Annotated in this window: 43 protein-coding genes (1 of these 43 running past the window's edge); 18 read left to right on the top strand and 25 right to left on the bottom strand. The window is 38.9% G+C overall.

Annotation, left to right across the window (positions count from 1 at the left end; all coding sequences use genetic code 11):
* The 8 genes from B3139_RS20580 to B3139_RS20545 all read right to left on the bottom strand — a co-directional run.
* Positions 1 to 4,025, bottom strand: partial view of a hybrid sensor histidine kinase/response regulator transcription factor gene (locus tag B3139_RS20580; protein WP_293885418.1) — the 5' portion only. Its footprint begins 28 nt before the window's first position; only the first 4,025 of its 4,053 coding nucleotides appear in the window; it begins with the start codon at positions 4,023 to 4,025; its stop codon lies beyond the left edge, outside the window.
* Positions 4,026 to 4,353: 328 nt separating this feature from the next.
* A complete protein-coding gene (locus B3139_RS20575; RefSeq protein ID WP_293885416.1) occupies positions 4,354 to 6,897 on the bottom strand; it encodes a tetratricopeptide repeat protein in 2,544 nt (847 codons plus the stop codon).
* Between the two features lie 268 nt (positions 6,898 to 7,165).
* A complete protein-coding gene (locus B3139_RS20570; protein WP_293885414.1) occupies positions 7,166 to 7,612 on the bottom strand; it encodes a nuclear transport factor 2 family protein in 447 nt (148 codons plus the stop codon).
* Positions 7,613 to 7,966: 354 nt separating this feature from the next.
* Entirely contained in the window at positions 7,967 to 8,602 is a 636-nt protein-coding gene (locus B3139_RS20565) for a hypothetical protein (protein ID WP_293885412.1), read from the bottom strand.
* Positions 8,603 to 9,259: 657 nt separating this feature from the next.
* A complete protein-coding gene (locus B3139_RS20560) occupies positions 9,260 to 12,442 on the bottom strand; it encodes a glycoside hydrolase family 2 TIM barrel-domain containing protein (protein WP_293885410.1) in 3,183 nt (1,060 codons plus the stop codon).
* Positions 12,443 to 12,528: 86 nt separating this feature from the next.
* Entirely contained in the window at positions 12,529 to 14,283 is a 1,755-nt protein-coding gene (locus tag B3139_RS20555) for a family 43 glycosylhydrolase (RefSeq protein WP_293885408.1), read from the bottom strand.
* A 172-nt stretch (positions 14,284 to 14,455) separates the two neighbouring features.
* Positions 14,456 to 15,667 carry an outer membrane beta-barrel protein gene (locus B3139_RS20550; protein WP_293885406.1) on the bottom strand — a complete coding sequence of 404 codons (1,212 nt, stop codon included), beginning with the start codon at positions 15,665 to 15,667 and terminating at the stop codon, positions 14,456 to 14,458.
* On the bottom strand, positions 15,664 to 16,242 hold the full coding sequence (locus B3139_RS20545) for an RNA polymerase sigma factor (RefSeq protein WP_293885404.1): 579 nt from the start codon (positions 16,240 to 16,242) through the stop codon (positions 15,664 to 15,666). The genes B3139_RS20550 and B3139_RS20545 overlap by 4 nt, the downstream gene beginning before the upstream one ends.
* Positions 16,243 to 16,406: 164 nt before the next feature.
* On the opposite strand from B3139_RS20545, the gene B3139_RS20540 reads away from it, so the two are divergent.
* The 4 genes from B3139_RS20540 to B3139_RS20525 are packed head-to-tail and all read left to right on the top strand — an operon-like array spanning position 16,407 to position 19,203.
* Positions 16,407 to 17,261, top strand: coding sequence for a hypothetical protein (locus tag B3139_RS20540; RefSeq protein WP_293885402.1), 855 nt, complete (start codon positions 16,407 to 16,409; stop codon positions 17,259 to 17,261).
* Positions 17,262 to 17,284: 23 nt separating this feature from the next.
* Positions 17,285 to 17,692, top strand: a complete 408-nt coding sequence (locus B3139_RS20535; protein ID WP_293885400.1) for a c-type cytochrome — start codon at positions 17,285 to 17,287, stop codon at positions 17,690 to 17,692.
* A 10-nt stretch (positions 17,693 to 17,702) separates the two neighbouring features.
* Positions 17,703 to 18,254, top strand: coding sequence for a YceI family protein (locus tag B3139_RS20530; protein ID WP_293885399.1), 552 nt, complete (start codon positions 17,703 to 17,705; stop codon positions 18,252 to 18,254).
* Between the two features lie 19 nt (positions 18,255 to 18,273).
* Entirely contained in the window at positions 18,274 to 19,203 is a 930-nt protein-coding gene (locus B3139_RS20525; protein ID WP_293885397.1) for a DUF5777 family beta-barrel protein, read from the top strand.
* A gap of 172 nt (positions 19,204 to 19,375) precedes the next feature.
* On the opposite strand, the gene B3139_RS20520 is transcribed toward B3139_RS20525, so the two are convergent.
* Entirely contained in the window at positions 19,376 to 19,561 is a 186-nt protein-coding gene (locus B3139_RS20520) for a CsbD family protein (protein ID WP_209576504.1), read from the bottom strand.
* 112 nt (positions 19,562 to 19,673) lie between these two features.
* Complete coding sequence (locus B3139_RS20515; protein WP_293885395.1) at positions 19,674 to 20,069, bottom strand: hypothetical protein; 396 nt, start codon at positions 20,067 to 20,069, stop codon at positions 19,674 to 19,676.
* Positions 20,070 to 20,395: 326 nt separating this feature from the next.
* Here B3139_RS20515 and B3139_RS20510 point away from each other — a divergent pair, with 326 nt between their 5' ends.
* From B3139_RS20510 to B3139_RS20490, 5 genes are all read left to right on the top strand, one after another.
* The gene (locus tag B3139_RS20510; protein ID WP_293885394.1) at positions 20,396 to 20,926 is read left to right on the top strand and encodes a sigma-70 family RNA polymerase sigma factor; all 531 of its coding nucleotides are present in this window, start codon (positions 20,396 to 20,398) and stop codon (positions 20,924 to 20,926) included.
* A gap of 42 nt (positions 20,927 to 20,968) precedes the next feature.
* Positions 20,969 to 21,994, top strand: coding sequence for a FecR family protein (locus tag B3139_RS20505; protein WP_293885392.1), 1,026 nt, complete (start codon positions 20,969 to 20,971; stop codon positions 21,992 to 21,994).
* A 25-nt stretch (positions 21,995 to 22,019) separates the two neighbouring features.
* Positions 22,020 to 25,376: a SusC/RagA family TonB-linked outer membrane protein gene (locus B3139_RS20500; protein ID WP_293885390.1), complete on the top strand. Its 3,357-nt coding sequence runs from the start codon at positions 22,020 to 22,022 to the stop codon at positions 25,374 to 25,376.
* Positions 25,377 to 25,386: 10 nt separating this feature from the next.
* Positions 25,387 to 26,886 (top strand): SusD/RagB family nutrient-binding outer membrane lipoprotein, encoded by a 1,500-nt coding sequence (locus B3139_RS20495; RefSeq protein ID WP_293885388.1) that lies wholly within the window; start codon positions 25,387 to 25,389, stop codon positions 26,884 to 26,886.
* Positions 26,887 to 27,088: 202 nt separating this feature from the next.
* Complete coding sequence (locus tag B3139_RS20490; protein ID WP_293885386.1) at positions 27,089 to 27,634, top strand: GNAT family N-acetyltransferase; 546 nt, start codon at positions 27,089 to 27,091, stop codon at positions 27,632 to 27,634.
* A 13-nt stretch (positions 27,635 to 27,647) separates the two neighbouring features.
* Here B3139_RS20490 and B3139_RS20485 read toward each other — a convergent pair whose 3' ends face one another.
* Entirely contained in the window at positions 27,648 to 28,505 is an 858-nt protein-coding gene (locus B3139_RS20485) for an alpha/beta hydrolase (RefSeq protein ID WP_293885384.1), read from the bottom strand.
* Between the two features lie 184 nt (positions 28,506 to 28,689).
* On the opposite strand from B3139_RS20485, the gene B3139_RS20480 reads away from it, so the two are divergent.
* From B3139_RS20480 to B3139_RS20470, 3 genes are all read left to right on the top strand, one after another.
* Positions 28,690 to 29,712, top strand: a complete 1,023-nt coding sequence (locus B3139_RS20480) for an LLM class flavin-dependent oxidoreductase (RefSeq protein WP_293885382.1) — start codon at positions 28,690 to 28,692, stop codon at positions 29,710 to 29,712.
* A 13-nt stretch (positions 29,713 to 29,725) separates the two neighbouring features.
* Complete coding sequence (locus B3139_RS20475; protein ID WP_293885380.1) at positions 29,726 to 30,829, top strand: NAD(P)-binding domain-containing protein; 1,104 nt, start codon at positions 29,726 to 29,728, stop codon at positions 30,827 to 30,829.
* Positions 30,830 to 31,274: 445 nt separating this feature from the next.
* Positions 31,275 to 31,778 carry a hypothetical protein gene (locus B3139_RS20470; RefSeq protein WP_293885379.1) on the top strand — a complete coding sequence of 168 codons (504 nt, stop codon included), beginning with the start codon at positions 31,275 to 31,277 and terminating at the stop codon, positions 31,776 to 31,778.
* A 342-nt stretch (positions 31,779 to 32,120) separates the two neighbouring features.
* Here the strand turns inward: B3139_RS20470 and B3139_RS20465 are convergent, their stop codons facing one another.
* Positions 32,121 to 32,927, bottom strand: a complete 807-nt coding sequence (locus tag B3139_RS20465; RefSeq protein ID WP_293885377.1) for a hypothetical protein — start codon at positions 32,925 to 32,927, stop codon at positions 32,121 to 32,123.
* A 334-nt stretch (positions 32,928 to 33,261) separates the two neighbouring features.
* Between B3139_RS20465 and B3139_RS20460 the strand changes: the two genes are divergently transcribed.
* Entirely contained in the window at positions 33,262 to 33,702 is a 441-nt protein-coding gene (locus B3139_RS20460; protein ID WP_293885376.1) for a hypothetical protein, read from the top strand.
* Between the two features lie 118 nt (positions 33,703 to 33,820).
* Here the strand turns inward: B3139_RS20460 and B3139_RS20455 are convergent, their stop codons facing one another.
* The gene (locus B3139_RS20455) at positions 33,821 to 34,183 is read right to left on the bottom strand and encodes a hypothetical protein (protein WP_293885374.1); all 363 of its coding nucleotides are present in this window, start codon (positions 34,181 to 34,183) and stop codon (positions 33,821 to 33,823) included.
* Complete coding sequence (locus tag B3139_RS20450) at positions 34,170 to 34,664, bottom strand: N-acetylmuramoyl-L-alanine amidase (RefSeq protein ID WP_293885372.1); 495 nt, start codon at positions 34,662 to 34,664, stop codon at positions 34,170 to 34,172. Before B3139_RS20450 ends, B3139_RS20455 begins: the two co-directional genes overlap by 14 nt.
* A gap of 715 nt (positions 34,665 to 35,379) precedes the next feature.
* Here B3139_RS20450 and B3139_RS20445 point away from each other — a divergent pair.
* Together B3139_RS20445 and nudK are read left to right on the top strand one after the other, a co-directional pair.
* Positions 35,380 to 36,297, top strand: a complete 918-nt coding sequence (locus B3139_RS20445; protein WP_293885370.1) for an SIR2 family protein — start codon at positions 35,380 to 35,382, stop codon at positions 36,295 to 36,297.
* A 116-nt stretch (positions 36,298 to 36,413) separates the two neighbouring features.
* A complete protein-coding gene (gene nudK / locus B3139_RS20440) occupies positions 36,414 to 36,995 on the top strand; it encodes a GDP-mannose pyrophosphatase NudK (RefSeq protein ID WP_293885368.1) in 582 nt (193 codons plus the stop codon).
* Between the two features lie 193 nt (positions 36,996 to 37,188).
* Here the strand turns inward: nudK and B3139_RS20435 are convergent, their stop codons facing one another.
* The 4 genes from B3139_RS20435 to B3139_RS20420 are packed head-to-tail and all read right to left on the bottom strand — an operon-like array spanning position 37,189 to position 39,113.
* Positions 37,189 to 37,620 (bottom strand): MarR family winged helix-turn-helix transcriptional regulator, encoded by a 432-nt coding sequence (locus B3139_RS20435; protein WP_209576537.1) that lies wholly within the window; start codon positions 37,618 to 37,620, stop codon positions 37,189 to 37,191.
* A gap of 47 nt (positions 37,621 to 37,667) precedes the next feature.
* Positions 37,668 to 38,303 carry a nitroreductase family protein gene (locus tag B3139_RS20430; protein WP_293885366.1) on the bottom strand — a complete coding sequence of 212 codons (636 nt, stop codon included), beginning with the start codon at positions 38,301 to 38,303 and terminating at the stop codon, positions 37,668 to 37,670.
* 12 nt (positions 38,304 to 38,315) lie between these two features.
* On the bottom strand, positions 38,316 to 38,684 hold the full coding sequence (locus B3139_RS20425; protein ID WP_209576541.1) for a DUF1304 domain-containing protein: 369 nt from the start codon (positions 38,682 to 38,684) through the stop codon (positions 38,316 to 38,318).
* A 3-nt stretch (positions 38,685 to 38,687) separates the two neighbouring features.
* Positions 38,688 to 39,113, bottom strand: a complete 426-nt coding sequence (locus B3139_RS20420; protein WP_293885364.1) for an organic hydroperoxide resistance protein — start codon at positions 39,111 to 39,113, stop codon at positions 38,688 to 38,690.
* Between the two features lie 243 nt (positions 39,114 to 39,356).
* Here B3139_RS20420 and B3139_RS20415 point away from each other — a divergent pair, with 243 nt between their 5' ends.
* The 3 genes from B3139_RS20415 to B3139_RS20405 all read left to right on the top strand — a co-directional run bounded on the left by B3139_RS20415 (position 39,357) and on the right by B3139_RS20405 (position 41,435).
* Entirely contained in the window at positions 39,357 to 40,118 is a 762-nt protein-coding gene (locus tag B3139_RS20415; RefSeq protein WP_293885362.1) for an SDR family NAD(P)-dependent oxidoreductase, read from the top strand.
* A gap of 110 nt (positions 40,119 to 40,228) precedes the next feature.
* Entirely contained in the window at positions 40,229 to 40,795 is a 567-nt protein-coding gene (locus tag B3139_RS20410) for a Crp/Fnr family transcriptional regulator (protein WP_293885360.1), read from the top strand.
* 58 nt (positions 40,796 to 40,853) lie between these two features.
* Positions 40,854 to 41,435 carry an NAD(P)H-dependent oxidoreductase gene (locus B3139_RS20405; RefSeq protein WP_293885358.1) on the top strand — a complete coding sequence of 194 codons (582 nt, stop codon included), beginning with the start codon at positions 40,854 to 40,856 and terminating at the stop codon, positions 41,433 to 41,435.
* 85 nt (positions 41,436 to 41,520) lie between these two features.
* Here the strand turns inward: B3139_RS20405 and B3139_RS20400 are convergent, their stop codons facing one another.
* From B3139_RS20400 to B3139_RS20370, 7 genes are all read right to left on the bottom strand, one after another.
* The gene (locus tag B3139_RS20400; protein ID WP_293885357.1) at positions 41,521 to 42,756 is read right to left on the bottom strand and encodes a porin; all 1,236 of its coding nucleotides are present in this window, start codon (positions 42,754 to 42,756) and stop codon (positions 41,521 to 41,523) included.
* Positions 42,757 to 43,063: 307 nt separating this feature from the next.
* On the bottom strand, positions 43,064 to 44,662 hold the full coding sequence (locus tag B3139_RS20395; RefSeq protein ID WP_293885356.1) for a RagB/SusD family nutrient uptake outer membrane protein: 1,599 nt from the start codon (positions 44,660 to 44,662) through the stop codon (positions 43,064 to 43,066).
* A 28-nt stretch (positions 44,663 to 44,690) separates the two neighbouring features.
* On the bottom strand, positions 44,691 to 47,801 hold the full coding sequence (locus tag B3139_RS20390) for a SusC/RagA family TonB-linked outer membrane protein (protein WP_293885354.1): 3,111 nt from the start codon (positions 47,799 to 47,801) through the stop codon (positions 44,691 to 44,693).
* A 415-nt stretch (positions 47,802 to 48,216) separates the two neighbouring features.
* A complete protein-coding gene (locus B3139_RS20385) occupies positions 48,217 to 49,119 on the bottom strand; it encodes a hypothetical protein (protein ID WP_293885352.1) in 903 nt (300 codons plus the stop codon).
* 12 nt (positions 49,120 to 49,131) lie between these two features.
* Positions 49,132 to 50,778 carry a SusD/RagB family nutrient-binding outer membrane lipoprotein gene (locus B3139_RS20380; protein WP_293885350.1) on the bottom strand — a complete coding sequence of 549 codons (1,647 nt, stop codon included), beginning with the start codon at positions 50,776 to 50,778 and terminating at the stop codon, positions 49,132 to 49,134.
* A 12-nt stretch (positions 50,779 to 50,790) separates the two neighbouring features.
* Entirely contained in the window at positions 50,791 to 53,964 is a 3,174-nt protein-coding gene (locus B3139_RS20375; protein ID WP_293885348.1) for a SusC/RagA family TonB-linked outer membrane protein, read from the bottom strand.
* 1,813 nt (positions 53,965 to 55,777) lie between these two features.
* Positions 55,778 to 57,358: a hypothetical protein gene (locus B3139_RS20370; protein WP_293885346.1), complete on the bottom strand. Its 1,581-nt coding sequence runs from the start codon at positions 57,356 to 57,358 to the stop codon at positions 55,778 to 55,780.
* Between the last annotated feature and the right edge of the window lie 313 nt (positions 57,359 to 57,671).

The raw sequence follows: 57,671 nt of genomic DNA, 5'->3' as shown, positions 1-57,671 counted from the left end.
AGGTGGCTGTACCGCTTTCGGTATTCTGAGGGCGAACAACCAAAGATTTTGGAAAAATGCTGTCTAAAATGTTTGATATCCTTAAAACCTACTTGATAAGCGGTTTCATTAATATTCGTTTTATTATTAATCAGCAACTGCGCGGCGCGGCGCATCCGGATATAACGGATAAATTCATTGGCAGATTTACCTGAAATAGACTTTATTCGTCTATACATATTGGAATGGCTCATGCCTAGCTCCTCGGCAAGCATTTTTACCGTAAAATTTTCATTCAACAAGTGCTTTTCAACCACCGCTATAGCCCGTTGGAGAAAATCTTTAAAGGCCGTCGGAACCTGATGATCTTTCGACTGCAACGTGATCTCACTGTAAAAATAGGTATGCAACCTATTTTTGTTTTCTATCAAACTTTCCACACGTGCCACGAGTAACTCTTTATCAAAAGGTTTAACGATATAGTCATCTGCTCCAACTTCAATCCCTTTTAATTTAACATCAAAAGACGCACTTGCAGTTAACAAAATAATAGGGACATGGCTGCGTTTTGTATTGCTCTTCATATGTTTGCAGAGATCGATTCCAGAGTCTCCACCCATCATGATATCACTGATGACGATACTTGGTTCTATTTTTTCTAACAGAGTTATTGCCATTTCTGCACTGTCTGCTTTAATAACCTGATATTTGTCAGAAAAGACTCCAGCAATATAGTTTAACATATCTTCATTATCATCTACAATTAGTATTTTCTCCTGCATATCATCTTCATACCACTCGTCAAGTGGTTGTCGTTTTTTTGGATAGATTGAAGGTGTATGCTCAAGCTTATCTTCTTCCGCAGAAGAAAGATATCCATAAGCAGCCTGTTGTAATTCGACAGTTGGCCCCACCGTCGCTGAGCTGACCTGATGAATCGGCAATCGTATTGTAAAAGTAGCTCCAGCTTTTGGATTTGCAGTATATTCCAATTTACCTTCGTGCAGCGTAATAAATTTTTTCACAAAAAACAGTCCTATTCCAAAACCATCTGCGCTTTGGTTGAATAGGTTAAAATTACGTTTAAAAGGTTTAAAAATTTCTTCTGTTAAATGGGTTGGATAACCCTGTCCAGAATCGATGATATCACAGATCAATTCGCTTTCTAGGCGCCTCACTTTAACAGCGACAGATCCTCCTTTGTCTGTATATTTAAGCGCATTTTGAAGTAAATTGATGAAACAGATCTCCAGTTTTTCATAATCTGCATCTACAGTTAGTTTTTCAATAGCTGTTTCAAATGAGTACGTGATATTTCGAGAACTGGCCAATTGCCTAAAGGACTCAAAGGCGTCTCGCCAAACCTGTATAATGTCAAAAACCTTACTGTCGAGTTCGTCTAAATTGCCATCGGATTTTCTAAACAAAAGAAGTTTATCCGCAAGGTTTAACAATCGCTTGGAATGACTGTAAATAGACAGTAGCTCGTCTGATTCCGTCATATTCTTTTTTGACTTGACGACAATATCCTTGATCGGATTTACAATAAGGGTCAATGGAGTCCTGATCTCGTGGACAATATGGGTAAAAAATGCCAGTTTATCTTCGATTAATTCGTGTTCTTTATCACGTTCAAACTCAGCAGTCTTTACTTTAAAGAGCAACAATGCTTTATTCTCCCTATACCTATTATAAAACAAGAGGACCGCAGCGAGTAGCAAAAAGTATCCTAAATATGCCCAAAAACTTCGGTACCAAGGAGGCAAAACTTCTATACCGATAATTCGTTCCGCCGGATTCCATTCGCCATTTGCATTGGTTGATCTAATATGTAATTTGTATGTACCCTCTCTGAGATTAGAATAATAGGCTGTACGCTGTTTATTGACGTAATTCCAATCTTTGTCCCAGCCTTCCAAATAATAGGCGTAGTCGATCCTATCCGAAAAACTAAAGTCTAATGCTGCATAGGAAAACGATAATACAGCCTTATCAAATGGTATTTTTAGACGCTTCACATCATTTAAAGGAATTTGCTTCTCCTGCCCACTTTGGTCATATGGTATATTATCGATACTTAATCGGGTCAATTTTAATGAAGGAAAACTGGTCTCAAATAATACATCCTTCGGTCTGATGATATTGAAACCACGGATGCCTCCAAAAATCAGCTGATCATCGCGTAATTTGATAGCAGCGTTGTAATTAAATTGGTTACTTTGGAGACCGTCTGACTGGTAGAAGTTTTGAAATGTCTTTTTTCGTAAATCCAATTTGGAGAGTCCGTCGAGTGAAGATATCCACATGTTACCTTGTGCATCCTGTAAGCCATTTAACAACGTATTACTAACAAGTCCATCCTTTTCGGTATAGCGCTTATAGTTCATTGTATTTAAGTTCAGATGTAAAAGTCCGCCCCCTTCAGTGCCAAGCCAGAGAAAGCCATTTTCTGTTTGTTGGATAAAACGAATTGGAGTACCGATCTGATAACTCTTGTATTTCATCGTACGTAAGTCCAGTCGAAATAAGGAATTCCAGGATCCCATCCACAAGGTAGCATCCTTATCTTCGTAAAACGTCAACACGTCATTTATTGGTAAATCGAGATATTTAAACTGATCTGTGATGGTATCTAAGCGATAGACATTTCCATTGGCAAGGGTTGAAGCCCAAAATGTACCCCTACTGTCTTTAAATAAACGCCATACAGCATTATTTGCGTAAGGCGTATTCGGATAGTAACAGCTATAATGCTTTATTTCGCCTGTTTTTGTGTTTAATTTAACAATTCCCGTATCGTAAGTTCCAATCCACAACTGGTCATTTTGATGCTGAATTAAGGATGTTATAAAAGAAGGTCTGCTCTGCAGAGGAGCTGAATAGGTATAATTCACCAAAGTGCCTTTCGATATACTCCATTTATATAATCCATCCCCATCAGTTCCTATCCAAATATGATCTCGATCGGCCTGCTCGAATGATAAAATAAAATCGGCCGTATTTACCCGTTGGCTATTGGGAATAAGTTTAAATGACTGAAATCTTCTTTTTACCGGATCCACAATATTGACTCCACCCCTTAGAGTGCCAATCCAAATCCGATCGTCTTTATCCTCCCATACAGCAAATACAGATCGACTGGTTAATTGTTGTTGATCAAATCCGATGTACTCTTCGAAAGTTTCTGTCGTGGGGTTAAATTTTTGAATGCCCGCCCCATCTGTACATATCCACAGCTTTTTGTCTTTTCCAAAATAAAGGTTAACGATAGCTTTTCGATAAGTATCGTAACTATATCGTTCAAGCACGCCCGTTTTTATATGATAACAACTAATTTTCTGATAATTGGCAAACCAAACATCTCCAATCGTTGACACAGCCATTGTAGTCGACTGGAAATCACCTTCTTTTACAATTGAAAAACTGTTCTTTTTGCTATCATAATAAGCCAAACCAAGATGATCTATTATTGCCCAAATTCCAGCATCAGCTGCTTTGCAGATAGCTGAAACACGATAGTCGAAATCCTTTTGGCCAGCATATTGTAAAGGTATCCTATTCGCAATACTTCCATCCTTCGTTTCCTCAATTTTAAAAAGTCCTTTAGATCCGCCTTGCACAAATAACTGACCTAGCATATCCCTCTCTATCTGATGGATCGGAAAATTTAGAAGTTTATTTTCTCTTTGCGAACGCACCAACACTTGCTTACAAACTGTACGATTGGCATCTATCACTGCCAATCCACTTTTGGTCGCTACATATAACTGAGCGGAAGCACTTTCGGCGATAGCCGTTACACGATTGTCAGGAATTGTATTATTCGATAATGGATCATTTTTAAAAACTTTAAATTCATACCCATCGTAACGATTCAGGCCGTTGGATGTTCCAAACCACATAAACCCATCCCTATCCTGAAAGATAACCGTTACAAAATCGTTTGAAAGTCCTTTATCAATGCCTAAATAAGCAATGGATGATTGACACCAGACAACATGAATCGGCAAGAATAACCCGAGAAGGATCAAGTAGACAGTTTTCATAAGAAGATTATAATTGTTTTAGCGACACTTAATTTACGAAAAAACTGGTGGATCGACAAATTCGAGTTACACTATTTATGATCCGATGTGCGCGCTCTTAGGTCGATGTGGTAATTGGGCGCTGGTAATGGTCTAAATACCGCTATTTTATCTTATTTTTTTGCCAATACAAATGAAAAAAGCGAGGATAAGACCTCGCTTTTTATCGACCTGTTGATAACAAAGTCCGATTTTATCGGACTCGTCCATTCATAATCCTACCTATAAACTACATTCGGGATAGGTTTATACCTACCATTAAATCCGCTGCGACAACTTCTAAGAGGTATTACTTCAATCTCTGTAAGCGTTCTTTCGCTGACGGAACAATATCATCATCCTTCTCATAGTTTTCAATAACACTTTTCAATGTACTCTTTGCCTGGAAAGTATTGCCTTTGCGCGCATAAGCATCTGCAAGCAATATAAAACTCTTGGCTACCCAATATTCTTGTGCTCCCCTATTGTTGATAACGTCAAAAGCAGTTTCCAATGCTTTATCGTATTCCTTACTATCATATTGCAGTAGCGCCACGCGGTAACGCGCCTCTGCACCAACAGCTGACTGGCTTTTCAGCGCAGCCAAGTTGAACTCTTTCAAGGCAGACGCGACGTTCTTTTCTTTCAGTAACGACCTTCCGTTGTATAAATAGGCTTTTGCAATTTCCTCCTGAGTTGCCCCCGCATAATTCTTAATCAAATTCACGTATTTGGCCACCTGTTCCATATCACCAAGTTCGAAATAACACACCATCAGGTTGGTTACCGCATACCCATAGTTCTTTTTATACTCCTCATTGAGTTCTAATTTTTTCAGGTGCACAATAGCCTCATTGTATTCCTTGAGGCCTAGATATAAAGCAGCCACTGTTAACAGGGTATTCTCCGTATACTTACTCGTCCAGTCGTTCAGTATCATATTCAGATCGTGCAGCGCTTCCTGCGGGTGGCCTATACGGTAAGAACTTACACCGCGGATATAACGCGCGAATTTCTCCTGTTTAGGTTTTGGAAATTTGTCGAAATAAGCGTTGATAGCTTCCACAGCTGCACCATACTCACCCCGGGCAAAGAGCGAATGGGCTGCCTGGAAAGCCATATTATCCTGCTCTGCAGGACTCAGATTTCCTACATTAGTACCTACGGCGTAACGAATATAGCTCGAAGCGTCTCCCTGATCAAGGTAAATATTTTCAATAAAACGCATAGCCTGCTCCGCCTCAGCAGTTCTGGCATATTTCTCCACTACTTTTTGGAACGTAACTTTAGCTGCTTCGGGTTCATCATTGTTGTACTGCACAAGCCCAATGGTCATTAGGGCGCGAGGAATATAACTACTACGGGGGTACTTTTCAATCATACCTTGCAATCCTTTGAGTGCATTATCATAATCTCCCATCGTAAAATAGGTATAAGGGATTTCAAAGGCGGCATCATCCGCATAATTAGAAGAGGGGAATTGCTTCAGCACGGAACGTAGCGTACTCATCTTCTTTTCATTATCGCCTTGCAGACCAAAGATGATACCACGTTGGAAAAAGGCATAGTCCTGATTAGGCGCTTTGCTGTTGATCAGCTGGTCATAATATTTGTTTGCCCGGCTGTAGTCGCGCAGACAAAGATACGAATCACCCAGTCGGGCGATGACGTCATACCGTATATCCTGATCTACTGTACTTCCACCGGCAGTTAGAAAGCGTTCAAAATAATCTGCCGCCAACGCAAAACGATTATTTCGATAGGCTGCATAAGCAAGTCCATAATTGGCATAATTGTATACTTCACTATTCCGAGCAGCGGGCAAACCTAGGAACCTGGAAAAGTTCTCTACTGCTTCCCCGAATTTGCGGACTTCGTACATTGCCTCAGCCTTCCAATAGGTGGCAAGTGCAGCCATCTCAGCATTTGCTGGAAACTTTTCCGATCGCATAAACATCGATATGCTGTTTTCGAAAGCGCGCTCGTTATAAAACTCCAGTCCGCGGTAGTAGGTTACCTTTTGATAGATCGCATTGACCTCTCGCCCGCGCTCTTTAAGCGATTCCAGCATACTGACGCCGGCATGGAAGTTGGTGGTCCCACGTAGAATTTCAGCGGATAGTGTTTCGGCACTTTCCTTTCCTTTTAAACCCGGATCGACAGGTTTCACTTCTTGGGCAATATATTTTTCAAGGACTCTTTGCGCAGCTTGGGTAGAATCCATTTCGAGCAGAACTTTGGCATAGTTAAACAGCGCATCGGCTTTCACCTGTCGATCGAGGTCTAATTTTGTCACTTTCACAAAGGCATCTCGGGCAGCTTGTTTATTGCCGGTTTCCAAAGCAATGTGGCCTAAAGTCATAATTGCACCCTGATAAAAGGCGTCCGAAGATTTCATTGCCTCCAGCATACCGCTTGCTCTTTTGTATTCGCCGGCTCCATAGGCCAGGTAGCTGATGCGATAATTATCAATATTACTTTGCGATGCGTCTGGATGACGTTTCATCAATTCATGATAATACGCTTGTTTATATTTTTGCTGCGCTAAATAAGTGGTGGTAGCGATCTGACGTAATTCTGTCTCTATAGCGTCGCGATTGATACGCTTCATATCTGGGCTCCGACGTACTTTGACGGCATCGGCCAGCATAGGCCTGTAGTCGCGTACAACCTCAATGGAATCCATCGTCTGAACTTCTCCGCTACTTCTTTGCTCAATGTGTTGCGGCTTCTCTTTTCTATCTTTCTGCTGTTTTTCTACTTCCTGCGCATACCCCGTAGCCAGCAAAGCCGAAAGCGTCCCAGTAAACAGGTATTTTAGGTAATTATGACCGATTTTTTCTTTCAATATCATTATTCATCCGTATTTCTGAATTTTTCCAAACGTTCCCTTGCCGAGGAGACAATAGGGTATCCCTAATCAGTGTATTCAAAACTAAAGAATTCAAACCACATTTGGTAATTTCAAATCTGAGATACTTCATTTCAAGGATTTACAACCCGACCTGCTGCCCCATTGCCCAATCGGCAATCGTCCTTATACAATAATGGAGCCAAGAAGAAAAAATAAGAATCACATCAGTCATGTGGTGCTACAACCTATACTGCTGTTAGCAATAGGCTTATTGATACGAATGGAATGATTTTGACACTTGCCAACTGCCACTCTCATACACCAAAGTCACTAGGTCAGTCATGGTAAAGCTGTCAAATTTCAATACAATTTTTGCAATCATATAATCTGCAGATTTTTCGACGATCTTGATATGCGTTTTGCAATTCAAAATTTCACCCTGTTGTTTATTCAAACATTCAATCACCGCACGGCGTCCATAGGTATGTATAGTGGAAGTATGAATTTTTTGACTGAAATCTTGGGCAAACAATTGCTCTAGACCAAAAGATGCTCCGGCAGTAGTTACCGCAACATAATGCTGCAAGGCGAATTGTGCTGTGGAGAGATTAATAGAAATTCTTTCTGATTTTGATACTGGTTTTTCAGCGGCCATGGCAACTGATGATAAGGCGATTAAAGCTGCTACTGTGAATGTTTTTACGAATCCTTTCATACTATCTTTTTGTTCAATTGTGTTAGTTTATATCCTCTTCCTTGTTGATCCGAAACTACAGATCAATATGCCGCTAACCCAAAGACTTTAGACCAAAGGTCTTTTAATCTCGGTGAATGACGGAAATGAAGAGGTGAATATAAGAACCATGTTAACTGCTGCATGCCAAATACTATACCAGTAGCTACAATAAAAACATTTGTGCCTCTCAGCACATTTAAAGGCATTTTCAAGACCCTCTACGAAAAAGAAAATGTGCGCATACGAACAGTTTCAAAATAAATTGTTCGCATGCGCACACTGCATGAAAACCTGGCAAAAGATTGATGATTACCGCCTGTTGACCAAATTGATTTATTTCGTTTTCTTAATTGGTATATCGGCTGATAGCGCAAAAAAATTGTCCGGAAGTTGCTTTGCTTCAATTTTTCGGGCAATAGACTCCATTTTGAATTGCTCATTATCAATCACAATTTTCAATGGAACAGACTTGGCTTTTGCTAAATAGTAGTTCCAATTTCGATAACTATGCATCTGATACTTAGTAAAATCAACAGGGTATTTTGATGTGTAGAAATAGGTTGTCTGCCCTCCTTGCGTCTTTAAGGTCAAGGCATCACAATCTTCCCCCAATATTTTCTCTTTATTTTTAATCAGCTCATAACTCACGATTGCATCCGACTGCACATTGGCATCAAACCAATAAAGGGTATCTGATCGGCTCGTCTTATTGTACAGTCTATTGGTCTCACTAATATAGAGCTGTACGGTGATACCAGCTCCATTTGTTAGCGATTTGTAATTTCCCGATTTGATAAAACACGTTTGCTCGTCGCCTAAAAGAAAACGCATCTGTTCGCTGGAAATCGTGGAGTTTTTACTTTGAAAGATGTTTTGATAAATAATTTCTCCTTCAAATGCCTTTTGAGAGTATGTTTTCCCTATGGCGGCTAGAAATAATAACGATAATAATAAATAATTGATGTTCATTTGCTTAAAAATGATATTGAGCACAAAAAGATTTGTTCAATTTACATCTTTTCTTCATGCTTCAGGGTAACTTTTCATATGCGCTACGTCTTTTTCATTATTCGTTATATAAATAGGAGTTTTAGCTATTATTTCTTGTTTGATGTATCATTGATATTTCTATGCTATTCCTTCGGAGCTTCTCTGCCAATTCTTTGTTCTTTGTTCGGGCCTTCTTTGAGCTTGGTTTGGGCTTTGTTCGCTTATTTACTGCCGTTTGCTTGCTGTTTCTCCGTTTATTCTTTGCTGTTTCGTTGGTATTTCTCTGCTTATTCTCTGCTTATTCTTTGCTGTTTCGTTGGTATTTCTTTGCTGTTTCTCTGCGTATTCTTTGCTGTTTCGTTGGTATTTCTTTGCTATTTCATGGGTAGAAAAGCAAAGAAACAGCAAGAGAACATCCACGAAGAAGTTAACTTTGTACCTACCAAAAGCGAGTATAAGCTCCAAAATTAGCAATACAAATTAACATACACACCTATTACCCTCCCGAAACTTAGAAAGCAATTCATAAGCTCAACGGCAAAAACCAACTGTTCACAATAAAAAAAAGTCGCATCGGAAGATGCGACTCAGTAACTAGTTAATTAAAATGATCTTTTGCAACACGGGACACTACAATTATTCTACTGGCTTTACAACAAAAGAGAAGGAATAATTTTTGTAAGGCAACGTATATTCCTGAAGCGGCCATGCTCCCCAGCTATTGACTCCTCCCACTCCCATCTGTTTAAGGTCAATATTAAGCTGCGTTTGCTTCCTCTTAACCAGGTCGGCAGCATGACGCTGCTGACGCTTGAGACCATCATCCAAATCTTTGTCAAAATAATGCAAAGCACTCATGCTAAACGTCGAATCTCCCGTAAACAACAATCCACGGCCACGTTTATTTTTTATTTCCATCCATCTAACGTCCGTCTTATTACCTGTCTCCTGTGGCATTACATAGGGAAAATACTGCTGATCCACCGTCTGTTTATAAATTCCCACAGGTGATGAAAAATTACGGTCAATGTAGTTTTCCTGCGGTCCCCTTCCATAGTAATTGATGGTTTCAAAGCCTGAAGGCAGGATCCATTGCATACCGAAACGTGGAAGAACAGCTACCTTTTTTGTGGTATCAGCAAGGAATGACTGAGAAATACGCATTTCACCCGATTGATTAATGCAATATTTCATTTCCAACTGTCCATACACTTGCGGCATTTTATAGGTAGCATCCACATACGCTAGATTATTGACAACTGTTGATTTAATTTCAATCAATTCAATAGAATCTGAAACCTGCTTCCAAGACTTCAATTTTTCCGGTGTATTTGCCCCAAAGTCATTATCATTCGGTGCACGCCAGAAATTACTCTTAAATGTGGTATGCTCATCAACAAAAGCCTGCCCTTTAAATTGATATCTCGTTAGCCATCCTGACTTAAGATCAAACTCAATTAGCAGATCCTTGGCCGACACGATGAGATTTCCATCTTTTCGCTCAGTATTGATTTTTCCTTGTGCTAAAACGGCGGTCTTAGGCCGAAAAACACCTCCTAAAAATAACTGTTCAGTTGCTATAATATGCCCAGTTGGAAGTAAGGCCTCGGCTTTTTTCAGTCGATATGTTAGATTCAGAAACTTTTCGCCAGATTCTACGCTTTGATAAGGAATAGATAGCACCGCAGATTGTTGCGGCGACACATTCAAATTCTTGATTAGCCCAGATTCAGTTTTTTTCCCATCAACTATAATTTCCCATTGAAGTTCAACATTTTCAAGCCCTCTAAAAAAGCGCTCGTTGTAAATTGATATCTTTTTTTCACCCAATAAACTAGTATGAATATCCTGATATACTTTTTTCATTTCCCATGCATGGGGATAGGGAGTTCTGTTCGCGTAAAAAATTCCTTTAGAAGCATAATTCCAGTCCGTGATAGCTTCTTTAGGTTCGTAATCTCCGCCATAGGTATATACCGTATCTCCTTTAGCATTGACTTTAATAAAACATTGATCCACAAAATCCCAGATATATCCACCTTGAAATATCCCTTTGTTTGCCCGAATGATATCCCAATAATCCTTGAAATTTCCCAACGAATTTCCCATGGCATGTGCATATTCACATTGAATAAAAGGCCTTTCCGGCTTAGGGTTACGGGCTGCATAATTTTTCATCGCAGATGGACTGGCATACATAGGCACCACTAAATCTGTATTCCAGTCAAATCTTAATTCGCCATAATTATTCACGGCCCTTTCGTATTGTACCGGACGGCTGGTATCGAGCTCTTTCATTCGGAGGTAAGCCCGGTAGAAGTTATATCCATTTCCGGCTTCATTGCCCATGCTCCAAATAATGACACTTGGATGATTCCGATCTCGCTGAATAAGACGTTCAACACGTGCCACATGCGCTTTTTCCCAGCTCGGCCTATTGGCCATGGTATAGGACAGATCATAGCCCATACCATGTGATTCGATATTAGCTTCGTCGATCACATACAGACCGTATTGATCACAGAGCTGCAACCAATACTCGGCATTAGGATAGTGGCTGGTACGAACGGCATTGATATTGAATTTCTTCATAAGTTGTATATCCCGCAACATACTCTCTTTTGAGATCACATGCCCTGAGACGGGATCTGTCTCATGTCTATTTATTCCTTTAATAAGAATAGGTTGTCCATTCACCAGCAACTGCCCACCTCTAATCTCAATAGTACGAAAACCGAACCGCAGTGGAATGACCTCGATTGTTTTGTCCTGATGGTCTATAAGCTTAACAACTACCTGATATAAATTCGGTACCTCAGCAGACCACAGTGCAGGACTATCTACTGTCTGCTCAACATTTATTTCCTGTCCCGAAACTTTGACAGCTTTACTTGATATCACCCGGCCATTCTGCTGCAGCGTGATCTCTGCCTTTAAATTCTCCTGATTAATCCGGTTAAAAATGAGTTTGGTTTTTAAGACTCCTTTATCAAAAGAAGCATTGAGTGTTGGTGATAGTTGAATATCACGCACATGTAGCGGTTGTCGCATCAGCAAATAACAGTCACGCGTGATTCCGCTTAAACGCCACATATCCTGATCTTCCAAATAATTGGCTACCCCCCAACGCATAACACGCATGGTAATCAGATTTTTTCCTTTTCTTAAATACTTCGTTATGTCAAACTCAGATGGTAATTTACTATCCTCACCATATCCAACATATTCGCCATTTACCCAAACAGATAAATTAGATTTAGCAGCTCCAATATGTAGAATAACAGGCTTCCCCTGCCAATCCGCAGGAATAACTACCTCGCGGCGGTACACCGCAGTAGGATTAAAATCCATCGGTACAATGGGAGGATTCGGCTTCCCGATCAAATAGGTAAACTCAAAACCTGAAGTAGTATACATCGGAAAACCGTATCCATTGAGTTCCCAATTAGCGGGCACCTGAAAATTGTCCCAATGACGATCGTCATAAGTTAATGATTCAAATTGAGCTGGCAACTGAGACGGGCTATTAACCCATTTGAATTTCCACGAACCATTCAAACTTAAATAAGAAGAGGATTCACGCCAATCGTAGTTGCTAATTTGATCTGTATTCGGAAAGGTTACAAAATCGGTATGCATGGGCAGTCGATTTTCTTCAGTAATCGTTTCATCCAACCAAGGGATCCCTTTTCGGATAACCGTATCTTGCTGTTCTTTTTTGTTTTGCTCATGCGTCAAAGTCACACTGGACTGCGCATAGCCCAACACGGTGACAATACTAGACAGAAAAATAAGCGTGAATTTAGTCACTATTTGCATTTCTTATATTTTTAGGGATAACAAATTAATTCGAAACGGCAGATTTGTCTGGCCTAATCGAACTTGAATAGATTGATGCGGCCAAACTAATGAAATACACTTAAATCCCACTGGTCTCTCCAATTTATCTGTACTTTTTCATGCCGAAGATCAATAGGTAGCCAGATATACCTGCTATCCATAAGCTCTTTGGGCTTCCATCGGTCGGCCATAAAAATAAAGGAATCTTTTTTTCCTGCTACGGGAAGTACAAATGTCGACTGACCGTCAAAAGTCAAGGCTGAATTTGGTCCCCGCATCGGATCACCGAGTGATTTCCAAGGACCAAAAAGATTCTTGGCGACATGGAGCTCGGCACGATTCGGTGCCCAACCCGTGCATCCGCTAGTGATCAGGTAATACCGATCATTGTATTTGAATAATGCTGGAGCCTCCCTATGATTCCGAAATAGTAAAGAATCCTTCGCTGTTACATGGAGGTAATCATCCGTTAACTGTACCATGCGTAAAGCATAATTTTCGTCGGATGAATACACTTGGTACGCCTTCCCATCGGTATCCACAAATAAACTCATATCGCGTGACATATTGTTATTTGGCCTGAAACTATGGACAAACTGAAACGGTCCAAGAGGTGAGTCACTTACTGCAACAGCCGCCCTGGCCGCAGCATAGCCCTGACCTTTCAATTCGAGATGGAACCACATGACATATTTTTTCAGTTGCTCCTGATAGATAACTTTAGGTCTTTCCATAATACAGCCCCAGGCAATATCACTTGTAGAATCTGCGCTAGGCGTTAGCGCCAATCCTTCAAACTTCCAGTGATGCAAATCATTGGATGAATACACATTGACTCCCTGAGATGTTGTTCCACCACGTTTCTCTCCATACCAATAGTATTTTCCATTCTGATGAAGTACGCCGCCGCCGTGTGCATTGATCACATCACCGCTGTCGTCTGTCCATCTTTCCCCTGGTTTAAAACTACTCACTTGAGCAGATTTCACTTTTTGATAGACCCGTACATAATCAATTTCATATTTTGCCGGAAGTAATTTATGATCTATCGCACCGCCATTTGTACCGCCTAGAGCCAAATTTAACAGCAGATAATGCGGTTGGGTAAATGGGTTAAAGCCTGTACCATCCCGATTAACCAATTGGTCCATCGTAACGCGAAGCATCTCAATATCGTCCACATACAGCGCAATAGCATCTTCGTCCCAGATCATTCGCCAAATATGAAACTGATCAGCCCAAGCTTTTCCCCCAAGATCTTTAACTGCCCTAGTCTGACCGAACCAATGGGCTTTCCACCGCTGATCAGTACCTGTCGCGATATTCGCCAATATTTTGCCACGGTAATACTCCATAATATCTATTTCGCCATTGGACGGCCACTCTTTGGTCGTTCCTAATGTCCAGAAAGCAGGCCAAAGCCCAGCGCCAACAGGTATACGTGCCCGAATTTCAAAAATTCCGTATCTCCAGCTTTGCTTTCCTAAGGTATTTATTGAAGCTGAAGTATACCTTATCTGCTTTCGGCTGCTAATCCAATCTTTACTGTCTTGAATAAAACCCGGATGCTTGCGTTGTTCTTTTTTTGCTTCAATAATCAATAGGCCATTACGACAGAAAGCATTTTCCTTTTGATACCATTGTTCTTCGCGGTTACGTTTGAAACCTTCTTCGTAGCTCCACTTGTTTGTATCTAGCGTGCCCTGATAATCGAACTCATCCGACCAGACTAAGTCATACTCCTGTGGGATGGGTTTTTGGCTGTATGCGGCAAAACAGCTTAAAAGCAAAATAAGACAGACAGATATAGGTGTTTTCATGATTTATTTTAAGTCTCTTTGAGCGAATAGTTATTGATTATTCGCAAACAAAAATATCACCCTTTTTCTATCTAGACAAGGGGGATATTGAGTCAAAAAGAGGGATATATTCGTATTTATGTAATAATACGATGACACAAACACGATTTAGCTTTTCGAATTCCCAATTAGATCACAAACTCATTCCTAGAGTAAATGCTACCCCTTTAGATTCTAGATCCACATTTCCATACCCAATTCCCGTCAAAGGCATTTTAACAAATGGTTTCACGCCGATATTAATTTTATCGTTGATTTTCTTCTCAATAGAAACCGAAAAATCCGCGACACCAAAGATATGCTGGTTCTCGCCATTCACTTCATAGACGGCACTGTTTTGAGATCCGCTATAGCTCCCCCCACCTTCATAATCGAAAGTGTATTTTTCCTTCAGCATAAAATAACTTGAAAGCCCTGCGCTCACATTAAATTTGACGTTTTTACTTTTAAGTACGGTGTAACTTGCTGTCAAGGGAACATCAAGAACATCACAAACGGCACTTACATTGCTGGGCAACTGAGCCATCTCCGGTGGATTTGATGGTGTATAAAACTTATATGCTGATTTATAATTCTTCTTAGCATAAGTCGCTCCCACAGAAACATGAAATCCTTTTGCGAGCGGATAGGAATAAGCCAAGCCGACATTTTCACTAAGGGAAGATTTCCCTGCTCCACGTACGCTTGTAAGATCTGGCCCAACGAGGAAACTAACAACCGACCGTTCCTCTTCCTTCCTCATGGCACCTATGGTTTCTTTAGGTTGATAAATAGCTGCCAAGCGCTCCCCTATCCCTTCAATCGGTTCTTCTTTTAAGTTGAAACTAGGTAATCTACGATGACTATATTCTATAGGAGGAATAGTAAATGTTGTTTCCTGTTTTCCATCCTGTATCCTTGTCTTTATATCGGCGACCTGCATTAAAAGAATATCCTGCAGTATTCTATTTTCACTTGGTACCGCTAAACCACTATTCATACCTGTATGCGGCTGAAATGCAACCCCACCTAAATCTTGTTCAGGTTCATGTCGCAAATTTTCCTCACGATGAATAGTTCCATTTTCCAACCCTTCTTTTTCAGACAAAATATTGGCTTCATTGATTTCATTCAGCACATCGTTAGACTTAAGTACTTGGTCATTCCAGATAAAAAAAGCTATTAAAACTGCTGCAACTGTGGTCGCTAATGTTATTAAAAGTACAATCTTTCTTTTCTTTAAACGATTTGACTGATTCAACCGTGATTCTATATTTTGCCAATGTGATTCATCAAACTCAAAATGAACATCATTTAGGCCGTCTTTAAAAATTTCATCAATCTTATTTTTATCCTTTTCCATCATGCTTTCTCTTGAGTTTTACCAAATTTTACACCTTGAGCTTGCATTATTTGTACAAGTCGCCCGCGTGCTTTATGTAAATTAGATTTTGATGTTCCAATAGCAATACCCAGCATGCCACTAATTTCCTCATGTCCATAACCATCTATTGCGTAGAGGTTGAACACCGTTCTGTATGCCGGTGGAAGCTGCTGTACCATCGCCAATAGGTCTTCATAGTTTAACTTTTGAGTGATGCTATCATCTTCCACAATAGCGTGCTCATACAAGGATACATCAAGTAGGAAGCCCTGTTTAATGTTTGCGCGGTAAAAATCAATTGCAGTATTCGTCATGATTTTTTTGATCCATATGGAAAAAGGCTTCTGAAAATCATATTTACCAATATTTTTAAAAACCTTAAAAAAACCTTCATTTAAAATACTTAGTGCATCTTCTCTGTTATTAGCGTAGCGCAGACATATACCTAAAGACATCGCATAGTAAATGGTATAAAGATCTTTCTGAGCTCTCCGGTCCTCATCAATACATCCTTTAATAATATGGATAGATTTTTCGTCAACTTCTGTTATCGCCACTCGATATTGCTTCTTTCTTTTGATAAATATAGTATTAAGTCTAATACGAACGGATTGTAAGAAAGGTTGCCTGCAAAAAATATTTTTTTTTGAATCAATTTCAAAGCAACCTTTCTTTTGAAATGATCGTAATATCAACAGATTATTTCAAAAAAGGCACTCATATGAAAGTAACAAAAAAACACGTAAAGCTAGTCTTTCTCGGTCTATTGACCTTAACAATGTTTTCTGCATGTTCAAAAAACGATGCAGCTCCTGACAATGTAGAAAATAAAAATAGGGGTATACAAATATCTGCCAATGCCCAGTTTGGTAATATCCTGACCGATGCAAACGGTAGAACACTGTACTTTTTCTCCAATGATACAAAAGGCATCTCTACCTGTAATGGTAATTGTTTGGCAACTTGGCCAGTTTACCATAGTAACGAAACAAGTACGGATGTAAAAATTGATAAAAGCCTGATGGGTGAAATCACACGCGAAGATGGTTCCAAGCAAAGTACATTTAAAGGCTGGCCGCTTTATTACTATGCAGGCGATGGTCAATCTGGTCAGGTGAAAGGGGATGCTATAAATAAAATATGGTATGTAGCCAAACCCGATTATTTACTTATGGTTGCCAATGCCCAACTCGTCGGACACGACGGTAAAAACTATTTAGGTGATTATACCGAAGGAATAGCAAAAACAATGTATCTAACAGATGATACAGGTAGAACACTGTATGCCTTTAAGCCTGATAAATTCAACAAAAACAATTATACTGCCGCAGATTTCAGCAATGATCCGATCTGGCCAATTTTCCAAAAAGAAACAGGAGCCCTTCCTTCGCTTATTCGTACAACTGATATCGCCGTAATTAGCGTCTATGGAAAGAAACAATTGACTTTCAAAGGATGGCCCTTATATTACTTCGGTCAGGATATACAACATGGAGACAATAAAGGAATAAGTTTCCCACGTGTTGGTGTTTGGCCGATCGTAAATGACAATACAACCGTTGCTCCTGCAAACTAAATCTATACTAACGATTCAAACATATGGCACAAAAACATAAAACAGCGATTCCTTGCCTCATAGCATATTATCACTTCGTCATTTCGCTCTTAACCATATCAGCTCTCACTTTCTCCGCCTGTACGAAAAAGCAGGCGCAGGAACTTACGACCAATCCAGATAACGGTACTGAAACGGTGACAGCCGAGAATGTATCGTATACGAATTTTTCTAAAGCTTTTTTCGAAAGCAAATGTAGTTCATGCCACGGAACAGGACGTTCGGCTAGCGGACGATGGACATTTAATGGCTATACTTCCGTAAAAGAAAACATTGCAAGAATTAATAACGCTGTACTGGTCACCAAATCCATGCCGATAGGCGGGGCGCTAACTTCAAAAGAAATAGAAATGCTCGACGCATGGATAAAGAGAAATTCACCTGAAAATTAATGATATCAATATGAAAAAAATTAACATTTACATGGTGCTCTTCATGATGCTTATCAGCGTGGGGACATTTGCTCAACAAAAGACCTACCTTGTTTCAAAAGAAAACAGCATTACCTTTTTTAGTAGCGCCCCTTTAGAGAACATTGAAGCTAAAAGTACATTAGGAGCTTCGGCTATAAACCTTCAAACCGGAGAAATCATTTTTAGAGTAAAAAATACATCTTTTCAATTTGACAAAAAGCTGATGCAGGAGCATTTCAATGAAAACTACATGGAAAGTGACAAATATCCCCTATCAGAATTTAAAGGCAAAGTCGAAAATGCGGACAAATTAACAAAAGACGGTAATTATACGCTCAACGTAACAGGAACACTTCAGGTTCATGGAGTTACCAAATCGTACAGCACAAAGGTCGAGTGTACCGTAAAAAATGGAACGATAAGGGCTATTTCAAATTTTCAAGTAAGACTTGCAGATCACAAAATAACAATTCCATCGATCGTTGGAAAAAAGATTGCTGAAGTCGTCAAAATAACCATTGATGCGACCTACAAACCCTAAAAATTCGAATGCATTTCAAATGAAAAAAACGCTACTTATACTCTTGTGCTTAACTTCTGCAACATCATATGCCCAGGAAGACCTAGAGAAATTGATTCATATCGATACACCGAAAAATGAAAAAGTCACAGCAACCTTTAAATCCGGCAACCTGATCAATCTTAAAACTACAGAGACTATTCATCGAAATGAAATGGACTTTCGAGTAGATCACCGTTTTGGTGATATCGCGGGCAGTGCAGGCGGTGGGAAAAATTTCTTTGGTCTGGATAATTCTACAGACATCCGTATAGGATTTGATTATGGACTCTTAGATAATCTAAATATCGGAATTGCCCGCGCGAAAGGCGCGACAGAAGTTAGACAACTCTTTGAGGGCAATCTAAAATACCGATTTATCGACCAAACAGTAGATAATAGTGTCCCTATTTCCGTAGCTCTTTTTGCAAGCACTACCCTATCTGCAATGGAGGCAAGTACTGATAAAGCTTCGGCTGCTAGCTTTGATACCTTCAGTGACCGATTAAGTTATGTAACGCAACTCATTATTGCTCGAAAATTCAGTACAAATCTATCGCTCGTTTTGGTACCGTCCTATCTTCACCGCAACTATACCGCACATAATGATCAAAATGATTTGTTTGCACTTGGAATTGGTGGACGGGCGAAAGTCAGTAATCGGGTCGCATTAGTGGCGGACTATACATTACCTTTCCGAAAATCATCAAATAAAAAATACCGTGAAGATCTAAGTGGGCAGCGTTATTATAATGCCTTAGGGATAGGTATTGAAATGGATACTGGTGGACATATATTCCATCTAAATTTCACAAATGCGACGGCAATTCAAGAATCTCAGTTTATCAGCGAAACAAATAGCTCCTGGGCTAAGGGACAATTCCGCTGGGGATTCAGCATCGCGAGACGTTTCAACTTCAATAAAAAATGACAGTTAAAAACCTGAATTAAAGATCATTAAAGACAATAATACGCTCGGTAAATTAAAAATTCAAAAGCTAAAAAACAGATAAGCATCTACCTTTTCTAATGAGCACATTGAAAAAAAATTCCCCAACAGGTTTTATACCTGTGGGGAATTTTACTATTACACAATATTAACTCTACAAGTCATTTAACCAAGTATTAACCTCGTCTTGTGTTTTTCCGGTCTTCTTTTGAAGTTTACCGACTAACTCGTCTTCTTTGCCTTCTGCGTACATCAGATCATCATCTGTAAGGTCTGCATATTGTTGTTTTACCTTGCCTTTGATCTCATTCCAACGGCCTTTCCATGTTAAATCACTCATAATTATTCTCCTTTCATTAGTTATTAATAGAACAGTATTAATCAAATAATCGTTTTAAAAATTTATTTTTAAAGTCGTAACCGTTATACCAGCACTTTTTATCCTGGTATTATTATTTTCGGTTACAATTAGCGGTCCAAGCCTTTCCGTCTTTTGTGTAGCCAATTGTTAATTTTCCAGCATCAATACGAATAACTCCTGTACCTGCCGAACCAATATTGATTAAGACATTATCCTTTCTCTCAAAATCTACTCCATTAAGATTAGGAATACCATTTCCGAAAGCAAAATTATAAGTATCACCAGCTTTTGTTACCGTAACTGTCCCTTCCGCAGCTGCAACATCATTATCATTGTTGTTTAAATTATCAAAAGAGATTGTACCTTCGTATTTTCCAATAAAAAGATCATTGTCTGCCGGATCATCATCTTTGCTACATGCCGTAAAACCTACTAATACCGTAAAAATAAGCATACCTAGTCCCAGTGTTTGAATTAATTTTTTCATACGTCAAATGTGTTAATGTAAATATTCTATTTTATTATAGCGGGGTAAAATTCAAACTTTATGCCAGTCCAATTTCACTTCATAAACATCCGTATCAAATTACTAAGAAGAGGTATAAATACCTTATTAGGGTATTTATACCAACTACCAAGACGATTTTAGCTGGCTTAACATCTTAATAACTGATTGTATGAGATCGGATTTTGTGACTTTCAGGGTATAATCAGTTTTCAGTTCTGAAGCATAAGAACGTAGGCAAAATATTGCTGAAAAAACTTGGAGCGAAAGCCCTTTATCGCTAAATTCATTTATCCCAAGCCTACACTATGGAAATCAGTTATACGATTAATGTCCGAAGATTTGAAGATTACTTTGACTTATGGAGTTCCAAAGTTTATCAATATGCACTTCATAAAACCAAATCATCTTATCTGGCCGAAGAAACTGTACAGCGTGTATTTATCAAACTCTGGAAAAATATGAGTGACAAAAATATCGATGCCACCATAGAATCCCAGATTTTCTGTATCACCCGAACAGTGGTAATCGATCTGGTCAAGGCAGAATATAACCGAAAGAAACTTCTGGATCACGATCAGACATTTGTCTTACGCCATAGCCCCCAGGATGATTTTTATGCCAAACAACTTACATCAACCCTCCATAAAATTGTCGATAAATTACCAAAGAAACGCAAGGAGATTTTTATGTTAAGTAGATTTTCCAATCTTTCGCATAAGGAAATTGCAGAAAAAATGGCCATATCGACGAAAACCGTAGAAAATCAACTAACGCTAGCCCTAAAAACCATTCGGAAGGCTTTACTGTTCTGCATGCTGATGCAAATTATTTTTTAGCTTCTTTGGGGGATAACTCATTTTGGATCGTAATCTTATTAGATGAAGATTACAAAAGAATTGATCGACAATTACCTAAGCGGTAAAGCCAATGCGGAAGAAATTTCGGCCATAGAAAACGCGCTAGCTAATAACGAGTTTTATTGGGAGGATCTTATGCCGGAGACGGAATGGCAAGAATATGAGGTGGATTCGGATTTTAAAAACCAAAAAGAAATAAAAGCGCATATTTTCGAACAAGTAGCGCAAAAAGCCAAGTATCGTTTCAATTGGTTAAAATATGCTGCCATTATTATCTTCGTTGGAATCGGAGCTTGGATAGGATTTACCCAGATAGATCCTCCGAAACCTCATACCACCTATCTTAGTTCCAAAAAAATTGAAGCATCTCCGCAGGAGAAACCCGACAATTTGTATTATATCAATTCAGGTAATACTGTTCAACACATTGAAGTTCCAGATGGATCTACGATCGAACTATTCCCCAATTCTGAAGTGAAATTTAGTTCCGATTTCGCGGACACTACTTCACGCGACATCCAATTGAAAGGTAAAGCCAGATTTACCGTAGCAAAAAATAAGGCAAAGCCATTTCGCGTTCATACGGCAGATTTGACAACAACCGCGCTTGGCACTGTTTTCAGTGTAGAAGAAGGTGTTAGCGCGATTACAAAAATAAAACTCTATGAAGGCCGTATTGAAGTCAAAAACAATACAAGTTCCGGAAATAAAAAACCCTTAAACCTGCATTTTTTACCCAATGAAGAAATCAGCATTGACCGCAAGCAGCAACAGATCGTTGCCGAAACCCGAATCAATGCTTCTCAATCCAGCAAAAGGGGATCATATCTAAAAACAAGTGGACAACTGATCTTTAAAAACCTCCCTTTGCACGCTGTACTTCATATCATCAGTCATAATTATGCGGTTAAACTAAACTTTGAACCTAAAGATATACAAGATAAATACTATAGTGGAACGTATAAAAATACGGCATCCGCATACCTCAACATGCTAGCTGATATCCAAGCACTTCATAGGATAACCATTCATGTACAAACCGAATAAAATTCACTCAATTAACCCACAAATTATGCACAATTATTTACCTTCCAAGCATAGTATACTGACTATGCTACTGTTGAGATCCAACATTCGAGCCGACGTAAACTGGGCATTACGTCTAGGCCTCATGGGGCTTTTGTCAACAAGCTATTTTCTTGCTGACGCCCAACAAAATGCGACCATTAACGGAGTAATCAAAGATGAAACAGGAAAGCCCATCCCCTCGGCGACGGTTACCATACGTAATGCGACGAGCGGATTGACAAAAACAACAAGCAGCAGACCAGACGGAACCTTTTCGCTCGACCAGATTCCCGCTGGACAGGGCTACCAAATCAGCGTATCTTCCATTGGTTTTAAGAGCAAAGAACTGGTGGATTACACCATTACGGACAGGGACAAACTAGCGATCAATATCAGTTTGGAATCGAGCGCGCAAAATCTACAGGAAGTTGTCGTCACCGCACTTGGTATCAAACGCGAGAAAAAAGCGCTGGGTTATACAGTCGCTGAACTCAAAGGCGACGAGCTAACGCAGGGTAAAGAAACCAATGTCGCCAATGCCCTATCAGGTAAGGTTGCCGGCGTACAGGTGAGCCGCGCCGCATCCGGTGCCGGGGGTTCGTCCAAGGTCGTGATCCGGGGTAACAACTCCCTTATCGGTAATAGCCAACCCCTGTATGTGGTGGATGGAGTACCGATAGACAACCAAAGTATTTCGTCTCCAAATCAGTCAGGGGGAACAGATTATGGTGACGGAATTGGAAACATTAATCCCGAAGATATCGAAACGATGTCGGTATTGAAAGGCCCAAATGCGGCCGCACTTTATGGACAAAGAGGAAGTAATGGTGTTATTTTAATCACAACCAAATCGGGTAAAGCCGGAAAAACCCGATTTAACTATGGAACAGATTTTTCATTAGGTAATGGGTTAGTTTTACCCGATTTTCAAAATGTCTACGGCCAGGGACTGAACGGTACATTTACACATTTTAGAAAAGATGATGGCACCATTGTCTCCATGAGTGAAGCGCTGAAAAATGGTTACAGTGGTATACCTAAAATGAGTGCCGGACGTGATCGTACAACGCGAGCAAGCTGGGGAGCGAAGATGGAAGGCCAGACTTATGAAGACGCTTATGGCAACATCTTACAGTTAACACCAAAGCCAGATACCTACTCATCTTTTTTTCAAACGGAGAAACAGTTTACTAACAACCTTAGTATCGACGGCGGAACAGACAAAGTCAACTACCGCTTCTCGTTCGCTAATACCGATGTGAAAGGATACATTCCTACAAATACGCTCAAAAGAAACAATTTTGGTCTGCGCACCCAAGCCAAGATAACCGACAAATTTCATATCGACATCAAGGCGAACTATATCGCCCAAAAGGGACAGAACCGGCCTACATTGGCTGATGCAGCAGACAACCCGGCTTACCTATTCATCAGCCAGCCGCGAAGCCTAGGCAACGACATCCTGGCACAGTATAAATGGACAGCACAGGAGATCAGTAGACAACTCGGATTTTCGGGATTGACGGAAGGATTGGAAAAAACATATGCCACCAATAGTTCCACAGCAAATCCGTTCTGGACCATTCATGAAAATCACAATGAAGATCGCCGCGATCGCATTATTGGCTTGCTCCGTCTGAGTTACGACTTTGCCTCTTGGCTAAAGGTAACAGCGACTGGAGGTACCGATTTCTATACTGATCAAAGGTTTCGCTACCGTCCAATCAATACCTACCAAAGCTTAAACCGAAAGGGAGATATTCGAGAAGAAGTCATCAGAGCCCGCGAAGACAATTTTGATATCCTAGCAAGTTCCAACTTTAAGTTGACCGACGATATTAAACTCAGTGCCAACTTAGGTGCCAGTCACCAAAATAGATATTTACGTATGACAGGAAATTCAGGGAATCAGTTTATTGTACCCAACCTCTTTGTCATCAACAACACCACCACAAACAGTTACATATTTGACTTGATCCAGTCCAAGATTAATTCGGCTTATCTATCGGGTCAATTCAGTTACAAAGACTATTGGTTTGTTGATTTCTCTGCCCGTAACGACTGGTCTTCGACCCTGTCAAAGGAAAACAATTCGTTTTTCTACCCGAGTGTAAGTTCCAGTTTGGTCTTATCGGATGCGTTCAAATGGCAATCTGACGCACTGTCTTTCGCCAAAATCAGAGCTTCATGGGCCCAGGCCGGTAGTTCAGGAAACCCCTATCAGCTGACAGGAGCATATAGTCTCAACCAGTATACCCATGGTGGCGTACCGATGGCTTCCTATACAGAAATTATTCCTGATCCGAATTTGAAAAACGAATTGACTACATCAATCGAAGCTGGGGCAGATCTGAGATTTCTAAAAAACAGACTTTCTTTCTCCTTCACCTACTATCAGGCCAAGACAAAGAATCAGATTTTGGACGTACCAATCGCCCCTTCCAGTCTCTATGTAAAAAACAGGATCAACGCTGGAGAAATTAGCAACAGAGGTATTGAATTTGTATTGGGAGCAACACCAATCAAAAGCGAATCGGGCTTTGAATGGAATACCACCTTCAATTACAACCGCAACCGGAATAAAGTAGAATCACTCTATCCTGGCGTAGAAAGCTTCTTACTTGCTACAGACCGCGGGATAAATGTGGTTGCGGAGGTCGGAAAACCATTTGGCCAGCTGATTGGGACACAGTTTGCGTGGATCAAAGATGATCAGGGAAATAGGTTGATTGACCCGACCACTGGGCTCCCCTTACGCACAGCTGGACGTGTAGAAACCGATCTTGGAAATGCACAACCCGACTGGTTGGGAGGTTTTGCCAATACAGTTAAATATAAAGGTTTCAACCTCTACGCGCTTGTCGATATCCGTCAGGGCGGTGTGATCTTCTCCCAGTCGAACCGCGAACAGATTATCTATGGGACTTCAACGAAGACCCTAGAAGGACGAGATGGAACTTACGTTGCGGCAGGGATGCTCGGCCAAAAAGATGGGGCAGGAAACTGGACAAGTACCGGAACACAAAACAGTAAGCAAGTTGCCGCACAAGATTACTGGAACATGGTAGCCAGTGATAAAGAAGTCATGGTCTCTGAAGAAATGATCAATGATATGAGCTATATCGCCATGCGCGAGATCAGTCTTTCTTATTCTTTCCCTAAAAAGCTGATGCCACATAAGCTTGTTAATTCCCTAAAATTAGGCGTCTATGGCCGAAACCTATTTTATTTTCAACGGAAAACTGATGGATTTTCACCAGAAGCCTCTGCCTTCAATGTTAACAATAGCTCCATCGGTATTGAATCAACTTCACTTCCTATGATGCGCACATTCGGTATTAACCTCACAGTTGGTCTATAAACCCTTTATTATGAAAACGAAACTATTTAAAAATACATTCATCTTCGGACTTATTTCTGTAGCAGGACTAGGAGCCTGTACCAAAGATTTCGAACGAATCAATACGCCTCCCACATCTGTCACCACTGTAGATCCATCTTTAATCATAGCACGTATCCTACGTGATGGTACTTTTCAGGAATCTGGGGAACTACCCAACAACAAGTTTGGCTCTTGGATCCAACATTGGGCTGGAGGTCCGGTAGTGCCTGTTTCTCGATATTTTGAAGGACCCGAAAATCTTATTTGGTCGCAGCACTACACCTTGCTCCGCAATATCGTTCAGATCAAACAGGAATTGAGCGGCAAGGAAGACAATGCAGCAGGAAGAAGTAAACTGGCTATCGCCGAACTTTATGAAGCATACCTCTATCAGCGCCTTACAGATTTGTTTGGGGATATCCCCTATTCTGAGATCACAAAATCCAATAAGGAAATTAACCGTACGCCCAAATTCGACAAACAAGAAGAGATCTATCCGGCACTGGTTCAAAAGGTCGATGCAGCTATAGCAAGGCTGACCAGCGGCGACCTGTCTTACGGCTCCTCAGATTTCTTTTACAAAGGCAGCATTGACAAATGGAAAAAATTTGGCAATTCACTCAAACTAAAGCTCGGCATGCGCATGCGGTACGCCAATCCCTCTTTGGCCCAGAAAACGGTTACCGAAGCCATGACTTCTGCTATAGGTCTATTCTCCAGCAACAGTGATAATGCCGCAATACCGACCTACAACGATGCTCAGGCTGAAAATCAAAATCCTATTCTACGTCAAATGACAACCGGAAGTGCGGATCTGCGTTATCTTGCCAATACGTTAGTCGATAAACTGAAAGAATATAAGGACCCTAGGCTTTCACTGCTTGCCGAGCCTGTCCAATTCAATGGTACAGCAACATATCAAGGTATTGGCGTTGCTTTAACGGATAATCAGTTGTCACAGTTGATTCGTGCCAACTATTCCACGGCCAATAAATCAACATGGTTCAGTCTCACCTTTGCTCCGATTCCAAGCTATGCCTTTACCTATTCGGATATATGCTTTTACAAAGCTGAAGCTGCGCTGCTGGGCTGGGGAGCTACACCTGCAAATGCACAAGCATTTTTTACAGAAGGTGTCAAAGCTGCGCTGGCATTACCGCCATATAATATTTCGTCTATTCCTTTAGCATACGAATCTGTGATCAATTTAAGTGGTTTGACAGACGAACAGAAAATGGAAAAAATAGCGACGCAAAAATGGATTCACCTTTTTGGCAGGGACATGGAAGCTTTCGCGGAATGGCGACGTACCGGATACCCCAGCTTAACCCCTGGCCCAAATCCAGGTTCAACCAACGGACAGATACCACGCAGGGCAATATACTCCAGTGAAGAGGCTGAGTTGAACGCAACACATGTAAAGGAAGCGGCAGCCAGAATGACGAATGGAGATTCTTTCTTATCAAAAGTATGGTGGGACAAAAAATAATACACTATAATAATGGGGCTGACCAGTTTTGGACAGCCCCTGTCGTTACCGCTTTAAAATATAGGTAATACAGCAGTTTTTTAGATAAATTTTCAAAGAGATAGGCTTAATTCTTTAGACAATGATTATATTATGCTTGCAGCGAAATAGCGACATTATGCAACTGAAACATAGTCCTTCATACACTGTAAAACCCAATATAATGATTAACTTAAAACCCCTTACGCTGGAAGACGTCTCACCATTTTATGAATGGATCAATGATGACATTTCGATAAAATATTCACTTTCTATTTTCCAATCCATGCACTCAAAGGAGCAGATCGATGCTTGGTTTTTAACTGTTGTCAACGATCTAAAAAATTTTAATCGTGGAATTTTCTTAAACGATACCAATAAATTGATTGGATATGCTGGCATTTGTAATATTTCAAAGCTAAACAGATCAGGAGAATATTTTATCTTCATAGGAGATCGTCAACAATGGGCTAAAGGGATAGGGTCTCAAGTTACCCAATTACTTCTCGCTATTGGTTTTGAAAAATTAGGGCTCAATAGCATTATGCTTACCGTATCCGAGCCAAATTATGCGGCGATTAAAGCGTATGAAAACGCTGGATTTAAACCGGAGGGGAGGATGCGCAAAGCCTGCTTTCGGGATAACCAATTTCACGATAAGCTATTGATGTCAATTTTAAAGGATGAATGGTTTGATCGAAGAGACCTAATAAAAAATGAAGATAATTAATATAGTTTGTCTGCTACTTGGAATAGTAGGTCTTTGGATACAACTTCTTAAAAGCATTGTAGACGGCTTGATGTATCACTGTAGAATGCAATTCTTCGGGCATATAATCAAACACAAAATCAATCTTTTCTTCGCTCCTCAGTACGTCAGATAATGCTAGGGCCTCATTATACATGCTAATGTCCTCTTCTTTGTTCGGCACGCCAAGGTAAACCCTTACATTTTTTTTCAAATTATGTTGCAAAAGCTTTTTTGAATTTTTCAATAAAACCTCCTCTCCCCACCATAAACTTGGGCTTATAATAATATAATCATCAAATAGTTCGGGGTGCTTTAATAAAATTTCTGTAGAAAAAAGTCCTGCCAGTGACTCCCCTATTAACGTCTGCTTTCCATTCGTACGATAATTACGAGTGAGGTAAGGTATCAATTCATTTTTTAAGAATGCTATATATTTTTCAGAACCGCCGTACGAAGAAAAGCTCGCTTTCTGAAAACCCTCCCGCTCTATAAAATCAGTATTTTCGACAGGGAAGGTAAAGTCTCTCCTTCTTTTATTTCCTCCTATTCCAACAACAATACTTTGAGGAAATCTATCGATCCAAGGTTGCGTCACGAAACGTACAATCCCGGAGATATGAAAAAAATCTTCATCTATACCACCATCGAGCACATATACAATCGGATATCGGACAGAATCATTTGGGTTATAATTATCAGGAAGATAGATATTGATCGTTCGATCTTCACTCAAAACCTTTGAATGCAATATTTCTGACTTACCGATCGATAATAGCGTCGCTTTTTGTGCAAAACAAGTTGAATAATAAATAAAGATAAAGAAGAAAACAAGTATTCTATTTGCTACCATATTGGATACATTTCGCTTAGAAACAATACAATTGAATAATATACAAAATTACTATTTTTAGTATATAGCTCATTTGCCAATTCGATAAAAACGATATATTATTGACACCGCCCGGACAATACACATGACACAAATAACCACAACATTTGTTAAATTTGATAGACATCATATTCCAGTGTGTTTTATGAAAAAAATAGGTTTTTTATCGTTTGGACATTGGTCCAAACATCCCGCATATAGTACGCAGACAGCAAGTGACACCTTGCTGCAATCGATAGACTTAGCTGTAGCTGCAGAGGAAATAGGCATAGATGGAGCTTATTTTCGCGTACATCATTTTGCAAATCAGCTGGCATCCCCGTTTCCTTTACTCGCGGCCATTGGAGCCAAAACCTCTAAAATTGAAATCGGTACTGGTGTAATCGACATGCGCTATGAGAACCCTCTTTATATGGTGGAAGATGCCGGCGCTGCAGATTTAATTGCTGGAGGCAGATTGCAGCTGGGAATCAGCAGAGGTTCCCCAGAGCAAGTAATTGATGGCTGGCGCTATTTTGGTTACAATCTAGGCGAAGATCAAACCGACGCAGATATGGGAAGGCAGAAAGCTTTGGCGTTTTTGGAAAAGCTTGACGGTATCGGTTTTGCTGAGCCAAATCCTTACCCAATGTTTCCAAACCCACCGGGCCTACTCCGGCTTGAACCCTATTCAGATGGCTTAAGGGATCGTGTCTGGTGGGGAGCAGCGTCCAATTCAACGGCCATATGGGCGGCGCAAAATAAAATGCACCTTCAAAGCTCTACCTTGAAATATGATGAAAATGGCAAACCTTTTCATATTCAGCAGGCCGAACAGATACGCTTATACAGAGAGGCTTGGAAGGAAGCTGGACACACCGGCGAACCCCGGGTATCTGTTAGCAGATCCATTTTTGCGTTGGTCAATGATTTGGATCGCTACTATTTTGGGCAGGCGGCGGACAAAAAAGATAAGATAGGAATGATCGAATCAGACAAGCGGGCGATCTTTGGAAAGAGCTATGCGGCCGAACCAGATCAACTTATAAAAGAACTAGCGCAAGACGAAGCCATCCAAGAAGCCGACACATTACTCTTAACCATTCCAAATACGTTAGGAGTAGACTATAACATTCATATCCTTTCGACTATTTTGAAATATGTCGCGCCCGAACTCGGCTGGCGTTAACTTTTCTGAACTTATGATAAAGAATATTCGGTACAAAACAAAAATTGCTGTAATAGGTGCGGGACAAGCTGGGCTTTCCGCTGCCTATCATTTAAAAAGAATGGGACTTACAATCGGGAAAGACTTTATTATCTTAGATGAAGCCCCTAGCCCAGGTGGGGCCTGGCAATTCCGTTGGGATTCACTCACCTTAAGTACTGTTAATAAAATACACGATTTACCTGGTATGTCGTTTGAAGAAACGCTATCTACAAACGACACGGAGGTCCAAGCAAACACCGCAGTTCCCCATTATTTTGAGCTTTATGAAAAGAAATTTGAGCTTCAGGTCTATCGGCCAGTCAAAGTAGAAAAAGTCTATGCACACCAGAATCGTTTTCACATCGATACAAAAAACGAGCATTTCTCAGCTCTAGGCATTATAAACGCTACAGGTACATGGGAAAACCCATACATTCCGGACTATCCCGGTGCAGCTTTATTTCAGGGAGAACAACTTCATACAAAGGATTTTAAAACTGCAGCCTATTTTAGTGGAAAACATGTGATTGTTGTTGGGGGTGGCATTTCTGCCATTCAATTACTCGACCAAATTTCCCAAATAACGACAACGACCTGGGTTACACGTCGACCACCATTGTTTAGAGAAGGCCCCTTTGATGATATGGCAGGTCATCATGCTGTTGCCATGGTGGAAGACCGTGTAAGGCAAGGACTTCCGCCTTTGTCTGTAGTAGCTGTGACAGGCCTTCCCTATACCAGCGAAATCCAAAAGATGGAACAGCGTGGAGTTCTTAAACGCTTTCCGATGTTTAAGGAAATAACAGAAAAGGGAATCAAATGGGACAACGGAATAGAGCAAAAAGCAGATGTAATTCTTTGGAATACGGGCTTTAAAAGCTCATTGAGCCATCTCGATGCCGTTCTGCCAAAAGAAGTCCAAGGCGGAATCCAAATGACAGGCAGACTCGCTACCATGGTAGCCAAAGAGCCCAGAATTCACCTCGTGGGTTATGGCCCATCAGCATCCACTATTGGAGCAAACCGAGCCGGAAGTGCCGCAGCCAAAGAATTGCTAAATACGCTTTCAGACTTCGGCCACAGTCTCATCATGTAGAGCGAAACAAACTAAACTGGCAAATCAAGTCAGAGCGCAGCAATGGAATAGCAATCTAGCATTTAATCAAAGTTATTCACCACGGTAACAAATCCTCAAAATATTAATTGTCAACAGCTAACTAAACCAAAAACCCTATAGACTTTCTTTAAGGACTAACCATCAATCGATTTGTACACGTACCTTCATTTCTAAACGAAAAAAAGCTCTGTGGATGCGAATTTAAATTCATTCCTTACAAATTTAAATCATACCTTAAGATATATTTATCCATGCATTACTTTTATACAAAATAATAAAGAGAACCCTACTGAATAAAAGCTAAAGCTAGGAAGAATGGAGTGGACAATATTGAATCATCAAACCTTCCTACATCATATATATAGTGCTATTCAGTATGGCTAAGCGGACTAATAACAATGTATTCAATTAATAGATTTTTATCATGAAAACAAAACATTTATTTTCAGCATTATTGTTAACATCTTGTAGCTTAACACTATTTACATCTTGTAATGGCGACTCTGTCGATACGGTAAAAGCTATTGAATCTAACTACGACAACCAAGACAAGACCATTGCGTTAGTTGGAGAATTTGATGCACCGTCTTTCACCTTTTCATCTGGCAAATCGAAAACGATGGAAATGAATTTTGTTGTTAAATCTCATGCTTTCAGTTCAGAAAAATTTACAGTAATCAATGTGATTTTACCTGTTGGCACAGAAAAGAATAGTGTATTATTTGATATCCCTGCGGACCAAAAAAATTATACGCTCAAGAACTTCTATGTATTTGACGACAATGGAGAGAAAATCAATCTAGATTCGCATACAACATTTAAAATGAAAGGTACAGTACGTTACAGCGAATTAGAGAAGCCAGAAAATGAGCGAGAGAAAGACAACTTTAATTATAAAATAACCGACGTAAGTTTTGTCAAAAATTAAAAATGATAGCCGCTATAATTCAAAAAATAAACTCATTTTATCAATCGAAAACATAAGCAACCTGAACTTAACAGCGGTCTTCTATTTGAATTGAACGCTACGGACAGGCTTGAATAATGAGCAACCTATATCCTTGCTATGCTAACGATCTATCCCGATGCACGATATATACTAGAAGCGCCAAAATAGCACACAGCAACATGACCGTAAACGTTCAATTTAAAACCAAATATAAAAATTAAAACTAATATAATTAGCTTTAATTTCTATATTTTTTAGCAAAGAAATATAAAACGCCCATACACCTTAAAATCCAGAAAACAAATAAAAAAACTCTTGCGCTTATAATGAGCGGCTAATATCTACAACATTGAAAATTTGATCAACGTCATCCAGACTTACATCAAAATCAGGATATCTTTTTTTATCCGTGTTAAGTGATCTAAGCGTAAGAATTCCGTTGTTTACATCATGATGAGCGATCTCTTTTATGATAACCCCCTCAAACTTATGCACTATTACCCAATAACGATATTTATGTGTATGAAATTTGGATTGCCATAACTCTGGCTTTATCAAACGCCCCGTAACAATATCGCCATCCAATACACTTGCATCCGTACCATCGGTCATACTATCACCACTAACTTGAAAAGAACGATAAGCTCCTTTATGAAACTCATTGACTGTAATAAAATGAGCAGGTAAGTCGTCCATATATTCCGGATCGGAAAAGCCAGATAAATAACCGGCTTTCGCTTTTTCAGTAACAAGTTTTGTCTGCATCAAATATCTTCCAGGGGAAACTTCAAAAAATATATTGTTCTTGTTTTCATCAATAAACTTAACATCTTCCGAAAAGTATCCTATTGATTTTCCATTTCCCATACTGACCATCGCCACAGTGTCAGACTGAATTGGAGCGACAGTCGCTAGCCTTTCCCCCTTTCCATACAAAAGCCAATCATATTGAATATGAGGAAAAGCCTTCTGAATTCGTGTTTTCATCGTAAGCCCAATCGGATATTCACCCTTTTTTATACGCGAGTACACCTGTTCGCGTACACCTAATAACGACGCAAATTCACGGTTTGTGACACGCATTTCCAAGCGTAAAACTTCAAAATTGTTATTTGAATAAGTCTCCATAGTTGATACTGTACTTAAGAAATGTTACACAAAAACATAACATTGTGACACAAAGTTACACAACTTATAAAACCTAAACAAACAGACCAATTAAAAAAAATAAAAATAACTGATTATCAGTAGTTTAATGTTAAACAAATAAGTTTATTATGTTTCAACAACATAAAAATTTATCAAAAAAAACATTAAAAGATTAACAATTTAGTTTAACTTTGTTTAACAAAACAATTAAATAGCGGCGAATATATAGATGTTAATGAATCGCGCGAACAAAATAATGTTTTAAGAACAGAAGCAACACTACGTTTAACAGGTAAAAAATAGCTCACAACGCATGAACACATTATATTATTCATTTATGATGAGTTTCTTAAAAGAGAATCATCCCGAAATACTAAAATCCATTGATAAGATTTATGAACCTGATCTTTCTAAAATCAGTAAAGTGATAGACTGTTATTGTAAATTCGTAGGTATACCAGCGCAACAAATCACGGGAGAATATATCAATTATAGCGATATTCAACATCGTTACAAAGCTATAGCGGTTGTTTTACGCATTTTTCAACCCGAAAAGTTAACTAATCTAAAAACCAAAGTTAAAAGCACCATTTATAAAGAATTAGGGCCATATTTGAAAATAAATAATGACATTTTACAGAAATCCATCATCTGCGCATGCAACCAATTTGATCTTTACCGGGACTTCAAAATGGAGATCAAGCAGGTTGCCAATTATTACCTTATTGATGCGCGTTTCAATAAAGACTATTGATTTATTTCACGTACATGTTAACCTTATTGACAAAATTCGTCTTCTTCTTATAAACCATATAGATAGTCCTCGAGAAACAATACTCAAGGACTATTCTTGGGATGTAGATTCAAACAACTTATTCATTTTGTGTACTATGTTGTGCATTTTTGACCTGCTTTAATTCCATTTGTAACTTATTATAAAGTTTCATAAGGTCATCATACTTGAGTTGCAAATCGGCTAACGTCCTTGTGCACGCCATACGTTCATCATTTGCTAAACGTAGCGCTTCATTAAGATCTTCAATGATTGCCCGCAGTTGCTCAATATCCTTCGCTAACCTATTCGAATATCCTTCCCATTTCTCGATCACTTTTCCAGCATTTTCAACATTTGTAGCTTCCACTTGAGCTTGCTCTTTGGGCTTTCCGACAAAATATCCTCCAACAGCAGTAGCCACGGGGATAATCAATTTTTCCAAAATTTCAAGTAAGTCCATTCCAATCCTCTTTTATTAACGATTTAAATCTCTCCCAGGGAAATTGTCTCCCTGGATCCTCTTTTCTTCCTGGTGCGATATCTGAATGCCCCAAAATATCCCGAATCGGATATTCACTGATAATTGCCCGGCACACTTCAAGCGCAATACTGATCTGCTTTTCGGTATAGATTTCCTGACCTTTATTCTGTAACTCTATACCTATACTATAGGTATTCAACCCCTTTAGCCCCGCCCATGTACTAGAACCTGCATGCCAGCATCTGACATTAAACGGGGCCAATTGGGTTACAACACCAGTACGACTTATATGAAGATGGGCAGATACTTTACTTCGCGCATCTGTCATCCACTCTATTGCACTAGTCGAATTGGACGCACCATCATAATGCATGATGATGTAAACAGGTTTAATAATACCACCTTTGTTGGGTGTATCTCTATATGAAACACCTAACAGCTTGTTTTCTTTAATTTCCATAGCTTTTATCCTTATTAATTAGTTCTTTTATGTTTGTATTTAGATTACTCCGAGCTTTTATAAGCATCGAATCACATGTGATCAATGAAAGCATTTCTAGCTTTCTCTACACTACAAATTTAAAGGCAGTCAGCTATTAAAACACGGAATAACAGATTGATGTAGTCGGTACGTTGCACTTACCGACTATTTTGGAAAAACACCGCAACAACAATAAATGGTGCGTTCTAAAAACGATCACATCGTTAAAGTTTCATACCGAAGTGTAATCTGGCCATCAAACATTTCCTTCTCTCCTTTGTTTTTTGTTTGTTATAGCATAGGATGAGTTATACCGTTAAGGCTAGGAAGTTGGTTCGCCTAGCCTTTTTTGATAATCATAAACAGAATAACGCCAGTGCCCGCTAATTATATTCAGTTAATATTCCTTAACCCATATCGTGCTAATTAAAGCATGACTCTCGATGAAAGCATTATGCAAGAAAGCTCAATTAAAAGCTCCAGCAGACAATATTAATGCATATAAACATGTCAAGATCTTCAGATTAAGAGCCAACAAGATCCGCACTAAAAAACACGTACACTATATTCCTTCAGGATTTAATTTATTATTTTAGTATTGGATTAACTCGAATGCTACAGGTTATCAAATAACAAATTATACGATTATTAGGCATCGTCGTTTAAGGTTGTACATGGATGGCGCTTGATTTATATGATGATGAATAAGTTTACTTTACTAGTTGGGAATGACATCAATAATATCTCACCCGGAATCAGCTGGAGCGATTTATTAACTAATATTAAAGAGAAATATAAGGTCAGTTCATTAGAAAATGGACTCAAACCCTTCCCCATGTTATATGAGGAAATATTCCTTGGCGCTATCAAAAAACAGCACATTAACGAGAGGGAACTTAAAAGTTATATCTCCGATTGTGTTTCGCAGATCAAGCAAAACGAAATACACCAATTAATTCGGGAGATACCAATCGAAAACATCATAACCACAAATTATGATTTTAGTTTAGAAGGTCAAACCAGCACACGTAATACTGGTTTAATCCGCGAAACAACCTACAGTGTCTTTCGTAGGCATGAAAGTGAACATAAAACCTATTGGCATATTCATGGCGACTGTCTAAACCCCGCGTCTATTAATCTCGGTTATGAGCATTATTGTGGTCAATTGCAAAAAATGAGGGATTATGTCGTTAATGGAACAAATTACAGTTCAGAAACTGTCTACAGAGATTCCTTGATGAAAAGGTTGAATCAGAAAAAAGGAACCAAGCTTCAATCGTGGATTGATCTATTTTTTACACAAGATATCCACATCTTTGGTCTTTCTCTAGATCTTGTGGAAATCGATCTTTGGTGGCTATTAACGTATCGTGCACGTAATAAGTATTATAAACGGAGTAGCTTTATTAAAAATCAATTATTTTATTATACAACAAAAAAATGGTATTCGCTTTCCAAGGATAAGATGCAGTTACTTCAGGCACATGATGTCGAGATTATTGTAATTGACGAAGCCGATAAGACTAAATATTATAAAAAAGTATTAGCAGCAGTAAGAAAGAGATACGAGCTTTCCAGCAGACAGGTACTGGAAAATGGCATCAAATAAAGTCCATCGGATAGCGCCATGGAAACTAGCGAAAGATATCGAAGCATCTTTTAGTTTTCCCTGCTTCATTTGGATTGCAATCCTTATTTTTACTGTTTGACCTTAACAAAGTAAAAATGGCAATAAAAGATATTGAAATTATAAAAACCGAGATATTATCAGATAATTGGTACACGCTAAAAAAAGTAACCTATCAATACAGCAAACCAGACGGTACAGTACAGCAACAAAGTAGGGAAGCTTATGACCGTGGTAATGGCGCGGTTATTCTGCTTTATAACATCAGTTACCAGACCGTAATATTGACCAGACAATTTCGAATCCCAACTTACATAAACGGCAACGAATCGGGTATGCTGATAGAAGCATGCGCAGGTCTGCTTGATCAAGATTCGCCCCAAGATTGCATCCGTAGAGAGACAGAAGAGGAAACGGGCTACCAAATCAAGGAAGCAAAAAAAATATTTGAGGCCTACATGTCCCCCGGGTCAGTAACGGAGATATTGCATTTTTTTATAGCAGAGTATACAACCAACATGAAAGTTAGCGATGGAGGGGGACTGGAGGAAGAAGAAGAGCATATAGAGATCCTTGAAATTAAAATTCAGGATGCTTTACATATGATTGATACAGGAGAAATCAAAGATGGAAAAACTATTATGTTGCTGCAATATATTAAACTGAAAAATATCTTGTAGGCATACAACAGGTTTATAGCCATTTCAAGCAAAATAGCCAATTTCAGCAAAAATAAACTTGGAGCACTCGAAATCTGTGGTAGTTGCCACATAGTAAGGACTTCCATTTTCAAGTACGCTTTAAAGTAAAATAAGCAAGAACAGAACGAAATTATATCTCGTCCAGTCCTTGCTTATTCCATATGAAAAACTCCTAGCGTTTACCCGAATTATTTACGATTTTATCAGCTAATGACTTGAGCTGGACCATATCATCATACTCAAGGTTTAACGTTTGAAAAATCTGCATAGGAATGCAACTCGCTTTTTCTTTCAGCAGCAATCCTTGCTTCGTTAGTTTGATTTTTACCACCCGCTCATCAGATTTGCTTCGTGTCCGGGTGAGCAAGGCTTTGGCCTCGAGACGTTTCAACAGTGGTGTAAGTGTTCCATTATCTAAAAATAGCTTACTTCCTAATTGATTTACCGTTTGCTCATCATTTTCCCATAATGCCATCATGGTGATATATTGTGGGTAGGTCAAGTCGATCTCTTCAAGAATAGCTCGGTATTGCTGCATAATTTCCCTATGCAGCACGTAAACTGAAAAGCAAAGCTGTTTATCTAATTTTAATAAGTCGTCCATCCTACAAAGATATCGAGTTTTCAAGTGATTGAGCGAGCAGCGCCCATCTATTTATATTCAACGACAAAATCCGCTTTGGATACTCTAACTTTTTTCATCGTTGAGATCCAATCTCGGGAGGAGTCTGCTACACCGACATACATTAATGATACACTTTTTAAACCGAGCTTTTCCAGTTCCAATACTTCATCCACCATATGATTATCAAAGCCTTCCGCAGGAGTAGAATCGACGCGAAGTTCAGCCGCTTGGGCTAACGCCAAACCTAAAGCGATATAAGTCTGTCTTGCTGTATGCGCAAAATTTCTTTCGGCAGCTTCATTTAGATAAATCGACTTTAGCTTATCGGTATACGAACCAAAGCGCCCGCGCGGTAGATCGCGTTCGTCTGTTGTATAATCATACACCTGATCGATACGCTCGGCGGTATAACGATCCCATGCAGCGAAAATCAGCACATGCGAACATTCACGCATACACTCCGGATTTAATGCTCCCTTAGCCAACTCCTCTTTTAATGCCTGGTTCTCGACGACCAGCACTTTAAATGGCTGTAGGCCTGAAGACGTAGGGGCTAAACGAGCAGCTTCTACAATCTTGTCTATATCTTCCTGACTAACTTTTCTTTCCGGGTCATACGCTTTTACAGCATGACGCCATTTTAAATCTTCTATTAATGACATATAGTTATATATTTATTTGGATAGAATAACAGCTAATAAAGCCAACAATGCTGGCAACCCCTGTACAATGAATATCTTTTTGCTCGATGTAATTCCACCAAAAATTCCTGCCACAAGAACACATCCCAGAAAAAACAGCCTTACATGTTCACTCCATACCGGATCAGTGATAAAGAACGACCAGGCCAAGCCTGCAACTAAAAAACCATTATACAAGCCTTGATTTGCAGCAAGCCCCTTAGTAGGTTTGAAGAGCTCAGCCGGAAGGGCTTTTCCGAAACTGCGTTTTCCAGCCGTTTCCCAAGCAAACATTTCCATCCATACAATGTACACATGTTCTAAAAGTACAAGTGCTGTAAGCACATTGGCCAAATTGTTCATCTATTATTCGTTAGTTGATACTGTCAATTTAACTTCTATATTACCTCTTGTTGCATTTGAATAAGGACAGACTTGATGTGCCTTTTCAATCAATTCTCGTGCAACTTCAACGCTCACACCAGGAATATTTGCATGTAGTTCAGCGGCGAGACCAAAACCACCATTCTCCAGTTGTCCTATACTGACATGAGCAGTTACAGATGTCTCTCCTGTTTTAACCTTTTCTGATCTGATCACCAAATTCAACGCACTATCAAAGCATGCTGCATACCCTGCTGCGAAAAGCATTTCGGGATTAGCATAATCGTCATTGGCGCCGCCAAGACCTTTAGGCATACGAACAGCTAAGTCCAATACGCCATTTTCACTTTTTACCTGACCGTTTCGTCCGCCTTTTGCTGTCGCACCGATGTTATATAACGTTTTCATATTTTAATTTGTTTTAATTTGACCATACAAATGTACATCAAGAAATTATATTGCGCAAAATATAATATTGTAATTTACATTGAAATGAGAATCATTGCCTCTGGAACGACCACCTGAAATTGAAAAACAATTTCAGGCAATAAACGTTATAATTTGAATCTTACAAGGATCCAGCATTTATAAAGCGAATGATCCTTTTCACTAAGAATTTTTGTGTTATTAAATCTTACAAACAAATCACAGATGGCAACAAATAAAATAGCGCTGTTGACCGGAGGCAGTCGGGGCCTCGGTAAAAACATGGCAATTCATCTTGCGAAAAAGGGTATTGATGTCATATTGACCTACAACAGTAATCGGGAAGAAGCTGATAAGGTCGTTTCACAACTCCAATCTTTGGGACGAAAAGCTACTGCTTTTCAATTTGATGCTGGTTGTATAGGGTCGTTTGATACTTTTATTGAACGAGTTAAACAGTATTTAAAGGAAGAAACAGGACAACACAACTTCGATTTTTTGATCAACAATGCGGGAACTGCATTATATGCTCCGTTCATGGAGACGACCGAAGAACAGTTTGATACAGCTTATAATATACACTATAAGGGTGTATTTTTCCTTACGCAAAAAGCATTACCTTATTTGAACGACGGCGGACGTATTATAAACATCTCTTCAGGCCTTGCTCGTTTTGCGTCTCCAGGAGCATCTGCGTATGGCGCTATGAAAGGAGCTATCGAGGTGCTGACTAGATATCTTGCTAAAGAACTTGGTCATCGTGGTATTGCAGCAAATGTTGTTGCCCCTGGTGCTATTGAAACCGACTTCGGAGGCGGCCGTGTGCGGGACAATAAGGAAACTAATGCACAAATTGCAGCGGTTACAGCGTTGGGACGTGCCGGTGTACCTGACGATATTGGTGGTGTGGTTGCGTTTCTGTGTACCGAAGAGGCAAAATGGATCAATGGACAACGTATTGAAGTGTCTGGTGGAATGAATCTTTAATATAGTGGAATGAATATTAATATAGTGGAATGAATATTTAACAGCTAGGTTTCGCAACAAAACTGAATCTATTTTGCATAAAGACAGTAATTTCGCTAAGTTTGAAATCCATGATAGCAACATATTTCCGCTCTATTGGTCTCTTTGAAGAAGAAGAGATCAATCAAATTGTCGATCTTTTCGAATACAGAGAGTTGAATAAAAACGACTTTTTCATCAAAGAAAATCAGCGCTGTCATGAGGTTGCATTAATACAGTCAGGGATTTTCCGCTCCTTTTATAGTAGCGTCAATAAAGAGGATATTACTTATTGTTTCCGCTTTCCGAATACTTGGATAGCGGCCTACTCCTCCTTCATTACGGGCGGACCAAGTATAGAGAACATGCAGGCGATTACGCCTGTTGAACTGTGGGTGATCAAAAAAAATATCATTAACGAACTTGCCACAAACAACCTAAAATGGACAACGTATCTTAAAATGATTGCTGAAGAGCAATATCTTGAGCTCGAAAAACGTGTTTTTCAATTGCAAAAAGAGACTGCGTCACAACGTTATGCTAATTTAATCAAAGACCATCCAGAGTTTATCCAACAGCTTCCTCTAAACTATGTTGCTTCCTACTTAGGCATAACACAACGTCATTTAAGTCGCATTCGCAATCAAATCTCTTTTTAGACATTTGTCCTATAACAACAGTATTCGTATGACTATTTTTGAGATATAATACAAGGTCATGAACAAAAAAATACTTATTATCAATGGACACCCAAATCGGGAGTCTTTCAATTTTGCCATTGCAAATGCTTATCAAAAAAGTGCAGAAGCGTCCGGAGCTGTAGTACGAACGATCCATATCATCGACCTAGACTTCAATCCAAATCTTCAATTTGGTTATCGCAAACGGACCGAACTTGAACAAGACCTACAGCTTGCCTGGGAAGACATCCTATGGGCCGATCATCTGGTCTGGGTACATCCCGTTTGGTGGGGTGGGCTCCCTGCCTTGATGAAAGGCTTTATTGATCGACTCTTTTTACCTGGGATGGCATTTCAATACCGTGAAAACTCTCTTTTTTGGGACAAATTATTAAAAGGTAAATCCGCTCGAATCATTACGACACTTGATCAGCCGAGTTGGTATTACACGCTGATATACCGTAGTCCCAGCGTTAATCAACTAAAAAAATCGACACTGCAATTTTGTGGAATATCACCCGTTAAGGTCACCTACATAGGCGTTATCAAAACTTCCGATTCAATTCAGCGGGACAAATGGCTACATAAAGTACAGCAGCTCGGTTACAGACAGGCATAAGCTCAATCCGATGAATTTGGCGAATCTTCAAAAGAAAAAATGATGATTAATCTTTATCCAATCGCAAGTTCGGATCCATTTCAGCTTACCAACGGTACTGCATTCTAGCCGTAAATACATCATCTTTAAGATCTGCTGAAAAGTTTGGCAAACTTGTCGCTTCATTGGTGACATGTTCATTATAGACCGTAAACTTAAGTCTATTGCTAAATTGATAAGCGAGTCCATAGCCAACTGTACTAAACTTGACATCACCATCAGCCGTAAAATTACCGGCCATGCCAATCGTCGAACCACTTGCTTTGGTATTTGGGTCATATACATCGTATGCAACCATTGCAGTAAATCCGGTACGACCGATTTCCTGTGTTAACCAAAGATAGTAACCGTTGAATTTACGTTGATAAAGGTCGGTTGTCGGTTGCGTTGTAAAACTTCTACTGGCATAAGGACCTTTAATATCTACACCACCTGCAACGCCGGGCTGATCTCCAGCAACATATTCTGTTTTAAAACTAGACTTACCAAAGCTGTTATCAAGCTCGATCTGTAAGTTTGCGCCATAATAATTTCTACCGATGGCTTTACCCTCATTTTCTTCGCTGGTATATGCACTATACCCATTATTATTAGCCGTGTAGTAGGTTTTGGTATCGTTACGGACAGATCCCTTATAAAACGAACCACCGAATCCGAGATGGACTTTTTTATCCGCAAGACTATCGAATTTAAAAGCTAGATTACCGATCAGATCTTTTTTTGAATCATAATCTTTAGCGGAATGGCCGCTGCCATTAACCAATGCTAAATCGAGGTTTAGAAATTTAGCTTTACCTCCCGGATGGTAGCTAACCATCCCCCCTAGATCACGTTCTCGAGGCATCAGCGTTTGAAATACCCGTGCTCTTTCAGGGAAATCCCGATATCCTGAAGAATATACGATGGAGTATCCAAATGGTCTATTAAAAAGACCAGCAGTCAAACTCAGCCCTTTCTGGCTAGGGTGTCGTAACTGGATAAATGCATCCATTAGCTGTACTCCATCCTGGGTTGCATCCAACTGGAATACAATACTGGAGTAAGTGTCTACACGGTCAATTTTAAGACGCCCCCTGCGTATCATAAATCTATTGTCCGAATTCTTTGAAAAATCACCGCCCGAAAAAGAAGTTATTCCGGGGGACTGCGCCTTTTGAAACTGTGTCTGAAGGTATCCCGTAATTTTGATATCATGTGGGTCATAGCTGGAAGGCGCATTATTATTTTGCGCAATCGCTACGACAGGACCTATCAGTGCTAAGAGTAAAACTACTTTTTTCATGAGATTTCGAATAAATTTTCTTTTTCGATTGAGATGCTATATAAGGAGAATCGTTTTTCCTTCTTCTACATGATCATCATTTCAATGGCGTAAAAATAGATTCTCAATATTAAGTTAATATTAATAAATTGTTAGTCTATTAATTTATATACATAAAATTAATGATTTGGTAATAACCACATATCAATTTTATTCCTTTTATTCATATAGAGTCATCGTTTGTGTAAGACTATTAATATATCATCATAAAAAAAGCGAGACATCAATTAAGATGCTCGCCTATCATTTTTTTATTCGGTAATAAGAATTAATTACCGTAACCTGGATTTTGCTCTAAATTAGGATTTGAGGAAACCTCAGACTGAGGAAGTGGCCATATAAAAGATTTATCTGTATATAGAATTGCTGCACGCTTAGGTTCAACAACTACCCCTGGTTTGTAATTCTCCAAGCCTCCAGCAGTAAGCTGATCAGATAAAACTTTTGCAGGAATACCATTTTTTCCATAAGGACTTAGCGCTAAACGGTGTAAATCTCCCCAACGCTTTCCTTCTCCAGTAAACTCAATTCTGCGTTCCTGATAGATGGCCAGTTTTAGGTCACTAGGTGCAACAGAGAACTGTTTGTTTGAAGGGACTGCTCTATTTCGAACCGCATTTAACAATGCAAAAGCCTGATTATTATTACCTTTATAAGCATAGGCCTCAGCAGTATTCAACAATACTTCTGAGTATCTAATAATTGGGTTCCAAGAATCTAAGGTAGCGATTGCCCTATATTTATAATTAAAAACCATTTTATAACTGCCTGTTGTCTGGATATATTGCAACTTAGTTTTTCTAGCATCTCCCTCTACCCAGAAATCGGCATTGTAAAGGTTAGGACTAGTAGCGATTAAATCACGCCCTTTAAAGGCGCTAGCAGAGAACATGCTCGCTATTGCTCCGTTTGTACCTCCATTTTGAGCTTGCGTTTGAGAAATAGAGAAAATTGATTCCAAGTTATTCGCCTGAGAAGTAAATGGAGTCTCAACATCCGTTTCCAGCTTATACCCCCCAATCGGAGAAGTGAATGTACCAGACCCTAAATCAGCACCTAATTTCTTACCTTCAGCGATCACATTATCATAATCTGCCATGTGTAGGTAAACTCTAGTTTTCAATGCAATTGCCGCACCTTTAGTTGCTTTGGAAATCGACAGGGCCTTATCTGCTTTAGTTGCAGGAAGATAATTTTCTGCGTTATTGAGATCTTCAATAATCTTGGCATAATCTTCAGCAACAGTACCACGTTTTTGAGAGATTCCTTCTTCTACATCAGGTGCGCCCATCATAGCTTTTGTCCGATACGGCACACCTAAATTACTACCTTTATTATCGGCATAAGGCTTACAAAAATGTAAAACCAACTCGTGATGAGCCAAGGCTCTTAAAAACAGTGCTTCACCTTTATAGGCATTACTTTCGTCTTGTGTAATAACACCTTTTCCAACGGCTTCTTCAACTCCTTTGATAAAGACATTGGCCTGATTTATTAAGGCGTACAATTGCTCCCAATGATTTACATTATTAGCTGTAGTTGCTGTATAAGTTCCTTCATAAGTGATTTGATAAAAAGCCTGAAGATTAATCATATCTTCACCGCGCATTTCACCTTGCTCAATTGAAGCCCCACCGAATGGATATCCACGTCCAGTGGTCAAACCTGTTCCAGGATTATAACGGCCCACAGCTGCCTGCCAATAGACACCATTTAAGGCTAACTCGATATTTTGTTTAGAGCTAAAGGCTGTCTTATCCGACAACTTATCCAACGGCGAAAGCTCAGTAAATTTTTTACATGAAGGCATGGCGAGTACCATTAATAACCCAGCCAACGCAAGTTTACTCTTATATTTTAGTTTCATTTTTATTTCAAATTAAATAAGTCATTAATTAAAATGAGGCATTAACGCCAAATGTAAAGGTTCTTGGAAGAGGATTAGATCTGAAGTCCAATGCAGGTTGGGCATTTGAAGTTGAACTATTTGCTAGATCCGGATCTAACCCTTTATAACCTGTGAGTACAAACGCATTATCTACCGTAGCAAATACACGCAGCTTATTCAAATAAATAGTTTTCAAGAATGGTGCATTGGAAAAATTATACCCTACCCCAATACGCTGCGCTCTCAAATAAGCTCCATTTTCCAAGAAACGACTGTTTAAACTGCCATTTAAATTCAATGCATTATCAACACCATAATACAATTTTGGCACATCAGTTTCTTGTCCCGGAGTAGTCCATCTATCAAGTAATTCTTTTCCCGCATTTGCAAAGTTGGTATGGTTAAGCAATTCCTGTCGGGTTTTGTTGTAAATCTTATATCCAAAAGCAAAACTGAAATTTAGTGACATATCAAATCCTTTATAGGCAAAGGTATTGTTAAAACCACCAAACCATTTAGGATTTCCTTGCCCTAGCCATTTCTTGTCAGACTCACCCAATGCCGCTCCAGAAGTACTCTTTACATTGGTTGGATCTGCTTCATCATAAAATGCATAACTTGTGGTTCCTCCAATATTTTGAACAACACTTCCGTCTGCCTTGACATACATTGCATTTCCATTTGCCTTATTTACGCCAGCATACTCATACCCATAAAAAGAACCCAGCGCATGCCCTACTTCTACCCGGTGGTAGTTATATGGAATTGGCCGCCCTGCAAGCGTCTTAACAGTGTTTTTCACATAAGTTGCATTTAAATTGGTATTCCAGGCAAAATTTCCTTTTTTAATAATAGCTCCAGACAAACTAGCTTCAATCCCTTTATTAGACATAGTACCAATATTCTGCGCAATGATATTGTCTGGAATACCTAACGAAGGTGCTGTAGGAACCTGCAAAATCATATTGTTTATATTGTTGACAAAATAGTCCGCAGTAAAGAAGAATCTATCTTTAAGAAATGCTAAATCAACACCAACATTCCATTTGTTACTAGTTTCGAACTTCAGCTTATCGTTTCCTGCCTGATAGAAACGAATAGCATTTTCTGAACCATATTGCGTTGCCGAAAACAATCCCGCATAAGGATATAATCCTATTTCAGTATTACCGACTTTAGCGTAACCACCACGAAGCTTAAACTGAGAAATCACGTTACTATTAAAAAAATTCTCTTTAGCCACATCCCATCCCAAGGAAACCCCTGGAAGAACAGCACCTTGCTCACCAAAAGGAAGGTCGGAAAGTTTATCATGACGCAAAGACGCAGAAACTAAATATCGCTCTTTAAACGCGTAGTTTAATTTTCCGAAAATAGAGCTAAATGATCTTTCAGAAGCAGCTCCCCCTAATAATTGATTTGTTAATGATCCTGAAATAATATTTTCGTTTTCCGCAAAATAAGTAGATGATAATCCAAATCCATGCGCAAAGAAATATCGGGTTTTTGATTTTTGGTATTCCGATCCCACGACAACAGATAGTGAGTTATCTGTCCATTCAGTGGTGTAATTCAGCAAATTCTGCCAGTTGTAGAGGTTTCTTGGCAAAGAATACTGATAAACACGACCTCCAACGCTTTGTCCGTCACCATGTCCTGGATCCCAGTAAAGGAAATCTTCTCCATTTTGTACGGTAACCCCAATTTGCGATCTAAAACTAAGTCCCTTTAAAATTTCAACATTGATAAATCCGTTTCCATTAAAAGACAGCATATTAGATTTATAAATATTCTTATCAAGAACATATCGTTGATTTGTATAACTACCATAAATAGGGAGCTTGTTACTACCTTGGCCAAGGCTTTTTAAATCCGCGGACAAATTATAGCTGCCGTCAGCCCATTTCGCAGGAACATTTGGAAATGCAAAAATTGCTGCAGCCACATTCGAAGAAAGTCCCGCTTCTGAGGTATTAAAACCATAGTTGGTTTGATTATTAACCGCTGAATTAAAACCGATTGTAACTTTATCATTAAAAACCTTTTGCTCAGCTTTGGCTCTCAAAGAAAATTTTTGTAAACTATTGGCATCAGATATCCCCTGCATGTTTGTAAAGCCACCGGAAAAATAATAATTTGTTTTTTCTGTAGCTCCGCTAAACGATAATGCATGATTATGTTGAAGACCTGTTCTGAAAATCTCCTTTTGCCAATCTGTGTCATAAACTTGACCGCTTACAGGATCTTTTGTTTCAAACGCGGCATCAGCCTGATTTGAATTTTTTCGTTTCTCATTCGTGATCTCTATAAATTCTTTCGCATTTAAAAGATCAAAATATTTTGAAGGAGAGGCTGCAGCAACCCAACCATCATAAGTCATGACAGGTGCCCCTACTTTCCCCTTCTTAGTTGTAATTAGGATAACACCATTTGCAGCACGAGATCCGTAAATAGCTGTAGCAGCTCCATCTTTCAATACTTCTAAACTGGCAATATCATTGGGATTGATATCCGCTAACGGATTATTTGCCATAATTGCACCATTGTCATCCGATAGGTAAGGAACTCCGTCAATCACATATAGTGGGGAACTGGAGCTAGAAATTGAGTTTGTACCACGAATGCGAATCTTAGCAACCTGTCCCAGTAAACCCGAAGTTGTTGAAACTTGAACACCGGCTGCCTGCCCCTGTAATGCTTTATCTAAAGAGGGAACTGGAATATCCTTAATTGTTTCACCTTTGATTGATGTAATTGCACCTGTTATTTCACGTTTACGTTGTGTGCCATATCCGGTCACAATAACTTCATCTAGCGCTGATGAAGATCCATCTAAGCTTACATTATACAAACTTGAATTTTGGTTAACTAAAACTGTTTTCTCCGAAAACCCAACTGATCGAAAAATTAATGCTTTTCCTGAAGGGACGCTAATAGAATAATTACCATTTGAATCCGTTTGAGTGGCTTGGTTGGTACCCTGAACAAGCACAGTAACGCCTGGTAATCCTTTACCATTTACTCCTGTTACACGTCCATTAACCTTCTTTTCTTGAGCGAATGCAACCGATGTAATGATCGCACCCCCCAGTAAAAAACTGAGTAATTTGTGTTTCATATGTTTATGTTTATTTAAATTAATATGTTTCGTTAGCAATGAAGAAAAACACTTTGGCTAGTTTTTTACTTTCCGAGAATATTAAGTGTGATTTCCAGTTAGTCTCATATCGTTAGACTTAGAGAGGCTCTAATGTTAAGGATATGTTAAAGCAAATATTATAATATATTTTCACATTTACAACTAGTATATCATATTTGGGAATAAAATATTAACAAGAGACACACATACAGGAGCTTACATAATAAAAAAGGCTTCACATTCTAACAACAATGTGAAGCCCTTTTTTATCTTTCAAATAGATCGTAAGTCAATACATCGAATAAAAGAGATACAAGAAAATTATTTCCATCATTATTAAAAAAGAAAGCCGCATAATTTTAGAACTATGCAGCTTTCTCGTTAATGTATTTTATTATTTTACTTTCTTCAACTTCAATATAAATGTTCCCTGGTTTCCATATTTAGAAAACACATATTGGACATTCAATTGAATTTCATCAGTACATGGATTAACAAAACTCGACGAAGAAGGGCCTGCAGTCGATACAGTTAATGATCCATATGCTCCCCCCCCCCCATAGACACCTGCTACCGTAGCTTCATCTCCTACTAAAGTCGATTTCACAACTGCCGAATTATCTTCAGTACTGATATCAACAACAAATGGTTTAAATGATGGATCAATTCCTGGAATCGTCAATTGACTTCCTCCTGATTTAGTTATTGTAACTTTTTGTCCCGGTTGAAAATCTCCCCACGCATCTGAAACTATCTCAAATTTACCATCAGCTAAAAATCCATCGATATCAAATCCACAAATACAACTATAACGAATCGTTGGGTTTGCACCCGGTTGTTGTGACACACTTGATCCATAAGGCACCCCCCCACCTAAAGGAAATGCAAGATAAGTCTTATTATTACTAGTTACATAGTTTGCCCCAATATCAAAATTATCTCCACTCACAATTGTCCCAAAAAGCTGTTTTAATTGTGTACCGGAAAGATCAATATCAACAGGAAAACTCGCTACCTGACTTTTAATAACCTTGGCATTTTTAGCATCATTGTTTTTCATCACAACAATATCCAAATATTTGGGTTTTTCGGAGTCTTTAAAATAAAGATCAATCTTAAATTTCGCATTGAACTTTTCTGGCTCATTATCTTTTACCGCAACATCACCAGAAACTTTTGTAATCGTAGGTTGGTTAATATATACGATACCATCCGGCATAGTCGGGTTATCACTTTTTCTGCATGCAGCAACAACAACGATAGTTAACAGCACGACTGAATATAATATTTTTTTCATATTTTTAAATAATTAAGGCATCCAAAACACTTTAGCGGTACTTAAATCAGTTTTCTGTGCGGGTGCATTCAAATTTTTACTGATTTCATCTAGAATATAAGGCAAAGAATTTGGGAATTTACGAATGGAAACAACTGGTACTGTTGGCATATCATCGCCACCATTACCTCCTGAAGGAGGCGTCATTTTCCCTCCAAATTTATTCGGATCAAATAAAATTGGATACCCTGTTCTTCTGTAGTCGTTATATGGTTCAACCCAAGCGCCGACATTTGACACCCATTTTTGAGTCATTATCAATTCCATTTTCTTTTCGTCATTAGCAGCGTTAAAGGCAGTAACAGCTTTATTAACAAAGTTTGTTGTCGCAGTGGAAGTTGCCAAAACTGGGATATTCTGTGCTGACCCATTTTTTGAAACAACATAATCAACCATCTTCATAGACTCATTTAATGCCGATTGAAATGTTGCAGATGCATCACCCGAGATCACACCAGCCTGAATAAGCTCAGCTTTCCAAAATAACATATCCGAATAGGTAATCAAACGATATGGCGCCGCCCCCGTTCCACTACTTGCAGAAGCTGTTCCACCCTGCCCATCATCATAACGTCCACCAACAGGATAAACACCAAAAACAGTTATAGTATTTTGGTTATTTTTTCCTTTGTTCGGTCCCTGGGTACCAAAATACATAGAAACAAACCCTCCATCACGGTATTCAATATCACTCAATGGCCCTGCAGTAGCCTTAATTTGGTTAAAGAAATAATAGGGGATACGAGGATCACTATTCGAAGTCATGATTTCACTATTATACCCCTTCATGATTTCATAAAGCCATGGGCTGACATATAAAGTACGTTGAGAAGCATAATATTCACCAAATCCAGGGTTTCTATCATCCGTAGCTCCATTCGGACCGAACGGTACCATAAATGACTCTGCTGTCGAAGATATTAATTTATTTGATGCAATTAATGCGGCGAGTTCAGCTTTGACATCTTTAACTTTTCGCTGCTGAAGTAATAACTTAAATTTTATCGAGTTAGCTGCCTTAACCCAAGAATCGATTTTACCACCATAGATCACATCATCTGCACCTGGGCTAACACCAGAATTCGCTCCTAAATTTGAAATTCCTTCATCTATTAAAGCTACTAGTTGCGGATAAATATCTTTACCTTCATCATATTTAGGATACTTTATTCCTTCAACTAGCTGGTTCGCTTCCGAAAATGGTACCGACCCAAATAAATCTACCAATACCGAAAATGTATATGCTTTGATAATTTTTGCAATACCAACGTAGTGCAGATCACCAGAGGCAGTGCTCTGCTTAATAATAATATCCGTATTTGTTAGTACCTCACGATAAGCATAGTCCCAACCCTGCCCCCAATAGAAATCATTCCCCCCAGCACCATATTGATCCGCGTTTCCATACATTACCATTTGATGGGTATAAGCAGATAAATTGTTTCCAAAACCAGTTCCCATAGCTAAACTTTCACCTAGATATTTTTCAATTCTTGGCAATAGAACTTTAGATTCGATCGCGGTCGGGTTATTAGGATCAGTATTTATATCCAAATCCTTTGAACAGCCCACGGCTGCAAATGATAAGGCGATTAGTACAATATTTTTAAAATTTTTCATTCTTAATTCAGTTTAAAATCTCACTATTAAGTTAAAACCGTAGCGTCTCGTCGTTGGAGCGGCAGATAATTCAACTCCTTGAACTGCCGATGAACCAAAACTGTTAACCTCTGGATCAAAATTCGAGTATTTTGGAAACCCAGGTGCAAAATGCCATAAATTACGTCCGGTAACGCTCACATTGACTCCCTTAATAAAACCGCTATTGAAAATCCGTTTAGGAAATTCATATCCTAATGAAACCTCTCTTAAGCGATAAACAGTAGCATCGTAAATGTTCCACTCCGTAGCTGTATTAATAGCGAAGGTCTGTCCAGCAGTCGCATCAGGCGAGAAATACAAATCGTTAACAGTTAATTTCGTCTGGTTCCAAATCTTATTTCCGTTATCGTCTAAAATTGGCTTACCCGTGGTTGGATCACCATACACACCAGGTAAAATTGCATTAAACTCGCGATCCTCTGTTAATTTGGATGCACCTCTACCCAATAGGGATGAATTGGTTACTGAATACATTTTTCCCCCCTTGGTCCAATCAAATAATGCTGCAAATGTGAAGCCGCGATAAGAAACCATATTGTTTATACCTAATTTGAAATCAGGGTTAGGGTCACCAAGATTATACTCCTGAGATTGATCCTCAATCATACCTCCATTTTTAGGATTAATCAATAAATTTCCTTCATCATCACGCAGCGACCTCGTCCCTCTGAGATAACCATAAGGCATTCCGGGTTCGAGATAAGTTGAAATTGAACCGCTCAAAATTGCCCGCAATGGCATTCTCTCTGTTCCTTCGATTAGTTCCTTTACGATATTTTTGTTTTTTGTGAATGCAAAGCGCATTTCCCATTTAACCTGACTATCAGTCCTCAAAGGAGAAACAGTGAGTCCAATCTCGAGACCTTTATTATTGATTTTCCCAAAATTTGTAAAATATTCATCGTAGCCTGAAGAAGTCGGAACGGAAATCGGTGCTAACAAATTTGTAGAATTACGATTATACCAAGTTACATCCAAATTGGCTTTCCTAAATAGTCGTAACTCTAATCCTAGTTCCACCTCTTTCGTAAATTCGGGTTTTAAATTAGGATCGAAGGAGCGTGTATTAACGGCACCTGTAGGTTGCCCCAAGAAATTAGGGGAGATAACAAAAGTATTCATTAAGCTATAAGGATCTGTATCCCTACCTACCTTGGCCCAAGAAGCTCTTAATTTACCAAAATTTAAAATATCATTTTCTATTTTTAACGCATCTGTGAAAACGAAAGAAGTTGAAACTGCTGGATAGAAGTATGACCTCGCACTCTTTGGTAAGGTAGACGACCAATCATTTCTTCCTGTTAAATTCACTGTCCAATAATTGCGGAAATTTAACTCTGCCTCCGCAAAAACTCCCATAATACGCCTTTTAAAAAAATCGTCAGTGATGAATGCCTGTTGAGCAGTATTCGTCAACGAATGAATCCCCCTGGTAATAAACCGTTTACCTTCATCTGTATTTCTTTCTGTAACACGTTGATTATAGTTGAAACCTATCGATCCAGTAAAAGTAAAATCTTCATTAATCTTAGGGTTAAACATGCTTCGGAAGGTCGTTTCCAATTCTCTGTGGTTACGACCATCAATAACCAATCCTCCCAAACCTTCATATGCTCTAGACGAAATTTCATATATCTCATTCCGATTCATAAAATTCATACTGGTACCTAAGTTGTAGTCCAATTTCCACCATTCATTAACCTTATAGTTAGCACCAAATGACGCCAGCACTCTATTCTCCCTGGTATCCGCATAATTGTTGTAAGCAGACCAAATTGGATGATCAAATTGTGCTCCACCAAGCCAGTTTAAATTATTTCCATTTTTGTCTTCCCAAGGTAAGCTCATATCCCAGTTACGTGCCAAAAATAAAGAGCGGGCAAATGAAGAAGCAGCGCCATCTACTTGGTTCTCTCCAAAATAGCCACCTCTTTGATTTGAATTGGAAAGGGAGATATTACCTTTTACATTGAATTTATCCGAAACTTTTAGATTTCCGCCGGCACCAATATTATAACGTTTAAAAAAAGAATTTAAGGCATAACCTTTGTGATCCATTTGCGAAACCGTTAAATTAAATCCGGCTACGTCCGTGGCGCCATTGATATTGACAGAGTTTTCCCATACTACTCCTGTCCGAAATTGATCTTTTACATTATTTGGATAGGCACGATAAGGAACCTTACCTCCCACAGGAAATATTCCCGCTGCGACATAAGGATTCCATGCAGGTATGCTATCTAAATTTTTGAAAGCAGGCCCCCAAGAACCGTTTGAGTTTGAATAGTTCATCTGAGATCCAGCGCCAAAAGAATTTTGATAATCTGGCAAATTGGCTATCTTTTCAAATGAAACAGAACTTTTTAATGTCACCGTTGTCGGTACATTAAATTTAGAGGTCCCAGATTTTGTTGTGATAAGGACGACGCCATTTGAGGCTCTCGAACCATACAATGCCGCTGCTGCAGACCCTTTCAAGATATTCATGCTAGCAATATCATTCGGATCCAGATTGGCAATACCAGATGAATAAGCACCCCCTCCTGATGTCATACTTGAGGTTTCCGTCATAGTATTATCATATGGCACCCCATCTACAATGATTAAAGGTTGAGTATCTGCAGTGAATGAGTTATTACCACGCATTTGAAATCGGGTCGCAGCCCCAGGAGTACCTTGCGAAGTCCGAATATCCACCCCTGCAACTTTACCTTGAAGATTTTTTAACAAATCAGGCTCCGAATTTTGAACCAACTCGTCAGGTTTAACTTGTGTCGTGGAGTATGTCAAATTCCGAGATTGGCGTTCAATCCCTAAGGCCGTTACAACGACCTCTTCTAACGCTCTATCGGCAGCCGACAACGAAACATTAAACGATGATTGTCCCTCCTTTACAATAATCGTTTTGTCTCCATAACCAACTGAACGAAAAATTAAAACCTTTCCATTTGGAACTGAAATCGAATAGTTACCATTTGGATCTGTTTGGGTTGCAACATTTGATCCTTGTACAACGATTGTTACCCCTACTAACGGTTTCCCGTCGGTTCCTGTAACATGACCGCTCACCTTTCTCTCCTGTGCAAACGCCACAGAAGTTAGGATCATACTACCCACGAAAAAACTGAGTAATTTGTGTTTCATATGTTTGTGTTTATTAAAATGTTTATTCTTGGTAATATACATTTGGTTAGTAATATACTTTCCAATAATTTATAAAGCATTATAGTTAGTATCGTTTTTCCCCTTGGATTGCTCCATATGTTAAAAAACGTTAAATACAAATTTATAACTATTTTTAACATTTGCAATGCAAGCATAATTTATTGATAACAATTAATTTATAAACAGAATTAAAACCCTAAATATCAGTAATTTAATTTTAAAAATTTCACATACTTAAGTAACATTGTTACATTATTAAAGAAAACTATTTGCATCAAAACTTATCTGTTTATGTAAAATGATATATTAACTTTCCAACTTTACTGTGAGATGGCCTTCCCAATTATCTTTAGGGTAAAAACTTCTTGCCCCCCCTATCCTCTACCTCGACACATAAGCGACTCGTAGTGTCTTGTGAACCTTTTCCCTGTAGCTTCAACACCAGCCGTAAACATTTATCTCAATGCAAATACAAAAATATCGAACTCCATAAAGAAACGAATAGTGCAATATGTCAACTCAAAATCCTTAGTGAGAATCTTTCTTCGTTCCTGCGCACTGTTCTATCACATAGCTATCATTCTGCTTAAAGAAAACTTATGGAGAGTAAACTTAGGCTCGCACAATAGTCAATCTTGTGTGATCGTTGTGGTAAACTAGTCAATATTGTGTGTTTGTTGTATTAAGCTATAGCCAAGCAATACGTCACCAATAGCTGACAAACTCCTAACTTTTTCCCACCTTTGCTCGAATTTTCTTCGCGCAGGCTTCGAATCTCCCTCGGATTAAATTCGAGGAACAGCTATGGAAAATGCGAGGCCAATTCTATAAAAGGCAGGAGTTAGTAGGGAATTGGTAGAGAAAAAATCGCCGCAAGGCGGCACCTCTATCCCCAAGTCAGGTGGCTTTTGACAGCGCTTTGGGATTTCTTCTCGAAACGTTCCTAACAATTGTGCTCCCAATTCTACAGTTGAGCAAGAAGCATTTCTCAACACTCCTCAAGCAAAATTCAAAGGCTAAGAATCCGTTATTTTTTTTTGGATATTGACCTCTAATCACATTGCGCTTTTTTTTAGCAGAATCAAAATACCAGTGAAGTAGGTTTTTCTTTGTTCAATTTTCTTACACAACATTTGCATAAATAGTACTATATCTATACTTAAGCAGTGCGTCACGCGTATTTGAATTATATAGGTCATATAACCCTAAAAAGGCTAACAATTTTAGGGTATTCATCATTAAGTTTGTTAGTAGTTACTTCAATAACCAACAGTATATAGCATCCATCTCCTATCAAAATCGGCTTGTTTGGGAGCCAAGGTACGTCCAAATGAGGAGTTACACAGATCTGTAATATTGTCGTTAAGCGTTTCAAGCCAAAGAGAAGCCGAATTTTATTTGGACTAACCAGCCGAGTTAGTCGGCGCAGTGATGATGTTCTGTGATCACTCTCTTTTGTTCATAAGGCGTCTTTAGTCAGATTCTCACATTATAAATGTGAGACTGCGCACCGCGTTAAAAACTAAGGTTATAACACTTTAAACATCAATTATCAAAAAAATATACATAGCTATTATGCAAACATAGAATAAAAATATTCCATGAATTTACATCCACAAAATCGCTAAAAAATTGAAGTGGTGTTGCTGCATTTTTTATAAACGATAAATACGGTAATTTCTATCGCAATTACCGTATTTATCGTTTATCATTGTTTTCCTATTAATAGTCGGATAACGTTTTCAATTAATAACATTTGAGATGATGATAACAACTCCTAATTTAGGTATTACTATTGAAAATTATTAATAAGATCTGCAGCAAACGTTTTAACAATAGTTGTCTTTTGCTTGCCATTATTAGGGACTACATCAAATGATACTCTCACATATGTATCATTATTTAAATATCTTGCAATTACTGGAGGATGTGTACGGGTTGTAAAACCAAAATATACCGAACCTGAAGAAGTTATAACTTTTTTATCTATTCCCATATATTCCAATTCACCTACAATCTCATCGGGTTTCAATCCAGGCGCTGCAATTCGTAGATCCTCAGTTACGACTTCTTGATGATAATTCTGAATAGTTGCCCCAGTAATTGAATTGTTAATTACATCAGGATTTGTTACTAGTTGAAAGGACTGCGGATCTACTGAATATTCAGCTAAATAATATTTCATCATCACGTTTTCGTTAGGTGGTACAACCGGTGCACTATTGGAAATCACGACCTTAGGTTTTGCGGAAAGGTTGAATATCCCAAGACTTCCGGTATAATTCGGTATGTTTCCAGGGGCTCCTGAAAGACCTTGAGTACCGGAAATAAACAACGTGGTAGAAAAGAGTCCATTAGGGTCATGATTAATAGATCCATTGATCTGCATCTTCGTGTCCATGATTAAATTGACTTTTTGTTCTGAATATCCACCACCACTTCCCCCAGTAACTAGTGAACTAAGCGCATTAAATATGCTAGACCCCCCGGTTTTTAGATTTTTATTAGCGGCTTCATCGATACCATTTTTGACCTTCTCAAGTTTAATAGGACCAAAGCTATTAGAGAAGAAATTACCTAAAACTTTTGAACCGGTCGCAAATAAACCTAGGCCACCTGTTCCGACGTTGATCGCACCTGAAACCAATTGCCCGAAAAAACTCGATGTTGGCTTAGGAGTTTGAACCGTACCGTTAATTTCACCTTTTTGAACTCCATCAAGGTTAACTTGGTCAACGCTAGCAGAAAACATATTCCAACGCAATTGGTTGCTTGTGTAATCCTTATTTTTCAAACTAGGATCATAAGCCAATTGAAATTCTTCGGCATACCAGGAACCACTTTGATAAATTTTCTCCTGTTGAACTTTAGAAATAGTTAGTGGGTTTTCTGCAAAATCGATCGCTTCTTGGTTATCGAAACTTAATATACTCGATTTATTCTCCGTTCCTTTTAAATCAAGCTGGAATGTTACCTGCGTCGTTTCAACGCCAGATTTTGGTAAAAAATAATAATAGATACGCATTGTTCCTCTATACTTATTGTATAGAACAAAGTATGGCGCATCAACTTTTACAGTCGAATTGAAAGTATTAAAATACATTTCCCAACCGTCTTCAGGTTTATAATCACTTAGATAGTCATTTGGAAATGACCTTGATGCACCACCTGCCCAAGGAGCAGGAACAATTTCGTTCGGCCCATTATTAAATGATGATAAATTACTCCAGTCTAAAGATGGAGATGGTGTGTTTGCTTTGAGTGAAACACTTTCTAAGCTTTCGTTTAATGTTTGATCAGCTACTAATTCTTTACTGCAGGAGCTACTGCTCAGTGCAATAACTGCAAGGGCAAAATAAATTGGTTTTTTCATTTTAATTTAATGTATCTAATTGAATGACTTATATACGCAATATATAAAAATAAATTAGTTTAAGTTGCAACATTTTAGTTAAAAACCATCTTTTAAACAATCGTAAAAGAAAAAAAATACCGTCAAAATATTTGAAAACGCAGGTGATTAACTCTAAAACAAACAGTATTCAATACAATTAAATCATCTAAAGTAAGTAATAACTTTTCAAAGAAATGACAAAAAGAGGCTGTCTCAAAATGACAGTCTCTTTTTTTTGCATTATCTAAGGCTCATAATTTGTTTTAATTGTTTGATTTTCATATATTTATAG

Source organism: Sphingobacterium sp. UBA1498 (assembly GCF_002325125.1).
Taxonomy (GTDB): domain Bacteria; phylum Bacteroidota; class Bacteroidia; order Sphingobacteriales; family Sphingobacteriaceae; genus Sphingobacterium.
Note: the sequence above shows the minus strand (reverse complement) of the source record. Positions and strands in the feature narration are given on the sequence as shown.

What these genes read in the sequence shown, in the direction of transcription:
- B3139_RS20575 (WP_293885416.1), bottom strand. Translation starts at nt 6,897, where the DNA reads ATGATATTGAAAGAAAAAATCGGTCATAATTACCTAAAATACCTGTTT.
- B3139_RS20570 (WP_293885414.1), bottom strand. Translation starts at nt 7,612, where the DNA reads ATGAAAGGATTCGTAAAAACATTCACAGTAGCAGCTTTAATCGCCTTA.
- B3139_RS20565 (WP_293885412.1), bottom strand. Translation starts at nt 8,602, where the DNA reads ATGAACATCAATTATTTATTATTATCGTTATTATTTCTAGCCGCCATA.
- B3139_RS20560 (WP_293885410.1), bottom strand. Translation starts at nt 12,442, where the DNA reads ATGCAAATAGTGACTAAATTCACGCTTATTTTTCTGTCTAGTATTGTC.
- B3139_RS20555 (WP_293885408.1), bottom strand. Translation starts at nt 14,283, where the DNA reads ATGAAAACACCTATATCTGTCTGTCTTATTTTGCTTTTAAGCTGTTTT.
- B3139_RS20550 (WP_293885406.1), bottom strand. Translation starts at nt 15,667, where the DNA reads ATGATGGAAAAGGATAAAAATAAGATTGATGAAATTTTTAAAGACGGC.
- B3139_RS20540 (WP_293885402.1), top strand. Translation starts at nt 16,407, where the DNA reads ATGAAAGTAACAAAAAAACACGTAAAGCTAGTCTTTCTCGGTCTATTG.
- B3139_RS20535 (WP_293885400.1), top strand. Translation starts at nt 17,285, where the DNA reads ATGGCACAAAAACATAAAACAGCGATTCCTTGCCTCATAGCATATTAT.
- B3139_RS20530 (WP_293885399.1), top strand. Translation starts at nt 17,703, where the DNA reads ATGAAAAAAATTAACATTTACATGGTGCTCTTCATGATGCTTATCAGC.
- B3139_RS20525 (WP_293885397.1), top strand. Translation starts at nt 18,274, where the DNA reads ATGAAAAAAACGCTACTTATACTCTTGTGCTTAACTTCTGCAACATCA.
- B3139_RS20520 (WP_209576504.1), bottom strand. Translation starts at nt 19,561, where the DNA reads ATGAGTGATTTAACATGGAAAGGCCGTTGGAATGAGATCAAAGGCAAG.
- B3139_RS20515 (WP_293885395.1), bottom strand. Translation starts at nt 20,069, where the DNA reads ATGAAAAAATTAATTCAAACACTGGGACTAGGTATGCTTATTTTTACG.
- B3139_RS20510 (WP_293885394.1), top strand. Translation starts at nt 20,396, where the DNA reads ATGGAAATCAGTTATACGATTAATGTCCGAAGATTTGAAGATTACTTT.
- B3139_RS20505 (WP_293885392.1), top strand. Translation starts at nt 20,969, where the DNA reads ATGAAGATTACAAAAGAATTGATCGACAATTACCTAAGCGGTAAAGCC.
- B3139_RS20500 (WP_293885390.1), top strand. Translation starts at nt 22,020, where the DNA reads ATGCACAATTATTTACCTTCCAAGCATAGTATACTGACTATGCTACTG.
- B3139_RS20495 (WP_293885388.1), top strand. Translation starts at nt 25,387, where the DNA reads ATGAAAACGAAACTATTTAAAAATACATTCATCTTCGGACTTATTTCT.
- B3139_RS20490 (WP_293885386.1), top strand. Translation starts at nt 27,089, where the DNA reads ATGATTAACTTAAAACCCCTTACGCTGGAAGACGTCTCACCATTTTAT.
- B3139_RS20485 (WP_293885384.1), bottom strand. Translation starts at nt 28,505, where the DNA reads ATGGTAGCAAATAGAATACTTGTTTTCTTCTTTATCTTTATTTATTAT.
- B3139_RS20480 (WP_293885382.1), top strand. Translation starts at nt 28,690, where the DNA reads ATGAAAAAAATAGGTTTTTTATCGTTTGGACATTGGTCCAAACATCCC.
- B3139_RS20475 (WP_293885380.1), top strand. Translation starts at nt 29,726, where the DNA reads ATGATAAAGAATATTCGGTACAAAACAAAAATTGCTGTAATAGGTGCG.
- B3139_RS20470 (WP_293885379.1), top strand. Translation starts at nt 31,275, where the DNA reads ATGAAAACAAAACATTTATTTTCAGCATTATTGTTAACATCTTGTAGC.
- B3139_RS20465 (WP_293885377.1), bottom strand. Translation starts at nt 32,927, where the DNA reads ATGGAGACTTATTCAAATAACAATTTTGAAGTTTTACGCTTGGAAATG.
- B3139_RS20460 (WP_293885376.1), top strand. Translation starts at nt 33,262, where the DNA reads ATGAACACATTATATTATTCATTTATGATGAGTTTCTTAAAAGAGAAT.
- B3139_RS20455 (WP_293885374.1), bottom strand. Translation starts at nt 34,183, where the DNA reads ATGGACTTACTTGAAATTTTGGAAAAATTGATTATCCCCGTGGCTACT.
- B3139_RS20450 (WP_293885372.1), bottom strand. Translation starts at nt 34,664, where the DNA reads ATGGAAATTAAAGAAAACAAGCTGTTAGGTGTTTCATATAGAGATACA.
- B3139_RS20445 (WP_293885370.1), top strand. Translation starts at nt 35,380, where the DNA reads ATGATGATGAATAAGTTTACTTTACTAGTTGGGAATGACATCAATAAT.
- nudK (WP_293885368.1), top strand. Translation starts at nt 36,414, where the DNA reads ATGGCAATAAAAGATATTGAAATTATAAAAACCGAGATATTATCAGAT.
- B3139_RS20435 (WP_209576537.1), bottom strand. Translation starts at nt 37,620, where the DNA reads ATGGACGACTTATTAAAATTAGATAAACAGCTTTGCTTTTCAGTTTAC.
- B3139_RS20430 (WP_293885366.1), bottom strand. Translation starts at nt 38,303, where the DNA reads ATGTCATTAATAGAAGATTTAAAATGGCGTCATGCTGTAAAAGCGTAT.
- B3139_RS20425 (WP_209576541.1), bottom strand. Translation starts at nt 38,684, where the DNA reads ATGAACAATTTGGCCAATGTGCTTACAGCACTTGTACTTTTAGAACAT.
- B3139_RS20420 (WP_293885364.1), bottom strand. Translation starts at nt 39,113, where the DNA reads ATGAAAACGTTATATAACATCGGTGCGACAGCAAAAGGCGGACGAAAC.
- B3139_RS20415 (WP_293885362.1), top strand. Translation starts at nt 39,357, where the DNA reads ATGGCAACAAATAAAATAGCGCTGTTGACCGGAGGCAGTCGGGGCCTC.
- B3139_RS20410 (WP_293885360.1), top strand. Translation starts at nt 40,229, where the DNA reads ATGATAGCAACATATTTCCGCTCTATTGGTCTCTTTGAAGAAGAAGAG.
- B3139_RS20405 (WP_293885358.1), top strand. Translation starts at nt 40,854, where the DNA reads ATGAACAAAAAAATACTTATTATCAATGGACACCCAAATCGGGAGTCT.
- B3139_RS20400 (WP_293885357.1), bottom strand. Translation starts at nt 42,756, where the DNA reads ATGAAAAAAGTAGTTTTACTCTTAGCACTGATAGGTCCTGTCGTAGCG.
- B3139_RS20395 (WP_293885356.1), bottom strand. Translation starts at nt 44,662, where the DNA reads ATGAAACTAAAATATAAGAGTAAACTTGCGTTGGCTGGGTTATTAATG.
- B3139_RS20390 (WP_293885354.1), bottom strand. Translation starts at nt 47,801, where the DNA reads ATGAAACACAAATTACTCAGTTTTTTACTGGGGGGTGCGATCATTACA.
- B3139_RS20385 (WP_293885352.1), bottom strand. Translation starts at nt 49,119, where the DNA reads ATGAAAAAAATATTATATTCAGTCGTGCTGTTAACTATCGTTGTTGTT.
- B3139_RS20380 (WP_293885350.1), bottom strand. Translation starts at nt 50,778, where the DNA reads ATGAAAAATTTTAAAAATATTGTACTAATCGCCTTATCATTTGCAGCC.
- B3139_RS20375 (WP_293885348.1), bottom strand. Translation starts at nt 53,964, where the DNA reads ATGAAACACAAATTACTCAGTTTTTTCGTGGGTAGTATGATCCTAACT.
- B3139_RS20370 (WP_293885346.1), bottom strand. Translation starts at nt 57,358, where the DNA reads ATGAAAAAACCAATTTATTTTGCCCTTGCAGTTATTGCACTGAGCAGT.